This is a genomic window from Bradyrhizobium sp. (assembly GCF_052389815.1).
Classification (GTDB): Bacteria; Pseudomonadota; Alphaproteobacteria; order Rhizobiales; family Xanthobacteraceae; genus Bradyrhizobium.
Genome location: NZ_JBQTHN010000033.1, coordinates 1 through 41,393, shown reverse-complemented (window position 1 = coordinate 41,393; position 41,393 = coordinate 1). Strand labels below are relative to the sequence as shown.

The window sequence follows — 41,393 nt, the reverse complement described above, 5'->3', positions numbered from 1 at the left end:
ACCAGCATCACGTCGATGAACGGCGTGACGTTGATCTCGTGCACTTCGGCGAGATCGGATGCCTCCGCGCGTCTGCCGAGCCGAACCCCCATCGCCTACTCCGCCGCGCGCGACAGCGTGAACGCGCTCCTGTCGCGCTGGCGACTGACCAGCAGCAACACCTGCGCCGAGGCGTCGGTCAACAGTGCGCGATAGGCCGAGACCGCGCGCGCCAGGTGATTGTAGATCACGACCGCGGGGATCGCCGCGACGAGGCCGAGCGCGGTGGCGAGCAGCGCCTCGGCAATGCCGGGCGCGACCACGGCGAGGTTGGTGGTTTTCGCCTCGGAAATGCCGATGAAGGAGTTCATGATGCCCCACACCGTGCCGAACAGCCCGACAAAGGGCGCAGTGGCACCGATGGTGGCGAGCACGCCGGTGCCGCGCGCGATCTGCTGCGACATCGCCGCCTCCACCCGCTCCAGCCGCAATGCGATGCGTTCCTTCAGGCCGTCGTCGACGATCCCGCGGGACAGGCTGGTTTCGCGCGCGGCGGACTGGATGAGCTGCGCTACGGCGTCGGAAGCACCGAGGCTGGCATGCTCGACCTCGGAAAGCGTGGTGTCGCTTTCGAGCTCGCCGAGACGGCGCCTGGCCAGCGAGGATTTGCGGCGCAGCTCGATGCTCTTGGCGAGCCATACCGTCCAGGTGACCAGGGAAGCAAAGGCAAGCCCGATCATCACCGCCTTCACGACGATGTCGGCGCCCGTGAACATGCCCCACGGCGACAGGTTGCGCGGCAACAGCGCGTTGTCGGCAGCGGCAAATGCCGCACCAGGCGACAGGACCGCCGCGCCGCCAATAGCCCCCACCATCCGCTGCAATGTCCGTCGCATAGTCGTCTCCCTAATGGCAGAGAAGTGTCAGGCGGGCGCGATGCGGTCGGCCAGCGCCCTGAAGCGCGTGAGCTGATCGCCGCGCAGCGCGCGCGTCTCGTCTCGGCCGACGAAAACCTTGAACATGATGCCGCCGTCGACGTTAAGGAAGGCAACGAAGGCCGACGACTTGCCCATGAATGGCCGCTCGACGAAGGCGATACCGCCGCAGCGCTCGTGCCGCAGATGACCGTGCAGGCCCTTCGGCTGCATCAGGTTATAATAGCCGCGGCCGATCTCGCCGGCCGGAACAGAGCCGGTGAATTCGAAGATCGCATCGTCGGTGTGGACGATCAGCGTCACCTCGCCCCAACAGGCGATGTCTTGCATGGCGGCGGCGAACTCGCCGCCCGCACCCAATCGCCGCATCTCCACCGGCATCGCCTCGATCACCGCGCGCGGCGTGACCTTGCGCTGCCGCGCCACGTCCTCGATCACGGCGCCGGGATTCTCCAGCATGTAGGCCTTCAGCTCGGCAAGCTCCGTGCTCAGCATCGCGCTTCTCCTTACGCGGCGACCGCCTTGCGCTCGCTCTGGATCACCTCGAAGCCTTCAAACTTGGGATGACCGAGGTAGAGGCTCTCGCCGGTCTTGTTGTCGGCGCGCGCGTGCGCCCGGCGGAACTCTTCGGACTTCGTCCATGTCTCGAATGCCGCCTTGTCGACCCAGGTGGTGTGAGAGGAGTACAGGACGTGATCGTCGGCCTCCGGTCCCCTCAGCAGATGGAACTCGACGAAACCCGGCATGCTGCCGAGATAGGACTCCCGCGTGGCCCAGACGGTCTCGAACGCCTGCTCGGCGCCTTTCTTCACCTGGAACCTGTTCATTGCGATAAACATCGAAACTCTCCTTGTGTGACTGCTCGGATTAGAACGCGCCAAAGCCGCGCTGGAGCATCAGCGCGGCCGGGCAGCGACCTGGTTGAAACGTGCGCGGTCGATTTATGCTCCACCAAAGTGAATCTTGAGGCCCGCCTTGTAGACCCGGCCGGGTCCCGGGCTCGACCACAGCACGTCGTTCTGCGTGCTGTTGTCGGATGAACCGCGCGGGATCGCATAGGGCCGGTAGTACTGGTTCAGGAGGTTGTCGATCGATGCGGTGAGGACGATATCCCTGGTCGCGTTGTAGGTCAGGTAGAGATTGACCAGCTCGTAGTCGGTCGCCGGCAGATAGCCGACTGGAATGTCGGTGTTGCCGGCAAATGACGACCATTGCGCGGCAAGGGTCAGCTTGCGGTCGAGCAGGCGCACACCGGCGGTCGTCGTCACCTTGCGCGGGATGATCGTCGAGAGACCGACACCGGTCTGTACATTCTTGCCCCGGATCAGATGGCCGGAGACGCCGAGATACCACGCGCCCGCATCGTACATCGTTTCCCACTCGAAGCCCTCGATCCGGGCATGGGCGATGTTCTGATACTGGTAGAACTGGGCGAACGTCCCGAACGGCGGCAGCGGCGTGAATCCGAAGGCAACGAGATCGATGTAGTCGTCAACGTCGTTGCGGAACACATTGAACTTGCCGCGGAAGGAGTCGGTCGCGATGAAGACGTTGTCGTACTTCAGGTTGATGCCGGCTTCCTTGTTCTTGCCGACCTCCGGCCGCAGGTTCGGATTGGGCAGGAAGCAGAACAGGCCGAAGTTGCCGTCCGGGCAGTTGAACCCGAACGGCGCGCCACCGTTCGCATGCGAGCCGTTGATCAGCGTTTCCGTGATCGCGGGCGCACGATACCCTTCGGCATAGCTGACATAGGGTGTGAAGCCCGCGACCGGCGTCACGCCGACGGTGATCTTCGGCGAGAAGCGGTCGCCGCCGGTCGAGACCGTCGCCGAACTGAGATCGTAGCGGTCGTAACGGATGGCGCTGACGACCTCAAGCCAGGTCGAATAGTTGTTCTTCAACTGCACGAAACCGCCGGACACCGTGCGATTGCCGCCGGGCGTGGTGACGTTGGAGTTGCCGCGGGTGTCGAACGTATTCACCGTGTCGTCGAACACATCGAAGCCGTAGGTCAGCGCATTGCGCCAGTCGCCGAAATTGAAGCGCGTGGTGTTGTTGACGTCGGTGCCGACGGTATTGATCACGTAACCGCGGCGGTCGCCGACGCAGCCGGAAATGTTGTTGCCGGGATTGCCAAGCGAACACACGCCGCCGCCGCTGGTGATGCGGTTGTTGTAGGTCTTGATCTGGTCGTTGTCGGTGCGATTGCCGTAGACGGTGGCGTTCCAGTCCCACAGCATGTCGTCGGGCCTGGAATATTTCCAGGTGAGCGTGCCGGTGTAGTTCTGGGCGTCCGAGGCATAGACCGAGGAGCCGGCGATTGCCGCCGGCGGGTTCAAGGTCGTGGTCGCGCCGCGATTGAACTGGCCGATATGATACTGGTAGTCCTGGAATACGCCGCCGAGCTTGATCTCGTGGCCCTCCGCGGGGCGCACCGTCATCTTGAACAAGCCGCCGGCGATCTGGTTGCCGGTGTTGCCGATCTCGGTGCCGGCGCCGTCTTTGTAATTGCCTTGCGTGCGGTAGACCACGCCGCCGAATACGTCGGCATCGGGCGTGACGCGCACGCCGCCGAACACCGAACCGAGGCCGCGCGCGTTGTTGGTGCCGACGGCGCCGGTCATGTCGACGCCCCAGGTCTCGCCGGGACGAAGCACGTCCTGGATGTCCTTGGTGCGGAACGACACCACGCCGCCGATCGCGCCGGAGCCGTAGATGTTCGCGGTCGGGCCGCGCACCACGTCGACCCCGCCGACCAGCTCCGGATCGAGGAAGAACGAGCCGTTGGCGTTGTGGCCGGTGCGCTGATAGTTCTGCCGCGCGCCGTCGACCACGACCGCGACGCGGCCGAAGTCCTGCAGGCCGCGGATGTTGATCACGGTCGAGGGGTCGTCGCCCCGTTCCTGGAAGGTGACGCCGGGGATGTTGTAGAAAATGTCGGACAGGCGGTTCGGCTGCAGGCCCTGGATCTGCTCCAGCGTGACGACGCTCACCGGCGCCAGGGCGTCGATGGCCTTCTCCTCGGTCTTCGATGCCGCAACGGTGATGGTGTCGAGCGATTGCACCGCCGTGGTGCCGGCCTGCGCATTGGCGTTCATCACCGCGGTGGAAGGCGCCTGCTGCGGCTGCGCCGGCTTGCGCTTGGCCTGCTTCGGCTTGCTCTGCGCCGTCGCACGGGCAGCGTCGGCGTCCGCCGTCTGCGTCATCGCGGATGTCGAAAACATCAACGCAATGGAAAGTGCCGACGCGCCCAAAAACAAGGCGCGCGAATGCCTAGCCCCGAAAGCCATATGCCCCAACCTGATGCTTTGCTTCTTGGGTTCGGCTGGCGGGCGCTGCAATCGCATGCAGCAGCTTGCTGGCTACCAACGCTTCACGATGCGAGCCACCCGCCCGCACCCTGCCCGTCTTGGTTACGTCGCAGTGCGGGAACCGTCAATCGCTGCAAATGCACTTTATATCGATTGTAAACTGCACGGGTTGGATTGCGCACCAATCGAACTATACAGAAACCGGATGCGGCAACCTCGGGGCGTAACAACGGAAATGGCGACAACTTCCGAAGACACAACTTCCGAAGACAATGTCGGAGGCGCAGGAAGAACTTCAGATCGGCTGTCCGCTGCAACACGGTCCATTGCGATCAACGGCAATCGTATCGAGAGCCGCGAGCTTTTTGCGGCCGAGCGCGAAATTATCATCGCGCATGGCGAGGACACCTATCGCCTGCGGCTGACCTCGCAGAACAAGCTGATCCTGACCAAGTGATGCCGTCGATGACGACTTGCCGCACGCTTGTCCCGCTGCTCCTCGCCTGCGCCATGGCCGGCGACGTCGCGCGCGCGGCGAATGTCACCGTGCACGATGCGCGCGACCGCGACGTCCGCATCGAGAATCCGGCGCGGATCGTCGCGATCGGCGGCGCCATCACCGAGATACTCTATGCGCTCGGCTACGAAGACCGGCTGGCCGGCGTCGATGCCACCAGCCTGTTTCCGCCGGCCGCACTGCGCGACAAGCCGAATGTCGGCTATTGGCGCCAGCTATCCGCCGAGGGCGTGCTCGGGCTCAACCCGTCGCTGGTGCTGGCGATGCAGGGCTCCGGGCCGAAGGAGGCGATCGAGGTGCTGGACGCCGCGAAAGTGCCGCTGGTGATGGTGCCGGAGACATTTTCGGAGCAGGGATTGCTCGACAAGATCGCGCTGGTCGGCCGTGCGATGGACGCGGGCCGACGCACGGAATGCCTGAGCAAGGCGGTTGCCGACGACCTCGCGCAATTGCGCGAGCTGCGCGGCAGGGTGACGAAGCCGGTGCGGGTGATGTTCGTGATGTCGTTCCTCAACGGCCGCGCCATGGCCGCAGGCAGGAACACCGCGGCGGGCGAGATCATCCGGCTTGCCGGCGCCGTCAACGCAATCGACGCCTACGAGGGCTATAAGCCCATCAACGACGAGGCGATCGTCGCGGCAAGACCCGATGTCGTGCTGTCGATCGCACGCGGCAAGGATTCGGTCGAGGCGGAGACGGTGTTTGCGCATCCCGCTTTCGCCATGACGCCGGCTGCGGGTAACCGGGCCTTCATCTCGATGGAGGGCCTGTATCTGCTCGGCTTCGGCCCGCGCACCGCAGCCGCAGCACGCGATCTCTCGGTGAAGCTCTATCCGGCGCTGGCGCCTCAGGCGGAGAAATTCACGCCGGCCGCGCTATCGGCCGATTGCCGGAAATGAGCGTTGCGGCCGAAGCCTCGGCCCGTCCTGCCCGCGCGTTGCGGCCGGCGGCGCCATTCGTCATCGCCGGTCTGCTCGTGGTTCTCGTCATCGCCGCCACGATCGCCCTCACCGTGGGCGCGGCGGGAATTCCTTTTTCGCGCCTGCCGGCGGCGCTCGGCCTGTCTGCCGACCTTTCCCATCCCATGACCTCGCGCGACCGGCTCGTGCTGTGGTCGATCCGCATTCCGCGCATTGCGGCGGCCGCGATGGTCGGCGGCCTGCTCGCCATGGCCGGCGCGATCATGCAGGGCCTGTTCCGCAATCCGCTGGCCGATCCCGCACTCGTCGGCGTCTCCTCCGGCGGCGCGTTCGCGGCGGCCGCCGCCATCGTGTTCACCGACAGCGGGCTCGGCGAGAGCGTGCGCTTCATGCAGCACGAGTTGCTGCCGATCGCGGCCTTCGTCGGCTCGCTCGCGACGACCATCATCCTCTACGGCATCGCGAGCCGGGGCGGACGCACGTCCATCGCGGTCTTCCTGCTGGCGGGGCTTGCCATTGCGGCCATCGCCAATGCCGGCATCGGCCTGCTCGTGTTCGTGGCCGACGACCGCCAGCTTCGCGACATCACGTTCTGGCTCCTGGGCTCGCTGAGCGGGGCAACCTGGCCGAAGGCCGCGACGCTGGCCCCGGTGCTGGCGCTGGCGCTGATGACGTGCCTTTGGATCGCGCGCGGGCTCGACCTGCTCGTGCTGGGCGAGGCGGAAGCCTTTCACAGCGGCGTCCATGTCGAGCGGTTGAAGCGCATCTGCGTCGTGCTGGTGTCGGCAATGACCGGCGTCGCCGTTTCGGTCTGCGGCGTGGTCGGATTCGTCGGCATCGTGGTGCCGCATCTGCTGCGGCTCGCGATCGGACCGGCGCACCGGCTGTTGCTGCCGGCCTCCGCCCTGCTGGGAGCGATCCTGATGACCGGCGCGGATACGCTGGCGCGCACCATCGTGGCGCCGGCCGAGATGCCGATCGGCATCCTGACCGCCGCGGTCGGTGCGCCGTTCTTCCTCGCCATCCTGCTGCGGCAACGCGGGCTGACCGGGCTATGAGCGCCATCCTGGGCGCACGCGCCGTGTCGCTGGCAGTCGGCCGCGCCAGGCTGGTCGACGGCGTCGATCTCGACATCGCCGGCGGCGAGATGGTCGCAATCGTCGGCCCCAACGGGGCCGGCAAGTCGACGCTGCTACGCATGCTCTCCGGCGACCTGCGCCCGACCGCCGGCAGCGTCGCGCTCGGTTCGCGCGACATCCGCAGCTGGTCGCCGCGCGAGCTGGCGGAACGGCGTGCGATGCTCTCGCAGCACGTCCACGTCACCTTCCCCTTCACGGTCGAGGAGATCGTCGGGATGGGGACGGGCGGGCGCAGCCGCGCGGCCTTGAATCCGGTGATCGAGCAGGCGCTGCAGGAGGTCGGCCTCGGGCGCTTCCGCGACCGGCAATTGCCGACGTTGTCCGGCGGCGAGCAGCAGCGCGCGCACTTCGCCCGCGTGCTGGTGCAGCTCGCCTGCGGCGAGGCCATGAACGGTCCAGGTCTCCTGCTGCTGGATGAGCCCACCTCGAGCCTCGATCTACGCCACCAGATCGACCTCGTGGAAAGCGCGCGGCGCCGGGCCGAGCGCGGCACGGCTGTGGTCGCGATCCTGCACGACCTCAACCTCGCCATGCGCTTCGCCGACCGCATCGCGCTCTTGCATCGCGGCCGGCTCGCCGCCCTGGGCGACCGCCGCACCACCATCACGTCGGAACGCATCCGCGAGCTGTTCGAGGTGGACGTGGCAATACGGCACACCGATGACGGCGTGCCGTATCTGCTGCCGCAGACGATGCAGCCGGCGGCGCCTGCACCTCGATAGGCGGCGTAACGTCGCAAGCGCCATCCACCGCTGTCACGACCGCGTCATCGGTACGTCAGCGCTGCGTCACGCCTGTTCCCGACAACACCGCGCATCGTCACTCACAGGAGAAGCACAATGCGCGCTGCACTGCTCACTTCGGTCGCATCCATACTTCTGCTCACGGGAGCCGCTTTCGCGCAGGGCGAGGGCGAGTTCCCCGCCACCCTCAAGGGCCACGCCGTGCTGCCGGCGGCGAGCTTCGTCGATGCGCCGGTTGATGCGCCCGCCGACCTCAAGACATCCGGCAAGTACACCACCGGCAAGCGGATCGATGCCGTCGGCAGCGTGATGGGCAAATCCTATGAGCGGCCGACCGGCGTGTCGCTGCCGTTCAAGGGCCAGCCGCTGCAGGGCCATTCCGGCATCAAGTCGATGGGCAACGGCGAATTCTGGGTGGTCACCGACAACGGTATGGGCTCGCGCTACAACTCGCCGGACTCCATGCTGTATTTGAACCGCTACAGGATCGACTGGGCGAGCGGCAAGGTCGAGCGTCAGGAAAGCGTGTTCCTGCACGATCCCGACCGCAAGGTGCCGTTCCGCATCGTGCACGAGGACTCCGCGAAGCGCTATCTCACCGGCGCCGATTTCGACACGGAGGGATTCCAGATCGTCGGCGACAGCTTCTGGATCGGCGACGAACTCGGCCCCTACATTCTCAAGGCGGACAAGTCCGGCAAGGTGCTCGCCGTGTTCGAGACCATGGCCGACGGCAAGCCGGTGCGCTCGCCGGACCACTGGTCGGTGCAGTCGCCCGGCGCACCCGGCGCAAGCTACACTACCGTCAACCTGCGCCGCTCCAAGGGCTATGAAGGCTTTGCCGGCTCCAAGGACGGCAAGTTCCTCTACGGCTTGCTCGAAGGCCCGCTGTGGGACGCCGAGAAGAAGGATTTCGAGAAGGTCAACGGCAAGGAAGCCGCGCGCATTCTCGAATTCGACGTCGCCGCGGGAAAGTTCACCGGCCGCTACTGGCACTATGTGTTCGAGCAGAACGGCAACGCCATCGGCGACTTCAACATGATCGACGCGGCGAGCGGCCTGATCATCGAGCGCGACAACGGCGAGGGCACCGCCGACAAGGCCTGCCCGCAAGGCCAGCGCGGCCAGAACTGCTTCCCCGACCTCGCCAAATTCAAGCGCATCTACAAGATCGAGCTGTCGGATGCCAATGTCGGCAAGCCGGTGCGCAAGATCGCCTATATCGACCTGATGAAGATCCGCGATCCCGACAAGAAGGCGAGGAAGCCGCTCAGCGACGGCGTGCTGACCTTCCCCTTCTTCACCATCGAGAATGTGGACCGTGTCGACGAGACCCACATCGTCGTCGGCAACGACAACAACCTGCCGTTCTCCTCCAGCCGCGATCCCAACAAGGCCGACGACAACGAGTTCGTGCTGCTGGAAGTGGCGGAGTTCCTGAAGGCGAAGTGAGTTTGGTCACGCTCGGTAGGGTGGGCAAAGCGAAAGCGTGCCCACCTTCAAGTGCACACCCTGGAAGGTGGGCACGGCGCAAGAACGCCTTTGCCCACCTTACAGATTCAGCCCACAAAAAAGCAGCGCGGCCTTGGCCGCGCTGCTGATCGTTTTGCTTCTAACTGAAGCTTACTGATAGATCTCGAACAGGCCGGCGCCGCCCTGGCCGCCGCCGATGCACATCGTCACGACGCCCCACTTGGCCTTGCGCCGGCGGCCTTCCTGCAGGATGTGGCCGGTGAGCCGCGCGCCGGTCATGCCGAAGGGATGGCCGATCGCGATCGAGCCGCCGTTGACGTTGTACTTCGCGGGGTCGATGCCGAGCTGGTCGCGCGAATACAGGCACTGGCTGGCGAAGGCCTCGTTGAGCTCCCAGAGATCGATGTCGTCGATCTTCAGGCCATTGCGCTTCAACAGCTTGGGCACGGCGTAGATCGGACCGATGCCCATTTCATCCGGCTCGCAGCCCGCCGACGCCCAGCCAACGAAGCGGCCCATCGGATTGAGACCGCGCTTCTCTGCGTCCTTGGCTTCCATCAGCACGACCGCCGCCGCGCCGTCCGAGAGCTGACTGGCGTTGCCGGCGGTGACGTACTTGCCAGGGCCCTTCACAGGCTCGAGCTTGGCAAGGCCTTCCAACGTGGTCTCGGGCCGGTTGCACTCGTCCTTGTCGACGACGTAGTCGACGATGCTCTCGGCCTTCGTCGCCTTGTCGACGACTTTCATTTTGGCCTTCATCGGGACGATTTCGTCCTTGAACTTGTTGGCCTGTTGGGCTGCCGCCATGCGGCGCTGCGATTCCAGCGAGTATTCATCCTGGTATTCGCGGCTGACCTTGTAGCGCTCGGCGACAATGTCGGCGGTATCGATCATCGCCATGAAGATCGCAGGCGCGATGTTGAGCAGTTCCGGATCGACCACTTCCTTCGGCAGCGGGCCGCCGGGAACCGAGATGCTTTCGACGCCGCCGGCCACGATGCATTCGGAGCCCTCCGAGCGGATGCTGTTGGCGGCCATCGCGATGGTCTGCAGACCCGACGAGCAGAAGCGGTTCACCGACACGCCGCCGGTCGACTTCGGCAGGCCCGCCAGCAGCGCCGCCTGGCGGCCGATGTTCGGTGCGCCGTGCGCGCAATTGCCGAGATAGCAGTCCTCGACGTAGTCCTTGGCAACGCCCGCACGCTCAACGGCGTGCTTGACCGCATGCGCGGCCAGCGACATCGGCGCCGTGATGTTGAATCCGCCGCGGCCGGACTTGGCCAGACCCGTGCGGGCATAGGAAACGATTACGGCTTCACGCATTTTTCTCTCCCTTTAGCTGGCCGGTTGCGGCTCATATCGTACGAATATCTTACCCATGGCAACAAAAATACCGCCCGCGGAGGCACCTCGCGAGCGGAATCTTGCCGATCGGAATTCGGTGATTTCGTCGAAAGGTATTTTCGCGCCGACAATTCCGCAGGGCGAAACCGATGCGGCGAAATCACCCGTTCAGGCAGTACGGTCCTGGCTCAGCACGCGGCGAAGCAACTCAGCCGCGGTGCGCGCACCGACTTTGCGCATGATGCTGGCCCGATAACCTTCGATGGTGCGCGAGCTCAGCCCCAGCCTGCGCGCGGCCTCCTTGTTGGTCTCGCCGACCGCAATGCGCGCCAGCACCTCGCGCTCCCGGCGGGTGAAGGGCGCGCAGCCAGGCAGATGCATCACGATGTCGGGAAACTCATCGTCGGGCTGCGCCAGCTCCTCGATCGCAGCTTCCATTCGTTCGACGAGACGCTTGCCGTCGACCGGCTTCTCGACGAAATCGACCGCCCCGCTACGCACCGCCGCAACGGCGGTCGCGATGTCGCCATCGGCGGCGGTGACGAAGATCGGGGCGGGACAGCCTTGCTCGCGAACCCTCCTCAGGAGGTCGAGGCCCGCGCGCGCGGGCAGCCGCACCTCGAGAAAGATGCAGACGGGAACATGGTTACGTAGCTGCGACAGCAGCGCGGCCCCATCTGCGAAACAAACCACCTCATACCCGGCGCTCGCGAACGCGCTGGAAAGCGTCTCGCGCGTAGCGGCGTCATCGTCAACGACAAAGATTGCACCCCGGGAAGTCGCGTTCCGCGGCATCGTCATTACCCCAGCAATCGATTTTCTGAACGTTGGAACCGTCTTCGCACGCGGCCGATCGGAAAATGCCGATCGATCCGTCCGCCTGCGGTAATGCGGGGCCCGGCAGCAACCTGCGCTGGACCTCGACGTTTCCTGTGTCTCGAATTTAGCCGAATGGTTCATCGATCATTTGACATTTCGGGACATAATTTTTACATTCTGGGACAATCCGGCGCATACCCGCCATGAGCGATCTGATCCGCAGCGCAACTCTTACGCACTACCCCGCGGTTGCCCAATCGGTGGGCCTCGATCCGCGGGCAATGATGCGCAAGGTCCGCCTGCCGCTGGAAAGCCTCGATCGTCCCGACTTGCGCATCGCCGTCACCAGCCTGCGACGGCTGCTGGAAGCTTCCGCCGCCGCGTCCGGCGTCGAGGAGTTCGGCCTCCTGATGGCCGAACGCGGCGCGCTGGCCAATCTCGGCCCAGTGGCGCTGGTCGTGCGCGAGCAGGCGACGGTAGGCGACGCGTTGAAGGCGCTTGCCCGCTTCATCCACATCCACCACGAGGGCATGGGGCTGACGATCGAGCGGCGCGAAGACACCGTCACGCTGCGCATCGGCTTTCGGGGCGGCCATCTGCGCGTGCCGCGCCCCTCATCCGAGATGGCGCTCGGCAGCCTGCACCGGATCATCCGCTCGCTTGCCGGCGAGGACTGGCGGCCGCTGCAAGCGCATCTGATCCACCCGCCGCCGCGCAATCGCAAATACCACCGCAGCTTCTTCGGCTGCCCGCTGGTCTTCGGTGCCGACGCCGATGCGCTGGTGATTTCCCCGCGCGACCTCGGGCGGACGATCCCGCGCGCGCATCCGCTGATCGCAGGCTATCTCGAGAAGCGCGTCGAAGCGATCGACGTGCGGCCCAAGCGATGGGACGAACGGGTGACCGAGGTGGTGCGCGCGCTGCTGGCAGACCGCGACTGCACGGTCGAGCGCGTCGCGGAACATTTCGGCTGCACCCGACGCACCATCCACCGTCACCTCGCCGAATGCGGCACGAGCTTCTCGGAGATTCTCGACGCCGAACGCGCCGACCTCGCCCTGCACCTGATCGAGGACCGCAGCCGTCCGCTGACGAACGTGGCCGAAATGCTCGGCTTCTCGGCGCAGAGCGCGATGGCCCGCTGGTTCAAGGGCCGCTTCGGGCGCAGCGTCACCGCCTGGCGCGGCGACGCGCGCGAGCAGGCGCTGGCGGCGATCAAGCGATGGTAGTGCCCGCGCGGTGCATCATCAGCCGGCAGGCGTCATCACCACGCCCTTGTCTTTCGGCCACTTCACGCGCCAGGCAAAGCCGATGTCCCTTACCTCGCCGGCCTTGGCTTCGAACGCCCATTCCAGCACGCCGCGCTTGTCGCGCAGGTTCGTCGTGGTCGGCGGCGTAGTCGACGGCAGCATCTCCACCACGATCTCCTCATTCTCGCTGACCGGCAGCCGATCTTCGATCGCGATTCGAATCGGGAAATCGTGGCCGTTGCGCACGGCGGTCTTGAAGGCGCGCTCGTCGGTCTTCGAGGTCGTCACGATCAGGCCGGCGGAACCCTCGTTGCGCTTGAGCACGGTGCGCTCGATCTTGACCTTGTCGTCGGCGCCGAAGCCGAGACGTACGGTCTCGTCCTTGCTCGCGGCGGCCATCCGGCCGCGGCCCACGAAGGTGCCGTCGCGATAGATCGAGACCCGGCCCGGCAGCAGCGGCGCGTCCTCGGCCTGCTTGAAGCTGGCCTCGAGGAACGCGGTGGGGTCCATCACCGGCGCGGAGCGCACGAGAAGAGCGGGAGCAATCGTCGCCGTCGCGATGCGCAGGCTCTTGGCGCCTTCCGCAGCGCCGATGCTGACGCGGCCCGGAATCCTGAAGGTGACCTGGAAGCCGCTCGTCTCCACGGCTGCCTGCTGCTCGTCGGCGCGCTCGCGCAGGGCCTCGGACTGCGGCGGCGGCGCCGCCGCCACCTGGGCCTGCTTCAGCGCACGCGGCTGGGCGGAATCGGATGCGCTGCCGGCGGCCAGCGGGCGCGGCAATTGCGGATACTGCACGACGAGCGTGTTCAGCTCCGGCGCATTGCCGCCGCGCGCGGTCCGCAAGGTGGAGACGCCGAGCGTGACGTTCGACCAGTCCTCGCCGGTGTTCTGGACGATCTCTGCGCGGCGCACCAGCTCGAGGGCCGGCTTGCGGTCCTTGGTGCCCGTGTCGAGACGGGCGTCATAGAGCGGAGTCCAGCGCGCGTTGCGCACCGCATAGGTCACGCGCAGCGTCGCCTTGGTTACCGCCTGCGCTGCAAGGTCGATGCGGACCTCGAGCTTTGCCGGCGGCTTGGCCGCGCGATCGGTTTCCAGCCGCGCGACCTCGCGGTCGATCTCGCGCTGCTTGCGCTCGGCGTCGCGGATGGCGGTGTTGGCGGCGGCGACTTCCTCCGAGACGGCGGCAAACGCCGCGCGCCATTCGCTGAGCGGCCGCGCCTCGCCCTTCTCCCCGAGGCCCGCGGGCGAACTCTCCGCAAAGCGTTCGGCGAATTTGCGCCGGGCTTCCGCGGCGGCAATCGCGCCTTGCCAGTTGGCCCGTTCGTCCTTCAGCGCCTCGATGCGCTTGTCGATCTCGGACAGATTGGCGGGCGGCACCGGGCGCGGCGGGCGCGTGTCGATCGCGCCGATGGTCAGTTTCGTCCCGGCCTCGCCCTCGACCCGCAGCGAGCTTGCATCGAGCGTCAGCGGGAAGTCCCTGGCGACCAGCGTGCTGTCGCCTGCCGGGAGGTCGAGCGCGATGACGCGCGTCACGGTGGCGCCGTCGGGATAGACGGTAACGGCATCCACTGCCGAGGTGACGGGCAGATCGGCCGCGCCGGCCGGCGTGACGGCCAGTACGGCCAGCAGGACCAGCCCGGTCGTGGCAAGACTATTCGCAATCGTCCGCATGAAATCCTCCCGAAATTTGCGCGCGCCAAAGCGGGCGCGGAAATCGCGCCCCTGGTAGTGAGACGCGGCGGGGAAGGAACCGGTTCGATTGCGGTATCGGTGTGGCGCCGCCGCGGCAGAGCCGCGGCGGACGCGGGCTTGCGGCTAGAACGCCAGCGCCTTGGCCTGCTTGACCTGGGGCAGCTTCTGCACCTTGTCCAGCACCTCCGGCGGCACCGGGCCGTCGATCTCGACCAGGGCGATGGCGTCGCCCCCCTGCTTGACCCGGCCGAGGTGGAAGGTCGCGATGTTCAGCCTGGCGTCGCCAAGCAGGCTCGCGAAGGCGCCGATGAAGCCCGGCTTGTCCTCGTTGGTGACGTAGATCATGGACTTGCCGAATTCGGCGTCGATGCGGATGCCCTTGATGTCGACCAGCCGCGGCTTGCCGTCGTGATAGACGGTGCCGGCAACCGAACGCTCCTGCCGTTCGGTGGTCACGGTGACGGTGATCAGGCTTTCGTAGTCGCTCTGGGCGGCGCGCACCACCTCGTCGACCACCATGCCGCGCTCCTTCGCGACAACAGGCGCGGAGACCACGTTGACCTCGCCGAGCATCGGTCGCAGCAGGCCCGACAGCACCGCGGAGGTGATCGCCTTGATCTTCATCTCGGCGACGTGGCCCTCATAGGTGATCTGCACCTTGAGGATGCCGGTCTCGGTGAGCTGGCCCGCGAAGGAGCCGAGCTTTTCGGCAAGCTCGATGAAGGGACGCAGCTTCGGTGCCTCTTCCGCCGTGATCGAGGGGAAGTTGACGGCATTGGAGATCGCGCCGGACAAGAGGTAGTCCGACATTTGTTCTGCGACCTGCAGCGCGACGTTCTCCTGCGCTTCGGTGGTGGAAGCGCCGAGATGCGGGGTGCAGATCACGTTGGGATGGCCGAACAGCACGTTCGATGTCGCCGGCTCTTCGACAAATACGTCGAAGGCGGCGCCCGCGACGTGCTTGGAATTGAGCGCTTCGACCAGGGCCTGCTCGTCGACCAGGCCGCCACGGGCGCAGTTGACGATGCGCACGCCCTTCTTCATCTTCGCCAGCGCCGCGGCGTCGATGATGTTCTTCGTCTTCTCCGTCAGCGGCGTGTGCAGCGTGATGAAGTCGGCGCGCTTGAAGAGCTCGTCGAGCTCGACCTTCTCCACGCCGATGTCCTTGGCGCGCTCCGGCGACAGGAAGGGATCGAAGGCGATCACCTTCATTTTCAGCCCCAGCGCGCGGTCGGCGACGATCGATCCGATATTGCCGCAGCCGATGACGCCGAGCACCTTGCCGGTGATCTCGACGCCCATGAAGCGGTTCTTCTCCCACTTGCCGGCCTGGGTCGAGGCGTCGGCCTGCGGGATCTCGCGCGCCAGCGCCAGCATCAACGTGATGGCATGCTCGGCGGTCGTGATCGAATTGCCGAACGGCGTGTTCATCACGATGATGCCCTTGGCGGTGGCGGCGGGGATTTCGACGTTGTCGACGCCGATGCCGGCGCGGCCGATCACCTTCAGCTTCTTGGCCTTGGCGATGATCTTGGCGGTCGCCTTGGTGGCGGAGCGGATGGCCAGGCCGTCATAGTTGCCGATGATCTCGGCAAGCTTGTCCTTGTCCTTGCCGAGGTTGGGCTGGAAGTCGACCTCGATGCCGCGGTCCTTGAAGATCTGCACGGCGGCGGGAGAGAGCGCGTCGGAAATGAGAACTTTCGGTTTGTGCATGGGAATGGTCCGGTGATGTATGTGATCTGTTCAATTCGTCACCCGCGGGCTTGACCCGCGGGTCCATCCTTTTGATGGATGGCCGGGTCAAGCCCGGCCATGACGACAGTGAGCTCGTGGGCCTCAAGCCGCCTTCGGCAGCGCGGCCTTGGTTTCGGCAAAGGCCCAGTCGATCCACTGCGTCAGCAGCTCGACGTCCCTCGCCTCCACGGTGGCGCCGCACCAGATGCGCAGACCTGCCGGCGCATCGCGGTAATGCGCAAAGTCGAAGCCGGCGTTCTCCTTCTCGACCAGCGCGACCAGCTTCTTGCAGAAGTCGGCCTGCGCGTCCGCCGAGAGCGAGGTGATCGCGGGATCGACCACCTTCATGCACACGGAGGTGTTGGAGCGGATCGCCGCATCCTTCGCCAGGAAGTCGATCCACGGCGTCTTCGCCTTCCAGTCGGCGATCACCCTGGTGTTGGCGTCGGCGCGCGCGATCAGCGCCTTCAGGCCACCGACCGACTTGGCCCAGTTCAGCGCATCGAGATAGTCCTCGACGCAGAGCATCGACGGCGTGTTGATGGTCTCGCCGACGAAGATGCCCTCGTTGATCTTGCCGCCCTTGGTCATCCGGAAGATCTTCGGCAGCGGCCAGGCCGGCTTGTAGGTTTCGAGCCGCTCCACCGCGCGCGGGCTCAGCACCAGCATGCCGTGCGCGGCCTCGCCGCCGAGCGCCTTCTGCCAGGAGAAGGTGACGACGTCGAGCTTTTGCCAATCGAGCGGCTGCGCGAACGCCGCCGAGGTGGCGTCGCAGATGGTGAGGCCTTGCCGGTCGGCCTTGATCCAGTCGGCGTTCGGCACCCGCACGCCCGAGGTGGTGCCGTTCCAGGTGAATACGACGTCGCTGGCGGGATCGACCTTGGACAGATCCGGAATGTCACCGTAGCCGGCGTGCAGCTTGGTGACGTCCTTCAGCTTCAGTTCCTTGACGATGTCGCTGACCCAGCCTTCGCCAAAGGATTCCCAGGCGAGCGTGGTGACGGGACGCGCGCCGAGCAGCGACCACAACGCCATTTCGACCGCGCCGGTGTCGGACGCCGGCACGATGCCGATGCGGTAGTCCGCCGGCACTTCCAGCACCTCGCGCGTCAGGTCGATCGCAAGCTTCAGCTTGGCCTTGCCGATCTTCGCACGGTGCGAGCGGCCGAGGGCGGCGTCCTTGAGATTTTGGGGATTCCAGCCAGGGCGCTTGGCGCAGGGGCCGGAGGAAAAATGCGGCACGGTCGGCCGCGAAGCGGGCTTCGCCACGGTCATGATCTATCCTTCCAGATAGTGAGCCTCCCGTTGGGGGGAGGTGTCCCGCCGCGGTCATTAAGGGAATCGCCCCTCACCGTCAAGGAACTTTGCGCACCTCACGGCCGATTTGATCTGCATCAACATCCGGACTGCACGGCAGATCGGATTGCTCCGAGAGCAATTCTGCGGCCTCGACGACGAGCTTCGCGGCCTTCCGCCGGCTGGCAATCCTGAGGACGCTCTCATCGCCGACGAGCACGACGTACTCGCAGCCGAGCTTGCGGATCGAATAACGCGCCATCTGGATAATCCCCGTTCTGCCCACGCCGCGCGGCGCGGGATAAGCCCCAATTGCGGCGACGTTCCTGCACGGCGGATGACGATGCGATCGTTAGTTTACCGCCTGTTAACGGGATCGCGTACCCGCAACCACCGCAGACATGGGCGCCCGCAGCGGCACAACCTCAGGGACAGTGTCGGATCCGGATCGTCATGCGACAGCTGCGGCGGTTTTTGCTCGTCATCGCCGTCACTTCGCCGCCGGCAGGCCGAGCGCCCTCTCGGACTCGCCGATCCATCGCCGCGCCGAGGGATAGCCGGTCAGATCGAAGCCGCCTTCGTGCGCAACACGCGTATAGGCGAGCAGCGACACGTCGGCCAGCGAGAATGCCTCCCCAGCAAGGCAGCGCGATGCCGACAGATGCTGCTCCATGCGCGCCAGCGCGGCATATCCGCGCTTGACCTTCTCGGGATCGAGCTCGGAAGCAGGCTTCTTCAGATAGACCATCTGGAATCGGCAGACCGCAATGTAAGGCTCGTGGCTGTATTGTTCCCAGAACATCCACTCGTCCATCTTGGCGGCGGCGTAGGCATCCGATGGAATGAGCGCGCTGCCGCGCGCGAGATAGCGGATGATGGCGTTGGACTGCGCCAGCGTGCGGCCGTCGTCGAATTCGACCGTCGGCACCTGGCCGGCGCCGTTGAGCTTCAGGAATTCGGGGGTGCGGGTCTCGCCCTTAATGGTGTCGATGTCGATCCAGCGATAGGGCAACGCAAGCCGGTCGCAGACCCATTTCACCTTCAGGCAATTGCCGGAATTGGTGTCGCCGAAAATCTTCATCACGATGACCGCCTCCGAAAAACGGAGTCGGCATCCGAACAGCCGCGTCAATTCATGTCAAGACGAGCGAAGATCAGAACTTGTAGCCGACGCCGAGGCGAGCCGAATGAATGTAGGATTCGTAGTCCGCAGTGACCCGCTGGTATTCGTATTCGGCGCGGACGAACAGCCCGCCGACGACCATGGTATCGACGCCGAAGCCTGCCGAATAGCCATAGACGAGTTTCTCCTTGGAATCGGCGCTCCAGGTCGGAGAGATGGACGCGGGCGAAGCGGAGACCGAGCGATCGATCGTTCGACTGCCGACTCCGGCCCCGAGAAAGCCATAGGGCATGAAGCAGCCGGCGACCCAACCGAACCGCGCTCGCAGCGAGCCGAAATCGCTGAGGGCGACGTTCGCTCGCGAATTGGTGACACTCGCCACCGTGAAGGCCGGCAGGTTGTACGTATAGCCCGTCGAGCTCGCGTAGGAATTGAAGGCGCCATGCAGATAGTTGCCCTCGATACCGAGAACGGCGTCATCCCATTGCCAGTTGTAGCCGGCGAATGCGCCATAGCCGGTGTTGGTGCTGTGCGCCTCCCCCAAGGGCTGCCAGTTGTAGGTCGTCGCCAACGGCGGGGTGAATGTCGACTGCATGTCGGCATTCAGACCCGACGGCAGCTTGGTGCCGATGGAGCCGTAGCTGACCTGACCGCCGGCATAGAAGCCGTGCCAGACGACGCGGGGGGCACCCGGGGCAAGGCTGCCGCGAAGAACCGGCAGATCCGGGAGATCGGCCGCCTGAGCGCCGAACGTTATCCCGGCCATCGCCGCCGCCAGCACGAACCTACGCATCGCAACGCTCCATGAAAACTCTCTAACTCACGCGCCGATCATCGCCTGTTAACCCTAATAATTCGTTTCGCCAGCGCTTCTGCGGCAATCTCTTTCGCGCTGGCGCATGCGCGGCAGGCAAAGCAAAACGGCGCGGGAAACATCCCGCGCCGTTCACAATCGTTAAGGAAAGTGAGGAGCGATTAACCCTTGCGGATCAGCGGCGGCTGATAGACCGGCGGGTTGTTCAGATCCCAGCGCACGCCGATCTTCAGGTCATGCGAAGTGATGTCCTTGAAGGTGGTCGGGTTGACGATGGCGTTGACGCCGTTGAAGGTGCGAAGGTCGCCAGTCAGGCCGTCACCCATGTCGAGATAGCGATAGGCGAGTTCGACGGTGAAGTTCGGCGTCACCTTGTAGGCAACACCGGCATGCACTGCCCAGGCGAAATTCCACTGCGCCGTGTTGTCGCCGTAGGCTATGCCCCCGGTGGGTGTATTTACGTCGGTGAAGCCGTTGATCGCCACCCGCGCACCGCCGATACCGGCGCCGATGAAAGGCGTCATGCACCACCAGGTACCGAGATCGACATAGGCGTTGCCGAGAACGACCCATTCCGACTTGGTGGCGTGATAAGTGTCGGCGCCGAACGCAGGGCCGGGGTAGGTAAGGTTGTCCGTTCCGAAGAACGTCGAATTGCCGCGATACTCGCCGGTGACGTCGGCGCGGAACCAGCTATTGAAGCGATAACCCGCACCGAGGCCGAAAATGCCCGCGGTGCTGAAGTTCAGGTTCTGGACCGAGCTGGTGGCAGCGGCGTCCAACACGTTATTAAGGCGGCTGACGCGCTGGTTGGAGAATCCGATATCGCCGCGCAGATACCAGCCGCCGAAATCTTCGACCACCGGGGGCGGTGCATAGGCAGGGGGCGGGGCAATGGGCATGTCGGCGGCGAATACCGCGGATGACACCAAAGTGGCCGCACCGGCGGCGATGAGAAACTTCACGCTACGCATTGGCCTCGTCCTTTTGTCCGGTGAGGCAGCCAGGACGCCTCACATCCAAAAACTCACGGTGGGGACGATGCCAGCAAATGCTTAAGCGGCACTTAACCCTAATTATTAAGGTTGATAATTTCTGACGAAGCCTCCTCCCGTGGTTTCAACCTGATCGCGAGCGATGCATTGCCACCACGGCGGAATGCGGCAGAGCCGTCGCAGTTGCTAACGATGTGTTGACGCAGCCGGCGCGCGTTTACGCCTTCGCAATGTCTCAGCGGTGCAGTTCAAGCCGCGGCCTGGCCGAGCGCGTGCACGATCTCGTCGACGACTTCCTCGACCATGATGCGGTCGTCGCCCTCGGCCATCACGCGGATCACCGGCTCGGTGCCGGAGGGACGGATCAGCAGGCGGCCATGGCCGTTGAGACGCTTCTCGCCGGCGTCGATCGCCGACCTGACGTCGACATCGTCGAGCGGCTTGCCGCTCTTGTAGCGCACGTTCTTGAGGATCTGCGGCAGCGGATCGAAGCGGTGGCAGACCTCCGATACCGGCCGGCGCAGCTTCTGCACCACCGCCAGCACCTGCAGCGCGGCGACGAAACCGTCGCCGGTGGTGGCATAGTCGGAGAGGATGATGTGACCGGACGGCTCGCCGCCGAGATTGTAGCCGCCCTTGAGCATCTGCTCGAGCACGTAGCGGTCGCCGACCGGCGTGCGCAGCATCTCGAGCCCGTGCCCCCCGAGGAAGCGCTCGAGCCCGAGATTGCTCATTACGGTCGTGACGATGCCGGGGCGGGAGAGCCGCCCCTCTTCCTTCCAGCTCTGCGCGATCACCGCCAGCAGCTGGTCGCCGTCGACGACATGGCCGCGCTCGTCGACCAGGATGACGCGGTCGGCATCGCCATCGAGCGCGATGCCGATATCGGCGCGCATCTCGCGGACCTTCCTCGTCAGCGCCTCCGGCGAGGTCGAGCCGCATTCCTTGTTGATGTTGAAGCCATCGGGATCGACGCCCATCGCAACGACATCGGCGCCCAATTCCCACAGCGCTTCCGGCACCACCTTGTAGGCCGCCCCGTTGGCGCAATCGATCACGACGCGAAGCCCGTCGAGCGACAGCTCGCGCGGCAGCGTGCGCTTGGCGAATTCGATGTAGCGGTCATGCACGCCGTCGATGCGGCGGGCGCGGCCGAGGCTGGCGCTCTGCGCAAGGCGACGGTCGATCGGCTCGTCGAGCAATTGCTCGATCTGCTTCTCGACGTCGTCGGAAAGCTTGAAGCCTTGCGGTCCGAACAGCTTGATACCGTTGTCCTCGAACAGATTGTGCGAGGCGGAGATCATGACGCCGAGGTCGGCGCGCATCGACTTGGTCAGCATCGCGACCGCCGGCGTCGGCATCGGGCCGAGCAGCAGCACGTCCATGCCGACCGAGGTGAAGCCCGCAACCAGGGCGTATTCGATCATGTAGCCGGACAGCCGCGTGTCCTTGCCGATAACGACGCGGTGGCGATGCTCGCCGCGCTGAAACACCAGGCCCGCCGCCTGCCCTACCTTGAGCGCCAGCTCCGGCGTGATCAGTCCGTTGGCGCGGCCCCGAATCCCGTCGGTACCGAAAAATTTGCGGCTCATATGACCCCCAGGCGCATCCCGAGGGCCCGCCACCCGGCAGGGAAGCCTCGAATGCCCGCCATGATAGCGTGCACGGGTTATAATGCCTGCGGCGCTAAAATGGCTTCAAAAAATATGATGAATCGTTACGGCCCGGGCAATCCCGGTTGATGGTCTAACACTCTGTTTGCACTTGCATTATTGCCACGGCCGGAACCGGCCATGGCGACGCTTAGCCTACGCGCTTGACGTGATGGTCCGCCTTCGAGGGCGGTGGCTGGGTGACGTTGACCGGGTCGGAGCCCGGAAAGGTCTCCTCCAACCCCTCTTCCAGAGCCTCCTCAAGCTGACGCTTCTCGGCCTTGTCGTCCGGCTTCCTGGCTGTTCGGGTCATGGTGGATCTCCCGCGGCCTACGGTTCCCTCCGGATTTGGCGGAGGGCTCATCCATGCTAGATGACATCGAAAGCCGCCAAAGCAAGCCGCGACGAGACAGGAAGGGCCGCCGGGAATGTCCATGAAGCATATCACCTGCATCGAAGACCTGCGCCAGCTGCACAAGCGGAGGGTGCCCAAGGCCTTTTTCGACTATGCCGACCGCGGCTCCTATACCGAGGACACGCTGCGCGCCAATTCGGAGGATCTGCAGCAGATCAAGTTCCGCCAGCGCATACTGGTCGACGTCTCCAAGCGCGATCTCTCCACCACCATCCTCGGCGAGCCCGCCGCGATGCCGCTGATCCTCGCGCCGGTCGGCCTGCTCGGCATGCAGCACGGCGACGGCGAGATCTACGCCTGCCGCGCCGCGCAGGCCGCCGGCATCCCCTTCACGCAGAGCACGATGTCGATCTGCTCGATCGAGGACATCGCAGCCAGCGTCGACAAGCCGTTCTGGTTCCAGCTCTACGTCATGAAGGACCGCGGCTTCATCAAGGCGCTGATCGAGCGCGCCATCGCCGCAAAGTGCAGCGCGCTGGTGCTCACCGTCGATTTGCAGGTGATCGGCCAGCGCCATCAGGACATCAAGAACGGCATGTCGGTGCCGCCGGAATGGTCGCTGTCGAAGCTGCTCGACTTCGCCAGCAAGCCCGCCTGGGTGGCCGGCGTGCTGCGCGGCAAGCGGCGCAGCTTCGGCAACATCGTGGGCCACGTCAAAGGCACCGAGGATCTCACGAAGCTGTCGGAATGGACCGCATCGCAGTTCGACACCACGCTGAGCTGGAAGGACATCGACTGGATCCGCAGCATCTGGCCGGGCAAGCTCATCCTCAAGGGCATTTTGGACGTCGAGGACGCCGAGATCGCCGCCAAGACCGGCGCGCAGGCACTCGTGGTTTCCAACCATGGCGGTCGCCAGCTCGACGGCGCGCCGTCCTCGATCGAGGTGCTGCCGGAGATTGTCGATGCGGTCGGCTCGCAGATGGAGATCATGTTCGACGGCGGCATCCGCACCGGCATGGACGTGATGCGCGCGCTCGCGCTCGGTGCGAAGTCCTGCATGATCGGGCGCGCCTATGCGTATGGGCTGGGCGCCGCCGGGCAGGCTGGCGTCGCCAAGGCGATCGATTTGCTGGCTAAGGAGCTCACCACGACCATGGGCCTGTGCGGCGTGAACAAGATCAGCGAGATCGACGATCACGTGCTGGCGACGTAGGCTGAAGGCAAGCCGGGCGCCGGCGGCACCCGTAGATCTCCCGCGTGCAGGGCACGCGGGGTAGTTGCTGGTCCTCGATCGTGGAAATCGCAGCGCCAGCGAGCACCAACGTCAGCCGCGCCGCGCCGCCTCGATCGCGGCAACGTCGATCTTCTTCATGCCCATCATCACATTGAAGGCGCGCTTTGCTTCGTCGCCGCCGGCCGCCATCGCCTCGAGCAGCACGCGCGGCGTGATCTGCCAGGAGACGCCCCACTTGTCCTTGCACCAGCCGCAGGCACTTTCCTGCCCGCCATTGCCGACGATGGCGTTCCAGTAGCGGTCGGTCTCTTCCTGATCGTCGGTGGCGATCTGGAACGAGAAGGCTTCGTTGTGCTTGAACGCCGGACCGCCGTTGAGGCCGACACAAGCAACGCCGGCGACGGTGAATTCTACCGTCAGTACGTCACCCGCCTTGCCGGAGGGATAGTCAGCGGGGGCGCGGCGGACGGCGCTCACTTTGCTGTCGGGGAACGTCTCGGCGTAGAAGCGGGCAGCAGCCTCGGCATCCTTGTCGTACCAGACGCAAATCGTGTTCTTTGCCATTAACAGTTCCTTCGGTTCCAGGCGCGCCCTATCCGCTTGCCGTTGAGATGGACGGTCCCTTTGATGTGCTCCAGAGCCGCCCGCATCGGGCTGGCGTCGGAACGACGAACGCGGTTCCCGGAAACCGACATCGTCCCGCAGATTTTTCCGGGCGCGAATGGCCGCTTCCAAGCCGGTATCGCGACGGTACGATGGCAAAGATGGGGATCGAAAGCAGACCAACGCCGGCCGTGAGATAAATCGAGCTTATCGGCGCTCCAGCCGCTTCCTGGTCGAGCGCAGGATATCGTCCGACAGCCTGGGATCGTTCACGGCGCGCGCGAGCACAAGCGCTCCGACCATGGAGGCGACGGTCGCGAGCGCCTCCTCGTCGCGCTGGCGTTGCCTGGTCCCGGAGCCCATCCGGCAACCGAGCCGGCCGGCCATCGCCCTCAATCCGGCCGTGAACCGCTCGCGTGCGCCCTGGCTTTGGCGCGGCATCTCACAACACAAGGCCGCCAGGCGGCAGCCGCTTCCCGGCTCGTCCCGATGCGCCGTCGAGAGATAGTGCGAAACGTAGTCGCCGAGAGTGGACGCCTCAGCGATTTCTTGCCCCTTGGCCGATATCGCGTGGGCCACCGCTTCTTCGACAAGCCGCTCCAAACTACGATACGCCGCCGGCAAGCACGCATGGCGCCTGCAATTGCTTCGCAGATTCGCGCCTGCGGCCCTGGCAGACGCCGGCATCCGGAAGGACTTGCGGCTCGATGCGGTGACGACGCCGCAGCCTCTCCGCACCGCGCGAGCTTTCTGACGGCTTGCCAGGGAGCCGACACGGCAGAGAGGCCTCGTGGAATCCGCTTGGGTCAACTGACGGCTCGTCTGCTTCGCCGTGCGGCTTGTCCTGCGGGCCATCGCCGCTCGTTGACGGCTGCGCGGACGACCTCGGTGACGGTCTTGCGCACCTCGAGGAAGGCCTTGGTCTGCGGCCGGTCGGCGAGCGCGACCAGCGCAAGCGAACGCGACAGCGGCGGATCGATGATGCGCCGGGCGTGATATTTCCCGGCCGCCAGATCAGCGAAGACGGTTGCGCGGGAAAGGATTGCGGATCCAAGCCGGGCTTCGAGCGCCATTCGCAGCGCCGACAGGGAATCGACCTCCAGCGTCTCGCTTGGAACGATCTGGTTGCGGAGCACCTGGGTCTGGATGATGGCGCGCGATGCCGGCATCGGCGTCAGGCCGAGCACGCTCCTTTGCGGAATCGCGGAGAAGGCGATCGGACTGGCGGATCGGCCGATCAGACTGGGATGCCCGACGAGGTAAAGGTCTTCGTCATGCAGCAACTCCACATCAAGCCGGGCGTCCCTCGGCGGATTGTACGCCAGTGCCAGATCGACCGTGCCGGAGAACACGCGCGCGGTCAGCGCCGGTGACAGCGCCTCGACGATCGTCAGATGGACGCCCGGAAAATTCTTTCGGACCGCCTGCATGACATCGAGGGCGACCATGGAGATCGCAGTGTGGCTGAGACCAAGGCTGACCGGCCCGGTCGCGGCCTCGTTATAGGTGCGGACGTCCGCTTCCGCCTTGCCGAGGATCGCGAGCACGGCGCTGGCGTGTTCGTAAAGCCGGCGACCGGCGGCCGTCAGCGCGACGCCGCGCGGCCGCCGTTCCAGCAGCTTGACGCCGAGATCGGCTTCGAGCGCCGCAACATGATGGCTGAGCGCCGACTGGGCGATGTTGAGAGTCTCCGCGGCCCGCGACAGCACGCCAGCGTCGGCAATGGCGATGAAGTATCTGATTTGCCGCAGTCCGAGCGCCATCGATGCCGCCCCCTTGCCATCTAATTATCAGATCATGATCATCTTCATATTATATTTGTCAGATGTCTTGGCGCCCGGCAAGCTCCTGCCACAACCAACAAGGACAGCTCCGGGAGCGTGGCGGCATGGACCTGCCGAACAGGATCGTCATCAGCGAGGAAGGGCCCCGCGAAGGCTTTCAGATCGAGCCGGGTCCGATCGCGACATCAGACAAGGTCGCCCTGATCGACGCGCTCTCGGCAACCGGACTTTCGCGGATACAGGTCGGCTCCTTCGTCAATCCCAAGCACGTGCCGGGCTGGGCCGATGCCGAGGCCGTGATGGCAGGCTTTGCCCGGCGCGAGGGCGTCGAGTACTCCGCACTGTGGTTCAACGAGGGCGGATTGCAGCGCGCGCTGGCATTCAAGGGAAAGCTCACCCTCTCCGGCTTCATTTCGCTGAGCGCCTCCGAACCGTTCGCAATTCGGAACCTCAACCGCAACCGCGCCGGACAGATCGAAGCGATGCAAGAATATGTGCGCGTGCACCGGCAAGCCGACGTGCCGATTGGCAAGATCATCGTCATGGCCGCGTTCGGCTGCAACTTCGCCGGAGACATATCGCCGGCCAAGGTCGTCGAGACCGTGGCGGACGGGCTCGCCATCGCGCGCGAAGCCGGCATCGAGCTGCGCGACGTGTCGCTGGCGGATTCGATGGGCTGGGCAACACCGCGGCGGGTCGCCGCCGCCGTCGGCGCCGTTCGCGAGCGGTGGGACGACTTGCGGATCGCATTGCATCTCCATGACACCCGCGGCCAGGGCATCGCCTGCGCCTATGAGGGGCTGCGGCTTGGCGTCACCGCGTTCGACGCTGCGGTGGCGGGACTCGGCGGCTGCCCGTTTGCCGGCCAGCCGGGGGCACCGGGCAACATCGCCACCGAAGAACTCGCGCTGCTGTGCGAGGAGATGGGAATCGCAACCGGCCTCGACATCGAGGCTTTGATCGAAGCCGGGCGCTTTGCCGAGCGGATCGTCGGGCATCGGCTGCCGAGCGCTGCGCTCCGATCGGGCACGCTCGCCGCCTTCCGAAGAAGGGCCGCGTGATGACGTCCTCGAAACCGCTGGCCGGGCTAAAGGTGCTCGATTTCGGCCACACCATCATGGGGCCGTGCGCGGGCGTCCTGTTTGCCGATCTCGGCGCCGACGTCGTGAAGATCGAGCCTGCCGACGGCGACCCGACGCGGCGGCTGCCCGGCTTCGCCGCCGGCTTCTTCGCGACCTATAACCGCAACAAGCGCTCCATCGCCATCGACCTGAAGCGGCCTGAGGGACAGCAGGTCGTGCATCGGCTGGTGCGCGATACGGATATCGTCCTGGAGAATTTCGGACCGGGAACGATCGAGCGGCTGAAGTGCAGTTGGGAAGATCTGCGCAAGATCAACCCGCGTCTCGTCTATCTTTCGATGAAGGGCTTCCTGAAAGGCCCGTACGAGAACCGCGGCGCGCTCGACGAAGTGGTGCAGATGCAGTCCGGGCTCGCCTATATGACGGGGCCACCCGGCCGGCCGCTCCGCGCTGGCGCGCCAGTGATCGATATCCTCGGCGGCGTGTTCGGAGTGGTGGCCGCACTGTCGGCGCTTCGCGAGCGCGATATCACCGGAAAAGGACAGAAGGTCGCAAGTTCACTGTTCGAGAGCGCGACGTTCATGCTCGGCGCGGTCGTCGTCGGCAGCACCGTGATCGGCGGCCCGATGCCGCCGATGCCGGCACGAACGAACGCGTGGGGCGTGTACGATGTCTTCACCGCGTCCGACGGCGGCCAGGTCTTCATCGGCTGCACCTCGGACGGGCACTGGCAGCGCTTTTGCGACGCGTTCGGCTTCGACGACTGGCGCGACGATACCCGGCTCATGGGCAACGCCAACCGCTGCGAGGCGCGCGAGTGGATGCTTCCCGAGCTGGAGCAGCGGCTCGCGCGGCTGCCGCTCGACGAAATCCTCGGCAAGTGCGAAGCGGCGCGGGTGGCCTATTCGCGGGTGGGACGGCCGGACGAGCTGTCCGCCGACCCGCATCTGCTCGCCAACGGCGGCCTGCTCGCGACAGCCGTGTCGGGATTCGGCGGAGGACCGCTGGTCGGAATCCCGGCGCTGCCGGTCGAGTTCGGCGAGGAACGCGAACGGCCGGGCCTCGAGCGCCAGCCGCCTCGCGTCGGCGAACACACCGAAGAGATTTTGGGCGCGGCCGGATATTCGGCGCGCGAGATCGCCGATTTGCGCGCGGCAGGCGTCCTCGGCGCGATCGAGAGCCTGCCGGCATAGAAGCAGACACGAAGAGCGGTGCGGCCGCCATCAGGCAACAGGGAGGAAACGGACGATGATTTTCTGCAAGCGCGTTCAATGGAAGACCCGCATTCTCGGCGTCGCGACGGCGGCGATTACACTGGTTGCGATGGCGGCGCCGGCAAAGGCGCAAGCCTATCCGTCGCGAACGATCACGATCCTGGTGGGTTATTCTGCGGGCGGACAGGCCGATGCACTGGCGCGAACCATCGGCAAGCAGCTCGGCGAGACCTTCAAGATATCCGTCGTCATCGAGAACAAGACGGGCGCCAACGGCATGATCGCCGCGCAAGCCGCCGCGCGCGCCGAGCCCGACGGATACACGATCCTGATGGTGACGGATGCGATGCTCACCATCGATCCGCACCTCGCCTCCAGCAACCATTTCGACCTGTCCAAGGCGATGGAACCGGTCGTCAATGTCGCGTGGTCGCCGCTGCTACTGGCCGCGGCCAATAACGTTCCGGCCAGTTCAATTGCCGAGCTCGTCGCCCTGGGCAAGCAAAAGCCGCAGAGCTTGAGCTTCGGCAGCCCCGGCAGCTCGACGCCGCACCGCCTCGCCGGCGAGATGCTGCAGAAGTCCGGCGGCTTCACCATGATCCACGTTCCCTACAAGGGAACATCGGCCTCGGTGAACGACCTCATGGGTGGACAGATTCCGCTCCTGTTCGGCGCACCCACCGCGGTGGAGCCGCTGGCGACCGCCGGCAAGATCAAGCTGCTCGGCGTCACCTCGGAGAAGCGCTACCCGTCGCTTCCCAACGTGCCGGCCATCGGCGAAACCTATCCCGGGTTCAAGATCATCAGCTACATCGGCTTCATGTTGCCGAAGAAGACGCCGGCTCCCGTCATCGCGGCGCTGAACAAGGAAATCAACGCGATCCTCGCGACCGACACGATGCGCGCCTGGCTGGACAAGCAGGGTATGGTCGCCGTCGGCGGAACAGCGGACGACTTCAAGCGCCAGATCGAAACCGACTATCAGGCCCGGGGCGAACTCGTGCGGGCGCTCGGCATCACCGGCGGGTGAGGATGCATCCACGCGCGCAACCTTGCGCGAAACGGTGCCTTACGCGTGCTTGAGATCGGCTTCCACCAGCGCGCGGAGTTCTGCCGTCACCTGCGGGCGGCGGCCGAACCACAGTTCGAAGCCACGCACGGCCTGATGCAGGAGCATGCCGAGCCCGTCGGCGGTCTTCAGTCCGCGAGTCTGAGCTGAAGCCAGCAGTTCGGTCTGCAGCGGCACATAGACGAGATCGGCGACGACGGCATCGCCGGGCAGCAGTGAAACATCGATCTCGAGCCGCGGTTGGCCGTGCATGCCGAGCGAGGTGGTGTTCACCAGGAGCCCTGCGCGCGGCAGCAATTCGCCGACCTCATCCCAGCTCGCGGGCTGCACGCGTGCGCCGAATTGCTCCGCCAGCGCCTGCGCGCGAGCGATCGTGCGGTTGGCGACATGCACGGTCTCGATGCCGCGCTTGATCAGGCCAAACACGATCGCGCGGGCCGCGCCGCCGGCGCCCAGCACCAGCGCCTCCTTCGCCTTGTCCCAGCCCGGCGCGCTGGCGGCGAGGTTGTCGACAAAACCTTCGACGTCGGTGTTGGTCGAGCACAGCTCGCCGTTCTCGAACCACAGCGTGTTGGCGGCGCCGACCGCGCTGGCGCGTGCGTCCGGTTTCGACAGCGCGAGCGCCTGCTCCTTGTGGGGGATGGTGACGTTGGCGCCGACGAAACCGCGCAGCGAAAGCCGCATCACGAAATCCTTGAACTCGTCCGGCGGCACCGCCTCGATGACGTAGCCGCCCTCGATGCCGAGCGTGCGCAGCCAGTAGCGGTGGATCAGCGGCGAGCGCGAATGCGCGGCCGGCCATCCGATCAGGCATGCGGCGGGGGGTTTGGAGGCGGTCATCCCGGTTCCGTCAAAGGAAAGTGCTGCCCGATGAAATCGGACAAGCGCGGCGCGCTGTCAATGCCGCAGCCACCGGTCGCCCCTCCAGATGCGCCCACACCACGTTGGCAAGGTTCACGCGCCGCATCTGCCGGCCCCCGAGACCTGACTTGATATTAAATGGGGGTACAATAAATAGGTGAAGATCACGACGCGGCACATCATATCGATGAGAAAATGCAATGACCGTGAAAAAGCGATCTATCAGAAGCGATTTGACCAAGGTTGACGCGCACCGCATCACCCGTGCCGAATACCGGGAAGCGCCCGTGCTCACGAAGGAGATGCTGGATCGCGCAGAAATCCGCCGTGGCGACAAGGTCGTCAAGCGTGGCCGACCGCCTTTGGCGCACCCGAAGGAAGCAGTAAAGCTGCGTCTGGACCACGATGTCCTCGCGGCCTACCGCAAGACCGGCAGCGGATGGCAAACCCGCATCAATGCCGACCTGCGAAAGGCCGCGAAGAAGCTCGCAGTCTGATCACGCCGCATCGCGATGCGCGGCGATGATCTTGTCGGCGTCGCGGCCGGTGACTTCGGCCATGCGATCGAACTGCCGGGTGAAGCTGCCCGCGCCGGCGGTCGCCGAGCGCAGCTCGACGATGAGATCGCCGATCTCCGCTTCCGGCATGGTGGCGCGGACGCAATCCCAGCCGCTCCATCCGTCTCTCGTGTCGAAAGAGAGAATCTGGCCGCGCCGCGCCGACAGGATCGCGTTGATCTTGGCGGTCGCCTCCGTCGGGCAGACGATCTCCACCACATGGATCGGCTCCAGCAGCACCGGCTGGCACTGCGGCAGCGCCTCCGAGACGCCGATGCGCGCCGCGGTGCGGAACGCGAGATCGGAGGAATCGACGCTGTGGTAGGAGCCGTCGGTGAGCGTGACGTGCACGTCGATGACGGGGAAGCCGAGCGGGCCGCGCGCCAGCGCGTCCACCACGCCCTCCTCGACCGCCGGGATGTAGTTGCGCGGCACCGCGCCGCCGACCACTTTCTCGGCGAACTCGAAGCCGGCGCCGCGCGGCATCGGCTTGATGTCGAGCACGACGTCGCCGAACTGGCCGTGGCCGCCGGACTGCTTCTTGTGCCGGCCGCGCTGGTGGCTGACGGCCTTGCGGATGGTCTCCTGATAACCGATCGCGGTGGGATGGGACTTGGCATTGACGCCGAAGCGGTCCTTCAGCCGCTCCATCGCCACGCGCAGATGCATCTCGCCCTGCCCCCACAGCACGATGTCGTGGGTGCGCGGGTTCTGCACCATGGTGAGCGAGGGATCCTCCTCGTTGAGGCGGATCAGCGCCTGGCCGAGCTTGACGTCGTCCTTGCGGTCGTTTGCCGCGATCGACATCGACAGCACGCCCGGCGTGGCTTCGACCTTGACCAGCGCTTGCGGTGCGGTCTTGGCCACGGACAGCGTATCGCCAGTCTTGGCCGCATCGAGCTTGCCGAGCGCGATGGTATCGCCGGCTTCCGCCGACGAGCGTTTGGTATCGTGGGCGCCGTTGACGCCCAGGATGCCGGAGACCCGGCCGCTCTCGCCCGAGGACGACAGCAGCGTGGCGCCGTCATCGAGATGGCCGGCGAGCAGACGGACCAGCGAGAGCTTGCCGCCGTGCAGCTGGTGCACGGTCTTGAACACGTAGGCCAGCGCGTCCTTCTGCGCTGGTGCGCCGAGGCGCTGTGCGGTTTCGGCTACGCCCGGCGCTTCGTGGCGCAGCGCCTTCATCAGGCGCAGCACGCCGTTCTCGCGGATCGCAGAACCCAGCAGCACCGGGCAGATCAGGCCTTCGCGCAGCTCGCGCGCGAGATCGTCGAACACGGCATCGCGCGGCGGCTGGATGTCCTCCAGCAATTGCTCCATCAGCGCGTCGTCGTGGTCGGCGAGCTTCTCCAGCATGGAGAAGCGCGCTTCCTTCTCGCGGTCGAGATCGCCGCCTGCGAGCGCGACCACTTCCGACGGCTTGTGCTCGCGGTAGACGAAGGCGCGCTCCAGCGCGAGGTCGACGAATCCCTCGATCAAGTCGCCCTTCCAGATCGGGATCTGGCGCAGCACCAGCGGGGTGCGGGAGGCCGGCTGCAAGGTCGCGAGCGTCTCGCGGATGCGCTTGTTGGCCTTGTCGATCTTGTTGAGGAACAGGAAGCGCGGGATCTTGAGATCCTCGAGCTCGCGGAGAATGATTTGCAGTTGCGGCAGCTTCTTCTCGTCGGCCTCGCAGACCACGATGGCGGCATCGACGGCGGGAAGCGCGGCGCGCATGTCGTGCGCGAACTCGACCGAACCCGGACAGTCGATGAAGGTGTAGCTGTCGCCCATGAAACTGATTGACGCGGCGGAAAGGCCGACGCTCATCTTGTGATGGCGGGCTTCGGGACTGGCATCTCCGTGGGAGGTTCCGGCGTCGACGCTGCCGGCTTTGGGGATGGCGCCTGTTCGCGCCAGGATTGCTTCGAGAAGGGTCGTCTTACCGCTTTGGAAAGGGCCCACCAGCGCGATGCACCGTGGACCTCGGGGACTTCTGACGTCTTGTCCCATATGCCGCCTCCTTCAATGTTGAAGTCGGCCCGTGATTGGGTCGGCGGCTCCAATGCTCCGCCTGTCCCGCGATTTTGGCAAGCGGGAAAATGCAGCCGGCAAAAATACCGACGAGCTGGATGCGGCGCAGCGCGCACCGCATCCTCCGGCGGTATTGTCAACGACCCGGACGCAGTTCCAGGCTCTCCAGGCCCGCGGCGATGGCGACGCCGACCTGGCCCTGCACGCTGAGCGGCTGCAGCGCGATGGAGTTGGCGGAGCCGCCGACCAGCACGTTGCCGCCGACGCCGACGCCGAGCGTGGCGCTGCCCTGCGCGCCGACGTAATTGCCGGCGAGATCGCCCGGGCCGAGCCGGTTGACCGGCGCGAACACGCCCCAGGCCAGCGCCGACTCCTGCGTGATGCCGAGATCGAGGCCCACCTTGCGGATGGTCGCGACGTAGAAATCGTCGGGCTGGCCCGTGGCGCGCAGCACGCAGCCGAGATTGGTCACCGAGCCGACGATGAAGCCGACGCTGGCGCCGCCGCGGCATTCCAGCACGCCGACCTGCACCTTGCCCTGCTGCGCGGAGGTCGTGGCAACCGATGCCGACAGCGCGAGGGCAGCGGCGGCAAGGGCGAGTGAGCGGCGCATGAAATAAATCTCCGGGACTTCAAGTAAGGGGATGCGAGCAACGTTCCGATCTGGCGCGGACTCTATGGCACAACGGGGGCGGCGCGGCCAGATGACGCGAAGCGTCATTCCGAAATAGTGCGAGCGGCCAGGGGTAACCTCTCCCCGCAAGAGAGCGGGGAGAGGTGGACCGAAGAGCAACCGCGCCTCAGCGCAGATTGCCGCAGAAGCGCTGGATGCGCTTGCAGGCGTCTTCGAGGTCGCTGGTCTTGGTCGCGTAGGAGATGCGGAACGCGGGACCGAGGCCGAAGGCCGAGCCCTGCACCACCGCAACGCCTTCGGCTTCGAGCAGCTCGGTGACGAAATCCTCGTCATTGGCGATGACCTTGCCGGAGGGCGCGGTCTTGCCGATGGTGCCGGCGCAGGACGGGTAGACGTAGAAGGCGCCTTCAGGGCGCGGGCAGTCGATGCCCTTGGCCTGGTTCAGCATGCCGACCACGAGGTCGCGGCGCTCCTTGAACACCTTGTTGTTCGCCGGGATGAAGTCCTGCGGGCCGTTCAGCGCCTCGACCGAAGCCCATTGCGAAATCGACGACGGGTTCGAGGTCGACTGCGACTGGATGGTCTGCATCGCCTTGATCAGCTCGGCGGGTCCGCCGGCATAGCCGATGCGCCAGCCGGTCATGCAATAGGCCTTCGAGACGCCGTTCACCGTCAGCGTGCGGTTGTAGAGCTTCGGCTCGATCTGCGCCGGCGTCGTGAACACGAAGTCGTCGTAGACGAGATGCTCGTACATGTCGTCGGTCATCACCCAGACATGCGGATGCTTGACCAGCACGTCGGTGATCGCCTTCAGCTCGGCGCGCGTATAGGCCGCGCCGGTCGGATTCGACGGCGAGTTGAGGATGATCCACTTGGTCTTCGGCGTGATCGCCTTTTCCAGATCCGCCGGCTGCAGCTTGAAGCCGTGCTCGGCGGTGCAGACGATGGCGACCGACTCGCCGCCCGCCAGCGCCACCATTTCCGGAGAGCTCACCCAGTACGGCGCGGGGATGATCACCTCGTCGCCGGGATTGATGGTGGCCATCAGCGCGTTGTACAGCACCTGCTTGCCGCCGGTGCCGACGATGATCTGGTTCGGCTTGTAGCTGAGCTCGTTCTCGCGCTGGAACTTGGCGATGATAGCTTCCTTCAGCTCGGGAATGCCGCCGACGTCGGTGTACTTGGTCTTGCCGGCCTCGATGGCGCGAATCGCGGCGAGCTTGATGTTGCCGGGCGTGTCGAAGTCCGGCTCGCCCGCGCCGAGGCCGATGACGTTGCGGCCCGCCGCTTTCAGTGCGCGTGCCTTGTCCGTGACCGCGATGGTCGCGGACGGCTTCACACGGGCAAGCGAGGCGGCAAGGAAAGTCATCATCTTCTCCTGGTTGTTGGCGGTTCTATCGGACAAGCGTCGTGGACCGCAGAAATCCACGATTCTTCATGAAAGGAATGGTTGCACCCTAGGGCTCAATACGCGGCACCGCAAGGAACTTTGCCTCGATCGGTGCAAAGTTTCGCCCGCTCGGTGCACCTTTAGGGAACGTTAAAACGGGGCCGCTAACGTCCGCGCAACATTCATGAATTTCCGCGGCGGAATGGCTCATTTCTGGCAAAGCATGAGGACAGGCGACTGGCTGACGGCGACGCGTGCGCGCGGCTACAGCCTGATCCTGCTTGCGGTGTGCATCCTCGCCTTCGCCGGCTGGATCGCCGTTGCGCACGGGCCGATCGACCGCAACGGCAAGCCGCTCGGCACCGACTTCTCCAACGTCTATGCGGCAGGCGCGCTGACCTGGCGGGGCCGTGCTGCCGATGCCTATGAGCCCGCGCTTCAGCACGCCGCCGAGAAGGCGATCTTCGGCGGACGCGACGTGCCGTTCTATGGCTGGCACTATCCGCCGTTCTTCTTTGCGGTCGCCTTCCTCGTCGCCGCGGTTCCCTACGGATGGGGTCTTGCGATCTGGTGCCTGGCGGGTTTTGCCGCCTACCTTGCGATGCTGCGCGCGATCCTGCCGCGAGGCGAAACGCTGCTGGTCGCGGCGGCCTTCCCCGCCGTGTTCATCAACGTCGGCCATGGGCAGAATGGTTTCCTCACCGCAGCGCTGCTCGGCTTTGCGCTGCATCTGCTCGACCGCAGGCCGTGGCTCGCGGGCGTCCTGATCGGCATGCTCGCCTACAAGCCGCAATTCGGCGTGCTGATCCCGATCGCGCTGCTCGCCGGCCAGCGCTGGCATACCATCGCTGCGGCGGCACTCACCGTCGCGGCTCTCGTTGCGCTGAGCTTTGCGACGCTCGGCGGCGACGTCTGGCATGCCTTCCTCGACTCCATGAAGTTCACGCAGCAGATCGTATTGGAACAGGGCGGCACCGGCTGGGAGAAGATCCAGTCGATCTTCTCGGCCGCGCGCAATCTCGGCGCCGATGTGCCGACGGCCTATGCGACCCAGGGCGCGCTGGCGCTGTTCCTCGCCGCCAGCATCGCCTGGCTGTGGCACGGCGAGGCCGCATTCGAGCTGAAGGCCGCCGCGCTCGCGCTCGGCAGCCTGCTCGCCACGCCCTACGTGCTCGACTACGACCTCGTCGTGCTTGCCGTGGCCATCGCGTTGTTCGCGCGCCACGGCCTCTCGCACGGCTTCCGCGATTACGAGATCAGCCTGTGCGCGGCCGCCTGGCTCGTTCCCCTACTGTCGCGCGCGATGGCTGGCGCCACCGGCATTCCGCTCGGGCTGATCGTACTGCTGACATTTTACGGATTTGTGTTGCGGCGCGCGTGGCGCGATCGCACTGTTGCAAGCCGTTCGCGCCAGCTGGCGAAAGCGTGATGCGAATTGTCTTGCCGTGTTCCATCAGCATGATCGAATCGTTTCGCGATACCGCACTGCGGTAGAGTTTTCGACTTTTTCCAACCGCCCGCCCTTGCGATGCGTCGCATTCGCCATCATTGTTTAGCCGCGTTGAGGCGCGATAAGCCGGCTCACCCACCGGTTGATTCCTCCGACGCTGGAAACGAGAGGCGATGTACAAGCTCTATTCGATGCAGCGCTCCGGCAACAGCTACAAGGTCCGCCTTGCGCTGGCGCTGCTCAACATCCCCTATGAGTCGATCGAGATCGACATCCTGCGCGGCGAGAGCCGCACGCCGGACTATCTGTCGAAGAACCCGAGCGGGCAGATTCCGCTGCTCGAGGTCGACGGCCGCTACCTCGCGGAGTCCAACGCCATCCTCTGGTATGTCGCCGCCGAAACGCCGCTGTCGCCGGAGAACCGTCTCGCGCGCGCCGAAGCGCTGCAATGGATGTTCTTCGAGCAGCACGCGCTGGAGCCGAACATCGGCGCCGCCTATTTCTGGCTGGCGCTGGTGCGCGGCGGCCGCGAGTTGCAGACACATGCGCTGGAGGACTGGATGGAGCGCGGCTATGCGGCGCTGCAGGTGATGGAGAACCACCTCAAGACCCATCAATACTTCGCCGCGGGCCAGCTCACCGTCGCCGACATCGCGCTGTACGGCTACACCCATGTCGCCGACCGCTGCGACTTCGACCTCTCCACCTTCCCCGCCGTCAAGGCCTGGCTGCGCCGGGTCGAGGCGACGGCGGGTTTCGTGCCGATGGACTGGGCGCCAGGCACCGAGGTCGAGGACGCGCCGAGCGTGGCGGCCAGCGCCTGACGCAACTTCTCGTGAATGGTGGGTATAAATACCGGGGAAATCGGGGAAGCCGTTAAGGCAGCCGCGATTTTGCCACGATCGGCACGGGTCGCCGCCGCAATCTTGCCGGTGCGGCCCGCAATACTACCTGCCGTTTGCGGGTGATTCGCCCGCGAGAGGTCAAGGATTTGGACCACATGATCCGGTCATCCGGCGCCGTCGGCTTTGCCTGCCGGCCCGCGCCCGTTGCCTCGTCCCTGTTGATCAACACCGTCGCGGCCTCGCTCGCGTTCGGCGCCGCCTCGCTGTGCCTGATCTCCAGCCTGAAGGTGCTGGCGGTCAAGCTGTCGGCGATGCCGGTTCCGATGATGTGAGCAGGCGCTCGCCCGTCCTCCCGAACCAGCCCTTGCGCGATCAAAGCCGTCGCGAGCCGACCATGATGAAGACCCCCGCAGGACTTGTGACTGTAGCGCTCTCGGCAGCAACGCTGCTCGCCGGGACGTTCCTGCTCGTATCAGGCACGCGCGGGCAGAACGCGTCGTTCGAATCCTCCGCGGGCCAGCTCGACCTGCAGACCTTTGCCAGCGGCCTCGTCAATCCCTGGGGCCTCGCCTTCTTCCCCGACGGCAGGCTGCTGGTGACGGAGCGGCCCGGCCGCATGCGCATCGTTTCGGCCGAGGGCCAGCTTTCGCCGCCGCTGAAGAACGTGCCCGAGGTGTGGGCGAGCAGCCAGGGCGGCCTGCTCGACGTCGTCACGGACAATAATTTTGCGCAGAACCGCACCATCTTCTTCTGCTACGCCGAGCGCAGCGGCGGCGGCGGCCGCACGGCCGTCGCGCGCGCCAAACTCAACGACGGCGCGGGCAAGCTCGACGAGACCAAGGTGATCTTCCGCCAGGAAGGGCCGCTGTCGTCGGGCAACCATTACGGCTGCCGCATCGCGCAAGGCTCCGACGGCAACCTGTTCGTCACCCTCGGCGACCACTACAGCGCGCGCAACGAGGCGCAGAGTCTCGCCAACCATATCGGCAAGGTGATCCGCATCGCGCCGGATGGCTCGGCTCCCCCGGACAATCCCTTTGTCGGTCGCGACGGCGCCAAGCCCGAGATCTGGAGCCTCGGTCACCGCAACCAGCAGGGCCTTGCGATCAATCCGGCCAATGGCGAGCTCTGGGAATTCGAGCACGGCCCGCGCGGCGGCGACGAGGTCAATTTCATCGTCAAGGGCAGGAACTACGGCTGGCCGGTGATCGGCTTCGGCGTCGATTACTCCGGCGCGAAGATCCACGAGGCCACGGCAAGAGGCGGCATGGAGCAGCCGGCGAAATACTGGGTGCCGTCGATCTCGCCGTCGGGCGCAACCTTCTACACCGGAAAACTGTTTCCGAAGTGGAACGGCAGCCTGTTCGCCGGCGCGCTGTCGGGGCGAATGCTGGTGCGGCTCACCGTGAGCGGCCACGCGGTGACCGGCGAGGAGCGCCTGCTGCAGAATCTCCACGAGCGCATCCGCGACGTCCGCCAGGGCCCGGACGGCGCGTTGTGGCTGCTGACCGACAATTCGGCAGGGCGGATTTTGCGGGTTACGCCGGCCGGGAAATGATGCGGCCGCTGATGCAGCGACAGCGGAGGTGCCACCTCCCTTGGGAGAGGTGAAGCATCGCCGTAGGGTGGGCAAAAGGCGCTGTTGCGCCGTGCCCACCTTCGCTTGCGCCGGCGCAAGAAAGGTGGGCACGCTTCCGCCTTCGCTCTTCGAGCTACGGCGGACAAGCCTGGACAAGCCCGGGCATGACGAACTGCGAGAGGTCCTGACTTCCACATCACCACTTGTGAAAAATCAAAAACACGCCGAACGAGATCGAGGCGAAGCCGAGGGCGTGATTCCAGCCGAGCGGCTCCTTCAGATACAGCACCGAGAAGGCGGCGAACACGGTCAGCGTGATCACCTCCTGGATGGTCTTGAGCTGCGCCGCACTATAGACCTCGCTGCCCCAGCGGTTGGCGGGCACCGCCAGCCAGTACTCGAAGAAGGCGATGCCCCAGCTGGCGAGGATGACGAGGACCAGCGAATGATTCCTGTACCTGAGGTGGCCGTACCAGGCGAAGGTCATGAATACGTTGGAGGCAAACAGCATCAGCACCGGCAGCAGCGTCGGCGGAATCGTGGGCATGGACGTCCTTTCGAAAATCGTTGCATCGAGCCCGCAAGGCAGCCGGCAGGTTGCGCACCGCTTGATAGCATTCGAATCAAATAAGCGCGAAAGCCTCGGGAACGCGGCAGGCCCGCCTTAACGACGCGACGGAAAATCCCGCAACTGTTGCGGGAATGCGGCAAACTGCGTGGCCCCGCTTGGCTTGGACACGACATGCAGTTCGACTGGCGCGCAATTCTCGGCCCGGGCTTGACGACCTTGGTGGCGTTGATCGCCTTCCTCGTCGACCGCCTGTTCGTTACCGTGCCCAACCCGGCGCCGCTGTTCGTCTGCATCGTGGCGCTGGCGAGCTCGATCAGCGGCATCGCCTCCGGCCTGGTCAGCGCCGGCATCGCCGTGATCTTCTCGGCGCTGTTCTTCCTCAACCATCGCATCGCGCCCGGCTACGACGTCAACGACGTGGCGCGGATGGGGCTGCTGGCGCTGACGGCCGGCGGCACCGCCGTCATCACCGGCATGCTGCGGCAGAAATGGATCGATGCCTTCGCGGCCGAGCAGGAGCATCACGCAACCTCGGCGCGGCTCGCGGCGGCGCTCGACGAGGTCGACATCGGCATCGTGCTGCTCGGCGCCGACACCCGCGCCGAGTTCATCAACCGCGCCTTCCGCGACTATTTCGCGCTGCCCGACGACGTTGCCGACAGCCAGCCGCCCTTCATCGCGCTGATGTATCACGGCCGCGACACCGGCGCCTATGAGCTGCCGGAGGACCAGCTCGCACATTTCATCGCCGCGCGTACCGAGATGATGCGCGCCGGCGATTCCACGCCGATCAACATCAACCTCGCCGACGGCCAGGTGCTGCGCTTCTCCTGCACCGCCCTTCCCGACGGCGGCCGCATGCTGAGCTACACGCCGGTGACCGATCTCGTCCGCCACGGCGATGCGCCGGCCAAGGCCGAGTACTACCGCTCGCTGCGCAAGGGCCGGCGCCCGCCCTTCCCCGACAAGCGCGCGGCGGAATAGAGCGTGGCCAACGCGCCGCATCGTTCAGAGGTTTGCGATATGGGATCCGAAGCCTTCAGGTCCCCGCGCTCGACGTCGGCGCCAGCGGGGCGCCGCCGACCGAAACCGGGCCGACCGGCTTTGGGATCGCAGCGACAGGCTTCTTTGATTTGCGGACGTACCGGACACGGGCATTCGCCGGCGGGATGCTCGACGTCGTGAGCGGGCCCACCGCACCCTGAAGGGCGTTCACCTGCGTCGTCAGTGCGTGGAGCTGGCGGGATATTCTTCGCATGTCCGCCTGCTGGGAGTCGGAGCTCTGCGTGAGGGTCGCCAATGCATCGGTGTGTTGCTGCTGCGAGGACTGGATGTCCAGCAGCATCGCCCTGACGACGGGGTCCGGTATCGGCACGGAAACCGCGGGGGGCGGTAGTTGTGCGGCAACGCGACTGGGAGCCGGCGGCGGGCTGCGCGAGAAATCCGGCCAGGAGAGATCGAATTTCGGCAGGGCAAGGCGATCGAAGTCCGGGAAGGTGACGCGATCGAGAGCGGGCAAGGAGGGTAGATCGAAGCTCGGCAACGAGAAACGATCGAGACTCGGCAGGAAGTTCGCGGTGGCCGCGCCGACGACGGCGAGGGCGGCGAGGGTCACCACGGTTGCCGTCACGCGGCCCGGAGACGCCTGCGGCACGGCCTCCGGCGGCTTGTCTCCTTGCAGTTCTTTGTCCGGCGTATCGACCACCTCGAACTCCCCACGTGTCAGTCCGGTTGCAACTTCTCCCCAGCGCCAATGAGCAAAAATGAAAAAGAGCCATCGCGTGGACGATCCAGCGACGACTCTTCGCACCGACTGCCCACACCAATTCAGTGGGAATCATGAGCTTCTATGGTTAAGGATCGGTTATTCGCTGGCCCGCCCTTGGCCCCGGATAATCCCGGGTCGATGTGTACGAGGTTGCCTCCCTTTCCTGCCGGAAATCCGAAGCAGCGCGGCCATCCGCCCCGTCGCGCGACATGATTACGAAAGAAGGCTGCCCAGATGGGACGGCCGCGACGCCACCGCATCTGTGGATAAGTCCTGCTGTCACCGGCGCGTAACAAACCGCGGCTAGGGTCGCCTCGCGTTTGATCAGGCCCCCCGTCTCAGATCACACGCCCCAGCGGTCCCCGTCAGTCGCCGCGTCTGACCGGGGCCGCATTTTTTTGCCGCTGCGCACCGCGCGGCGCTGTCATGCAAGGTGGGCAGTGCGATAACGCCTTGCGGCGCCATGGCGCGGCGGCCACAATGGCTGCCCTCCCCGCCCACAGGATCCATCATGCAAGTTCGCAATCTCGGCGGCTCCGGCCTGCGCGTCTCCGCCGTCGGCCTCGGCTGCAACAATTTCGGCCAGCGCACCGATCTGGAGACCTCGCGCAAGGTGATCCACCGCGCCATCGATCTCGGCGTCAC

At 65.6% G+C, this 41,393-nt stretch carries 40 protein-coding genes and 2 pseudogenes; 17 read left to right on the top strand and 25 right to left on the bottom strand.

What is annotated here, in order from left to right:
* From ACT4OC_RS07660 to ACT4OC_RS07640, 5 genes and pseudogenes are all read right to left on the bottom strand, one after another.
* Positions 1–92 (bottom strand): annotated as a pseudogene (locus ACT4OC_RS07660) (biopolymer transporter ExbD); the annotation flags it as partial.
* 3 nt (positions 93–95) lie between these two features.
* Positions 96–875: a tonB-system energizer ExbB gene (exbB, locus tag ACT4OC_RS07655; protein ID WP_444838366.1), complete on the bottom strand. Its 780-nt coding sequence runs from the start codon at positions 873–875 to the stop codon at positions 96–98.
* 27 nt (positions 876–902) lie between these two features.
* Complete coding sequence (gene hutX, locus ACT4OC_RS07650) at positions 903–1,409, bottom strand: heme utilization cystosolic carrier protein HutX (protein WP_444838365.1); 507 nt, start codon at positions 1,407–1,409, stop codon at positions 903–905.
* A gap of 11 nt (positions 1,410–1,420) precedes the next feature.
* Positions 1,421–1,753: an antibiotic biosynthesis monooxygenase family protein gene (locus tag ACT4OC_RS07645; protein WP_444838364.1), complete on the bottom strand. Its 333-nt coding sequence runs from the start codon at positions 1,751–1,753 to the stop codon at positions 1,421–1,423.
* Positions 1,754–1,855: 102 nt separating this feature from the next.
* Positions 1,856–4,204, bottom strand: coding sequence for a TonB-dependent hemoglobin/transferrin/lactoferrin family receptor (locus ACT4OC_RS07640; RefSeq protein WP_444838363.1), 2,349 nt, complete (start codon positions 4,202–4,204; stop codon positions 1,856–1,858).
* Between the two features lie 256 nt (positions 4,205–4,460).
* Here ACT4OC_RS07640 and ACT4OC_RS07635 point away from each other — a divergent pair, with 256 nt between their 5' ends.
* From ACT4OC_RS07635 to ACT4OC_RS07615, 5 genes are all read left to right on the top strand, one after another.
* Complete coding sequence (locus tag ACT4OC_RS07635; protein WP_444838370.1) at positions 4,461–4,682, top strand: hemin uptake protein HemP; 222 nt, start codon at positions 4,461–4,463, stop codon at positions 4,680–4,682.
* An 8-nt stretch (positions 4,683–4,690) separates the two neighbouring features.
* Positions 4,691–5,641 carry a heme/hemin ABC transporter substrate-binding protein gene (locus ACT4OC_RS07630; RefSeq protein WP_444838362.1) on the top strand — a complete coding sequence of 317 codons (951 nt, stop codon included), beginning with the start codon at positions 4,691–4,693 and terminating at the stop codon, positions 5,639–5,641.
* Positions 5,638–6,720, top strand: coding sequence for a FecCD family ABC transporter permease (locus ACT4OC_RS07625; RefSeq protein WP_444838361.1), 1,083 nt, complete (start codon positions 5,638–5,640; stop codon positions 6,718–6,720). Before ACT4OC_RS07630 ends, ACT4OC_RS07625 begins: the two co-directional genes overlap by 4 nt.
* Positions 6,717–7,523, top strand: coding sequence for a heme ABC transporter ATP-binding protein (locus ACT4OC_RS07620; RefSeq protein ID WP_444838360.1), 807 nt, complete (start codon positions 6,717–6,719; stop codon positions 7,521–7,523). The genes ACT4OC_RS07625 and ACT4OC_RS07620 overlap by 4 nt, the downstream gene beginning before the upstream one ends.
* A 117-nt stretch (positions 7,524–7,640) precedes the next feature.
* Positions 7,641–8,996 (top strand): esterase-like activity of phytase family protein, encoded by a 1,356-nt coding sequence (locus ACT4OC_RS07615; RefSeq protein WP_444838359.1) that lies wholly within the window; start codon positions 7,641–7,643, stop codon positions 8,994–8,996.
* Positions 8,997–9,167: 171 nt separating this feature from the next.
* Here ACT4OC_RS07615 and ACT4OC_RS07610 read toward each other — a convergent pair whose 3' ends face one another.
* Positions 9,168–10,340 (bottom strand): thiolase family protein, encoded by a 1,173-nt coding sequence (locus ACT4OC_RS07610; RefSeq protein WP_444838358.1) that lies wholly within the window; start codon positions 10,338–10,340, stop codon positions 9,168–9,170.
* A gap of 189 nt (positions 10,341–10,529) precedes the next feature.
* Positions 10,530–11,156 carry a response regulator transcription factor gene (locus ACT4OC_RS07605; protein ID WP_444838357.1) on the bottom strand — a complete coding sequence of 209 codons (627 nt, stop codon included), beginning with the start codon at positions 11,154–11,156 and terminating at the stop codon, positions 10,530–10,532.
* Positions 11,157–11,383: 227 nt separating this feature from the next.
* On the opposite strand from ACT4OC_RS07605, the gene ACT4OC_RS07600 reads away from it, so the two are divergent.
* A complete protein-coding gene (locus ACT4OC_RS07600; protein ID WP_444838356.1) occupies positions 11,384–12,409 on the top strand; it encodes an AraC family transcriptional regulator in 1,026 nt (341 codons plus the stop codon).
* 18 nt (positions 12,410–12,427) lie between these two features.
* Here ACT4OC_RS07600 and ACT4OC_RS07595 read toward each other — a convergent pair whose 3' ends face one another.
* From ACT4OC_RS07595 to ACT4OC_RS07555, 9 genes are all read right to left on the bottom strand, one after another.
* Positions 12,428–14,101, bottom strand: coding sequence for a mucoidy inhibitor MuiA family protein (locus tag ACT4OC_RS07595; RefSeq protein WP_444838355.1), 1,674 nt, complete (start codon positions 14,099–14,101; stop codon positions 12,428–12,430).
* Between the two features lie 144 nt (positions 14,102–14,245).
* On the bottom strand, positions 14,246–15,835 hold the full coding sequence (serA, locus tag ACT4OC_RS07590; RefSeq protein WP_444838354.1) for a phosphoglycerate dehydrogenase: 1,590 nt from the start codon (positions 15,833–15,835) through the stop codon (positions 14,246–14,248).
* A gap of 123 nt (positions 15,836–15,958) precedes the next feature.
* On the bottom strand, positions 15,959–17,131 hold the full coding sequence (locus ACT4OC_RS07585) for a phosphoserine transaminase (RefSeq protein WP_444838353.1): 1,173 nt from the start codon (positions 17,129–17,131) through the stop codon (positions 15,959–15,961).
* 79 nt (positions 17,132–17,210) lie between these two features.
* On the bottom strand, positions 17,211–17,414 hold the full coding sequence (locus tag ACT4OC_RS07580; protein ID WP_444838352.1) for a hypothetical protein: 204 nt from the start codon (positions 17,412–17,414) through the stop codon (positions 17,211–17,213).
* Positions 17,415–17,642: 228 nt separating this feature from the next.
* Positions 17,643–18,233, bottom strand: coding sequence for a glutathione S-transferase family protein (locus ACT4OC_RS07575; RefSeq protein WP_444838369.1), 591 nt, complete (start codon positions 18,231–18,233; stop codon positions 17,643–17,645).
* Between the two features lie 73 nt (positions 18,234–18,306).
* Positions 18,307–19,068, bottom strand: coding sequence for an outer membrane protein (locus ACT4OC_RS07570; RefSeq protein ID WP_444838351.1), 762 nt, complete (start codon positions 19,066–19,068; stop codon positions 18,307–18,309).
* A 182-nt stretch (positions 19,069–19,250) separates the two neighbouring features.
* Positions 19,251–20,063, bottom strand: a complete 813-nt coding sequence (locus ACT4OC_RS07565; RefSeq protein WP_444838350.1) for an outer membrane protein — start codon at positions 20,061–20,063, stop codon at positions 19,251–19,253.
* 269 nt (positions 20,064–20,332) lie between these two features.
* Complete coding sequence (glmM, locus tag ACT4OC_RS07560) at positions 20,333–21,676, bottom strand: phosphoglucosamine mutase (protein ID WP_444838349.1); 1,344 nt, start codon at positions 21,674–21,676, stop codon at positions 20,333–20,335.
* A gap of 211 nt (positions 21,677–21,887) precedes the next feature.
* Complete coding sequence (locus ACT4OC_RS07555) at positions 21,888–22,049, bottom strand: hypothetical protein (RefSeq protein WP_444838348.1); 162 nt, start codon at positions 22,047–22,049, stop codon at positions 21,888–21,890.
* Between the two features lie 121 nt (positions 22,050–22,170).
* Here ACT4OC_RS07555 and ACT4OC_RS07550 point away from each other — a divergent pair, with 121 nt between their 5' ends.
* Complete coding sequence (locus ACT4OC_RS07550; RefSeq protein ID WP_444838347.1) at positions 22,171–23,307, top strand: alpha-hydroxy acid oxidase; 1,137 nt, start codon at positions 22,171–22,173, stop codon at positions 23,305–23,307.
* A 111-nt stretch (positions 23,308–23,418) separates the two neighbouring features.
* Here ACT4OC_RS07550 and ACT4OC_RS07545 read toward each other — a convergent pair whose 3' ends face one another.
* From ACT4OC_RS07545 to ACT4OC_RS07535, 3 genes are all read right to left on the bottom strand, one after another.
* Positions 23,419–23,892 (bottom strand): VOC family protein, encoded by a 474-nt coding sequence (locus ACT4OC_RS07545; protein ID WP_444838346.1) that lies wholly within the window; start codon positions 23,890–23,892, stop codon positions 23,419–23,421.
* 246 nt (positions 23,893–24,138) lie between these two features.
* Positions 24,139–24,510 (bottom strand): hypothetical protein, encoded by a 372-nt coding sequence (locus ACT4OC_RS07540; RefSeq protein WP_444838345.1) that lies wholly within the window; start codon positions 24,508–24,510, stop codon positions 24,139–24,141.
* Between the two features lie 227 nt (positions 24,511–24,737).
* Complete coding sequence (locus tag ACT4OC_RS07535) at positions 24,738–25,694, bottom strand: LysR family transcriptional regulator (RefSeq protein WP_444838344.1); 957 nt, start codon at positions 25,692–25,694, stop codon at positions 24,738–24,740.
* Between the two features lie 125 nt (positions 25,695–25,819).
* On the opposite strand from ACT4OC_RS07535, the gene ACT4OC_RS07530 reads away from it, so the two are divergent.
* Genes ACT4OC_RS07530 through ACT4OC_RS07520 form a run of 3 tightly spaced genes read left to right on the top strand, consistent with a single transcriptional unit; the run spans position 25,820 to position 29,041 of the window.
* The gene (locus ACT4OC_RS07530; RefSeq protein WP_444838343.1) at positions 25,820–26,776 is read left to right on the top strand and encodes a hydroxymethylglutaryl-CoA lyase; all 957 of its coding nucleotides are present in this window, start codon (positions 25,820–25,822) and stop codon (positions 26,774–26,776) included.
* The gene (locus ACT4OC_RS07525; protein ID WP_444838342.1) at positions 26,776–27,990 is read left to right on the top strand and encodes a CaiB/BaiF CoA transferase family protein; all 1,215 of its coding nucleotides are present in this window, start codon (positions 26,776–26,778) and stop codon (positions 27,988–27,990) included. The genes ACT4OC_RS07530 and ACT4OC_RS07525 overlap by 1 nt, the downstream gene beginning before the upstream one ends.
* Positions 27,991–28,045: 55 nt before the next feature.
* On the top strand, positions 28,046–29,041 hold the full coding sequence (locus ACT4OC_RS07520) for a Bug family tripartite tricarboxylate transporter substrate binding protein (RefSeq protein ID WP_444838341.1): 996 nt from the start codon (positions 28,046–28,048) through the stop codon (positions 29,039–29,041).
* 39 nt (positions 29,042–29,080) lie between these two features.
* On the opposite strand, the gene ACT4OC_RS07515 is transcribed toward ACT4OC_RS07520, so the two are convergent.
* The gene (locus ACT4OC_RS07515; protein WP_444838340.1) at positions 29,081–29,920 is read right to left on the bottom strand and encodes a shikimate dehydrogenase; all 840 of its coding nucleotides are present in this window, start codon (positions 29,918–29,920) and stop codon (positions 29,081–29,083) included.
* Positions 29,921–30,141: 221 nt separating this feature from the next.
* Here ACT4OC_RS07515 and ACT4OC_RS07510 point away from each other — a divergent pair, with 221 nt between their 5' ends.
* On the top strand, positions 30,142–30,438 hold the full coding sequence (locus ACT4OC_RS07510) for a BrnA antitoxin family protein (RefSeq protein ID WP_444838339.1): 297 nt from the start codon (positions 30,142–30,144) through the stop codon (positions 30,436–30,438).
* On the opposite strand, the gene ACT4OC_RS07505 is transcribed toward ACT4OC_RS07510, so the two are convergent.
* From ACT4OC_RS07505 to ACT4OC_RS07495, 3 genes are all read right to left on the bottom strand, one after another.
* Positions 30,439–32,490, bottom strand: coding sequence for an elongation factor G (locus tag ACT4OC_RS07505; RefSeq protein ID WP_444838338.1), 2,052 nt, complete (start codon positions 32,488–32,490; stop codon positions 30,439–30,441).
* Positions 32,491–32,647: 157 nt separating this feature from the next.
* Positions 32,648–33,124, bottom strand: a complete 477-nt coding sequence (locus ACT4OC_RS07500; protein ID WP_444838337.1) for a DUF992 domain-containing protein — start codon at positions 33,122–33,124, stop codon at positions 32,648–32,650.
* 187 nt (positions 33,125–33,311) lie between these two features.
* Positions 33,312–34,514, bottom strand: coding sequence for a pyridoxal phosphate-dependent aminotransferase (locus ACT4OC_RS07495; RefSeq protein ID WP_444838336.1), 1,203 nt, complete (start codon positions 34,512–34,514; stop codon positions 33,312–33,314).
* A gap of 223 nt (positions 34,515–34,737) precedes the next feature.
* Here ACT4OC_RS07495 and ACT4OC_RS07490 point away from each other — a divergent pair, with 223 nt between their 5' ends.
* The 4 genes from ACT4OC_RS07490 (at position 34,738) to ACT4OC_RS07475 (ending at position 38,388) form a co-directional block, all read left to right on the top strand.
* A complete protein-coding gene (locus tag ACT4OC_RS07490) occupies positions 34,738–35,964 on the top strand; it encodes a glycosyltransferase family 87 protein (RefSeq protein ID WP_444838368.1) in 1,227 nt (408 codons plus the stop codon).
* A gap of 194 nt (positions 35,965–36,158) precedes the next feature.
* Positions 36,159–36,809, top strand: coding sequence for a glutathione S-transferase family protein (locus ACT4OC_RS07485; protein ID WP_444838335.1), 651 nt, complete (start codon positions 36,159–36,161; stop codon positions 36,807–36,809).
* 176 nt (positions 36,810–36,985) lie between these two features.
* Positions 36,986–37,162 (top strand): hypothetical protein, encoded by a 177-nt coding sequence (locus ACT4OC_RS07480; RefSeq protein WP_444838334.1) that lies wholly within the window; start codon positions 36,986–36,988, stop codon positions 37,160–37,162.
* 65 nt (positions 37,163–37,227) lie between these two features.
* Entirely contained in the window at positions 37,228–38,388 is a 1,161-nt protein-coding gene (locus tag ACT4OC_RS07475; protein ID WP_444838367.1) for a PQQ-dependent sugar dehydrogenase, read from the top strand.
* Positions 38,389–38,605: 217 nt separating this feature from the next.
* Here the strand turns inward: ACT4OC_RS07475 and ACT4OC_RS07470 are convergent, their stop codons facing one another.
* On the bottom strand, positions 38,606–38,956 hold the full coding sequence (locus ACT4OC_RS07470; RefSeq protein ID WP_444838333.1) for a DMT family protein: 351 nt from the start codon (positions 38,954–38,956) through the stop codon (positions 38,606–38,608).
* A gap of 195 nt (positions 38,957–39,151) precedes the next feature.
* Between ACT4OC_RS07470 and ACT4OC_RS07465 the strand changes: the two genes are divergently transcribed.
* Positions 39,152–39,964, top strand: a complete 813-nt coding sequence (locus tag ACT4OC_RS07465; protein WP_444838332.1) for a PAS-domain containing protein — start codon at positions 39,152–39,154, stop codon at positions 39,962–39,964.
* A 55-nt stretch (positions 39,965–40,019) separates the two neighbouring features.
* Here the strand turns inward: ACT4OC_RS07465 and ACT4OC_RS07460 are convergent, their stop codons facing one another.
* Positions 40,020–40,685, bottom strand: a complete 666-nt coding sequence (locus ACT4OC_RS07460; RefSeq protein WP_444838331.1) for a hypothetical protein — start codon at positions 40,683–40,685, stop codon at positions 40,020–40,022.
* Between the two features lie 574 nt (positions 40,686–41,259).
* Here ACT4OC_RS07460 and ACT4OC_RS07455 point away from each other — a divergent pair.
* A pseudogene (locus tag ACT4OC_RS07455) lies at positions 41,260–41,393 on the top strand (aldo/keto reductase); the annotation flags it as partial.

Bases quoted from the DNA above. Each gene is read 5' to 3' on its own strand.
- ACT4OC_RS07515 (WP_444838340.1), bottom strand. From the start codon at position 29,920: ATGACCGCCTCCAAACCCCCCGCCGCATGCCTGATCGGATGGCCGGCC.
- ACT4OC_RS07555 (WP_444838348.1), bottom strand. From the start codon at position 22,049: ATGACCCGAACAGCCAGGAAGCCGGACGACAAGGCCGAGAAGCGTCAG.
- exbB (WP_444838366.1), bottom strand. From the start codon at position 875: ATGCGACGGACATTGCAGCGGATGGTGGGGGCTATTGGCGGCGCGGCG.
- ACT4OC_RS07530 (WP_444838343.1), top strand. From the start codon at position 25,820: ATGGACCTGCCGAACAGGATCGTCATCAGCGAGGAAGGGCCCCGCGAA.
- ACT4OC_RS07575 (WP_444838369.1), bottom strand. From the start codon at position 18,233: ATGAAGATTTTCGGCGACACCAATTCCGGCAATTGCCTGAAGGTGAAA.
- ACT4OC_RS07535 (WP_444838344.1), bottom strand. From the start codon at position 25,694: ATGGCGCTCGGACTGCGGCAAATCAGATACTTCATCGCCATTGCCGAC.
- ACT4OC_RS07495 (WP_444838336.1), bottom strand. From the start codon at position 34,514: ATGACTTTCCTTGCCGCCTCGCTTGCCCGTGTGAAGCCGTCCGCGACC.
- ACT4OC_RS07480 (WP_444838334.1), top strand. From the start codon at position 36,986: ATGATCCGGTCATCCGGCGCCGTCGGCTTTGCCTGCCGGCCCGCGCCC.
- ACT4OC_RS07605 (WP_444838357.1), bottom strand. From the start codon at position 11,156: ATGCCGCGGAACGCGACTTCCCGGGGTGCAATCTTTGTCGTTGACGAT.
- ACT4OC_RS07565 (WP_444838350.1), bottom strand. From the start codon at position 20,063: ATGCGTAGCGTGAAGTTTCTCATCGCCGCCGGTGCGGCCACTTTGGTG.
- ACT4OC_RS07550 (WP_444838347.1), top strand. From the start codon at position 22,171: ATGAAGCATATCACCTGCATCGAAGACCTGCGCCAGCTGCACAAGCGG.
- ACT4OC_RS07635 (WP_444838370.1), top strand. From the start codon at position 4,461: ATGGCGACAACTTCCGAAGACACAACTTCCGAAGACAATGTCGGAGGC.
- ACT4OC_RS07615 (WP_444838359.1), top strand. From the start codon at position 7,641: ATGCGCGCTGCACTGCTCACTTCGGTCGCATCCATACTTCTGCTCACG.
- ACT4OC_RS07620 (WP_444838360.1), top strand. From the start codon at position 6,717: ATGAGCGCCATCCTGGGCGCACGCGCCGTGTCGCTGGCAGTCGGCCGC.
- ACT4OC_RS07510 (WP_444838339.1), top strand. From the start codon at position 30,142: ATGACCGTGAAAAAGCGATCTATCAGAAGCGATTTGACCAAGGTTGAC.
- ACT4OC_RS07600 (WP_444838356.1), top strand. From the start codon at position 11,384: ATGAGCGATCTGATCCGCAGCGCAACTCTTACGCACTACCCCGCGGTT.
- ACT4OC_RS07505 (WP_444838338.1), bottom strand. From the start codon at position 32,490: ATGGGACAAGACGTCAGAAGTCCCCGAGGTCCACGGTGCATCGCGCTG.
- hutX (WP_444838365.1), bottom strand. From the start codon at position 1,409: ATGCTGAGCACGGAGCTTGCCGAGCTGAAGGCCTACATGCTGGAGAAT.
- ACT4OC_RS07640 (WP_444838363.1), bottom strand. From the start codon at position 4,204: ATGGCTTTCGGGGCTAGGCATTCGCGCGCCTTGTTTTTGGGCGCGTCG.
- ACT4OC_RS07475 (WP_444838367.1), top strand. From the start codon at position 37,228: ATGAAGACCCCCGCAGGACTTGTGACTGTAGCGCTCTCGGCAGCAACG.
- ACT4OC_RS07500 (WP_444838337.1), bottom strand. From the start codon at position 33,124: ATGCGCCGCTCACTCGCCCTTGCCGCCGCTGCCCTCGCGCTGTCGGCA.
- ACT4OC_RS07485 (WP_444838335.1), top strand. From the start codon at position 36,159: ATGTACAAGCTCTATTCGATGCAGCGCTCCGGCAACAGCTACAAGGTC.
- ACT4OC_RS07645 (WP_444838364.1), bottom strand. From the start codon at position 1,753: ATGTTTATCGCAATGAACAGGTTCCAGGTGAAGAAAGGCGCCGAGCAG.
- ACT4OC_RS07545 (WP_444838346.1), bottom strand. From the start codon at position 23,892: ATGGCAAAGAACACGATTTGCGTCTGGTACGACAAGGATGCCGAGGCT.
- ACT4OC_RS07580 (WP_444838352.1), bottom strand. From the start codon at position 17,414: ATGGCGCGTTATTCGATCCGCAAGCTCGGCTGCGAGTACGTCGTGCTC.
- ACT4OC_RS07595 (WP_444838355.1), bottom strand. From the start codon at position 14,101: ATGCGGACGATTGCGAATAGTCTTGCCACGACCGGGCTGGTCCTGCTG.
- ACT4OC_RS07585 (WP_444838353.1), bottom strand. From the start codon at position 17,131: ATGACCGTGGCGAAGCCCGCTTCGCGGCCGACCGTGCCGCATTTTTCC.
- ACT4OC_RS07520 (WP_444838341.1), top strand. From the start codon at position 28,046: ATGATTTTCTGCAAGCGCGTTCAATGGAAGACCCGCATTCTCGGCGTC.
- ACT4OC_RS07610 (WP_444838358.1), bottom strand. From the start codon at position 10,340: ATGCGTGAAGCCGTAATCGTTTCCTATGCCCGCACGGGTCTGGCCAAG.
- ACT4OC_RS07525 (WP_444838342.1), top strand. From the start codon at position 26,776: ATGACGTCCTCGAAACCGCTGGCCGGGCTAAAGGTGCTCGATTTCGGC.
- ACT4OC_RS07625 (WP_444838361.1), top strand. From the start codon at position 5,638: ATGAGCGTTGCGGCCGAAGCCTCGGCCCGTCCTGCCCGCGCGTTGCGG.
- ACT4OC_RS07470 (WP_444838333.1), bottom strand. From the start codon at position 38,956: ATGCCCACGATTCCGCCGACGCTGCTGCCGGTGCTGATGCTGTTTGCC.
- ACT4OC_RS07490 (WP_444838368.1), top strand. From the start codon at position 34,738: ATGGCTCATTTCTGGCAAAGCATGAGGACAGGCGACTGGCTGACGGCG.
- ACT4OC_RS07630 (WP_444838362.1), top strand. From the start codon at position 4,691: ATGACGACTTGCCGCACGCTTGTCCCGCTGCTCCTCGCCTGCGCCATG.
- serA (WP_444838354.1), bottom strand. From the start codon at position 15,835: ATGCACAAACCGAAAGTTCTCATTTCCGACGCGCTCTCTCCCGCCGCC.
- ACT4OC_RS07570 (WP_444838351.1), bottom strand. From the start codon at position 19,068: ATGCGTAGGTTCGTGCTGGCGGCGGCGATGGCCGGGATAACGTTCGGC.
- ACT4OC_RS07465 (WP_444838332.1), top strand. From the start codon at position 39,152: ATGCAGTTCGACTGGCGCGCAATTCTCGGCCCGGGCTTGACGACCTTG.
- glmM (WP_444838349.1), bottom strand. From the start codon at position 21,676: ATGAGCCGCAAATTTTTCGGTACCGACGGGATTCGGGGCCGCGCCAAC.